General features: G+C 71.0%; 56 protein-coding genes and 1 pseudogene (2 of these 57 cut by a window edge). 44 read left to right on the top strand and 13 right to left on the bottom strand.

Going from position 1 to position 56,738, the window contains the following annotated elements:
• From AWC30_RS14505 to AWC30_RS14480, 6 genes are all read left to right on the top strand, one after another.
• Positions 1-709 carry the 3' portion of an SDR family oxidoreductase gene (locus AWC30_RS14505; RefSeq protein ID WP_085110932.1) on the top strand. It extends 170 nt beyond the left edge of the window, so the window shows 709 of its 879 coding nt (coding positions 171-879); the start codon falls outside the window, past its left edge; its stop codon occupies positions 707-709.
• A gap of 65 nt (positions 710-774) precedes the next feature.
• On the top strand, positions 775-2,094 hold the full coding sequence (locus tag AWC30_RS14500) for a cytochrome P450 (RefSeq protein WP_234808095.1): 1,320 nt from the start codon (positions 775-777) through the stop codon (positions 2,092-2,094).
• Positions 2,091-2,939, top strand: a complete 849-nt coding sequence (locus AWC30_RS14495) for a short-chain dehydrogenase/reductase (protein WP_085110930.1) — start codon at positions 2,091-2,093, stop codon at positions 2,937-2,939. Before AWC30_RS14500 ends, AWC30_RS14495 begins: the two co-directional genes overlap by 4 nt.
• The gene (locus AWC30_RS14490) at positions 2,936-4,441 is read left to right on the top strand and encodes a flavin-containing monooxygenase (protein WP_085110929.1); all 1,506 of its coding nucleotides are present in this window, start codon (positions 2,936-2,938) and stop codon (positions 4,439-4,441) included. Before AWC30_RS14495 ends, AWC30_RS14490 begins: the two co-directional genes overlap by 4 nt.
• 108 nt (positions 4,442-4,549) lie before the next feature.
• A complete protein-coding gene (locus AWC30_RS14485) occupies positions 4,550-5,599 on the top strand; it encodes a helix-turn-helix domain-containing protein (RefSeq protein ID WP_133053701.1) in 1,050 nt (349 codons plus the stop codon).
• Positions 5,600-5,620: 21 nt separating this feature from the next.
• Positions 5,621-6,037: a CBS domain-containing protein gene (locus AWC30_RS14480; RefSeq protein ID WP_085110927.1), complete on the top strand. Its 417-nt coding sequence runs from the start codon at positions 5,621-5,623 to the stop codon at positions 6,035-6,037.
• A 10-nt stretch (positions 6,038-6,047) separates the two neighbouring features.
• Here AWC30_RS14480 and mntR read toward each other — a convergent pair whose 3' ends face one another.
• Positions 6,048-6,737 carry a manganese-binding transcriptional regulator MntR gene (gene mntR / locus AWC30_RS14475; RefSeq protein ID WP_234808094.1) on the bottom strand — a complete coding sequence of 230 codons (690 nt, stop codon included), beginning with the start codon at positions 6,735-6,737 and terminating at the stop codon, positions 6,048-6,050.
• Between the two features lie 43 nt (positions 6,738-6,780).
• Between mntR and AWC30_RS14470 the strand changes: the two genes are divergently transcribed.
• The 9 genes and pseudogenes from AWC30_RS14470 to AWC30_RS14435 all read left to right on the top strand — a co-directional run bounded on the left by AWC30_RS14470 (position 6,781) and on the right by AWC30_RS14435 (position 16,394).
• Positions 6,781-7,755 carry a bifunctional riboflavin kinase/FAD synthetase gene (locus AWC30_RS14470; protein ID WP_085110926.1) on the top strand — a complete coding sequence of 325 codons (975 nt, stop codon included), beginning with the start codon at positions 6,781-6,783 and terminating at the stop codon, positions 7,753-7,755.
• A 102-nt stretch (positions 7,756-7,857) separates the two neighbouring features.
• Positions 7,858-8,127, top strand: coding sequence for a 30S ribosomal protein S15 (gene rpsO, locus AWC30_RS14465; protein ID WP_085110925.1), 270 nt, complete (start codon positions 7,858-7,860; stop codon positions 8,125-8,127).
• Positions 8,124-8,717, top strand: coding sequence for an LppU/SCO3897 family protein (locus tag AWC30_RS14460; protein ID WP_420093274.1), 594 nt, complete (start codon positions 8,124-8,126; stop codon positions 8,715-8,717). The genes rpsO and AWC30_RS14460 overlap by 4 nt, the downstream gene beginning before the upstream one ends.
• 316 nt (positions 8,718-9,033) lie before the next feature.
• Positions 9,034-11,277 carry a polyribonucleotide nucleotidyltransferase gene (locus AWC30_RS14455; protein WP_085110924.1) on the top strand — a complete coding sequence of 748 codons (2,244 nt, stop codon included), beginning with the start codon at positions 9,034-9,036 and terminating at the stop codon, positions 11,275-11,277.
• On the top strand, positions 11,255-12,565 hold the full coding sequence (locus AWC30_RS14450) for a M16 family metallopeptidase (RefSeq protein WP_085110923.1): 1,311 nt from the start codon (positions 11,255-11,257) through the stop codon (positions 12,563-12,565). Before AWC30_RS14455 ends, AWC30_RS14450 begins: the two co-directional genes overlap by 23 nt.
• Positions 12,453-13,740: pseudogene (locus AWC30_RS14445) on the top strand (AMP-binding protein); the annotation flags it as partial. The gene AWC30_RS14450 and the pseudogene AWC30_RS14445, both read left to right, overlap by 113 nt.
• Before the next feature lie 45 nt (positions 13,741-13,785).
• Positions 13,786-14,232 carry an AMP-binding enzyme gene (locus AWC30_RS18330; protein ID WP_372507287.1) on the top strand — a complete coding sequence of 149 codons (447 nt, stop codon included), beginning with the start codon at positions 13,786-13,788 and terminating at the stop codon, positions 14,230-14,232.
• Between the two features lie 44 nt (positions 14,233-14,276).
• Positions 14,277-15,302 carry a nitronate monooxygenase gene (locus AWC30_RS14440; protein ID WP_085110977.1) on the top strand — a complete coding sequence of 342 codons (1,026 nt, stop codon included), beginning with the start codon at positions 14,277-14,279 and terminating at the stop codon, positions 15,300-15,302.
• 87 nt (positions 15,303-15,389) lie between these two features.
• Positions 15,390-16,394, top strand: a complete 1,005-nt coding sequence (locus tag AWC30_RS14435) for an alpha/beta hydrolase (RefSeq protein ID WP_085110922.1) — start codon at positions 15,390-15,392, stop codon at positions 16,392-16,394.
• Positions 16,395-16,431: 37 nt separating this feature from the next.
• On the opposite strand, the gene AWC30_RS14430 is transcribed toward AWC30_RS14435, so the two are convergent.
• Both AWC30_RS14430 and AWC30_RS14425 read right to left on the bottom strand, forming a co-directional pair.
• The gene (locus AWC30_RS14430; protein WP_085110921.1) at positions 16,432-17,967 is read right to left on the bottom strand and encodes an HNH endonuclease signature motif containing protein; all 1,536 of its coding nucleotides are present in this window, start codon (positions 17,965-17,967) and stop codon (positions 16,432-16,434) included.
• 8 nt (positions 17,968-17,975) lie between these two features.
• On the bottom strand, positions 17,976-18,911 hold the full coding sequence (locus AWC30_RS14425; RefSeq protein WP_085110920.1) for a DUF1028 domain-containing protein: 936 nt from the start codon (positions 18,909-18,911) through the stop codon (positions 17,976-17,978).
• Between the two features lie 204 nt (positions 18,912-19,115).
• On the opposite strand from AWC30_RS14425, the gene AWC30_RS14420 reads away from it, so the two are divergent.
• From AWC30_RS14420 to AWC30_RS14385, 8 genes are read left to right on the top strand one after another with little or no spacing between them, the layout of a single operon-like run.
• A complete protein-coding gene (locus AWC30_RS14420; protein ID WP_085110976.1) occupies positions 19,116-20,024 on the top strand; it encodes a metal-dependent hydrolase in 909 nt (302 codons plus the stop codon).
• A 7-nt stretch (positions 20,025-20,031) separates the two neighbouring features.
• Positions 20,032-21,807, top strand: coding sequence for an SDR family oxidoreductase (locus AWC30_RS14415; RefSeq protein WP_085110919.1), 1,776 nt, complete (start codon positions 20,032-20,034; stop codon positions 21,805-21,807).
• 8 nt (positions 21,808-21,815) lie between these two features.
• Positions 21,816-22,892 (top strand): PDR/VanB family oxidoreductase, encoded by a 1,077-nt coding sequence (locus AWC30_RS14410; RefSeq protein ID WP_085110918.1) that lies wholly within the window; start codon positions 21,816-21,818, stop codon positions 22,890-22,892.
• 22 nt (positions 22,893-22,914) lie between these two features.
• A complete protein-coding gene (gene dapB, locus AWC30_RS14405; RefSeq protein ID WP_085110917.1) occupies positions 22,915-23,652 on the top strand; it encodes a 4-hydroxy-tetrahydrodipicolinate reductase in 738 nt (245 codons plus the stop codon).
• Complete coding sequence (locus AWC30_RS14400; protein ID WP_085110915.1) at positions 23,649-24,149, top strand: hypothetical protein; 501 nt, start codon at positions 23,649-23,651, stop codon at positions 24,147-24,149. The genes dapB and AWC30_RS14400 overlap by 4 nt, the downstream gene beginning before the upstream one ends.
• Complete coding sequence (locus AWC30_RS14395; RefSeq protein WP_085110914.1) at positions 24,146-24,601, top strand: flavodoxin family protein; 456 nt, start codon at positions 24,146-24,148, stop codon at positions 24,599-24,601. Before AWC30_RS14400 ends, AWC30_RS14395 begins: the two co-directional genes overlap by 4 nt.
• The gene (locus AWC30_RS14390; RefSeq protein ID WP_085110912.1) at positions 24,598-25,257 is read left to right on the top strand and encodes a DsbA family oxidoreductase; all 660 of its coding nucleotides are present in this window, start codon (positions 24,598-24,600) and stop codon (positions 25,255-25,257) included. The genes AWC30_RS14395 and AWC30_RS14390 overlap by 4 nt, the downstream gene beginning before the upstream one ends.
• Before the next feature lie 35 nt (positions 25,258-25,292).
• Positions 25,293-25,739: a hypothetical protein gene (locus AWC30_RS14385; protein ID WP_085110910.1), complete on the top strand. Its 447-nt coding sequence runs from the start codon at positions 25,293-25,295 to the stop codon at positions 25,737-25,739.
• Positions 25,740-25,746: 7 nt separating this feature from the next.
• Here AWC30_RS14385 and AWC30_RS14380 read toward each other — a convergent pair whose 3' ends face one another.
• Positions 25,747-26,490 (bottom strand): dienelactone hydrolase family protein, encoded by a 744-nt coding sequence (locus tag AWC30_RS14380; protein ID WP_085110908.1) that lies wholly within the window; start codon positions 26,488-26,490, stop codon positions 25,747-25,749.
• A gap of 43 nt (positions 26,491-26,533) precedes the next feature.
• Between AWC30_RS14380 and AWC30_RS14375 the strand changes: the two genes are divergently transcribed.
• The 3 genes from AWC30_RS14375 to AWC30_RS14365 are packed head-to-tail and all read left to right on the top strand — an operon-like array spanning position 26,534 to position 29,024.
• On the top strand, positions 26,534-27,334 hold the full coding sequence (locus AWC30_RS14375) for a thymidylate synthase (RefSeq protein ID WP_085110975.1): 801 nt from the start codon (positions 26,534-26,536) through the stop codon (positions 27,332-27,334).
• Positions 27,331-27,825, top strand: a complete 495-nt coding sequence (locus AWC30_RS14370) for a dihydrofolate reductase (protein ID WP_085110907.1) — start codon at positions 27,331-27,333, stop codon at positions 27,823-27,825. Before AWC30_RS14375 ends, AWC30_RS14370 begins: the two co-directional genes overlap by 4 nt.
• The gene (locus tag AWC30_RS14365) at positions 27,813-29,024 is read left to right on the top strand and encodes a winged helix-turn-helix domain-containing protein (protein WP_085110906.1); all 1,212 of its coding nucleotides are present in this window, start codon (positions 27,813-27,815) and stop codon (positions 29,022-29,024) included. Before AWC30_RS14370 ends, AWC30_RS14365 begins: the two co-directional genes overlap by 13 nt.
• 6 nt (positions 29,025-29,030) lie before the next feature.
• Here AWC30_RS14365 and AWC30_RS14360 read toward each other — a convergent pair whose 3' ends face one another.
• Genes AWC30_RS14360 through AWC30_RS18120 form a run of 3 tightly spaced genes read right to left on the bottom strand, consistent with a single transcriptional unit; the run spans position 29,031 to position 31,941 of the window.
• Positions 29,031-29,840 carry an acyl-CoA thioesterase gene (locus AWC30_RS14360; protein WP_085110905.1) on the bottom strand — a complete coding sequence of 270 codons (810 nt, stop codon included), beginning with the start codon at positions 29,838-29,840 and terminating at the stop codon, positions 29,031-29,033.
• Between the two features lie 59 nt (positions 29,841-29,899).
• Complete coding sequence (locus tag AWC30_RS14355) at positions 29,900-30,484, bottom strand: TetR/AcrR family transcriptional regulator (RefSeq protein WP_085110903.1); 585 nt, start codon at positions 30,482-30,484, stop codon at positions 29,900-29,902.
• Positions 30,481-31,941: an FAD-dependent monooxygenase gene (locus AWC30_RS18120; protein ID WP_085110901.1), complete on the bottom strand. Its 1,461-nt coding sequence runs from the start codon at positions 31,939-31,941 to the stop codon at positions 30,481-30,483. The genes AWC30_RS14355 and AWC30_RS18120 overlap by 4 nt, the downstream gene beginning before the upstream one ends.
• Positions 31,942-32,032: 91 nt before the next feature.
• Between AWC30_RS18120 and thyX the strand changes: the two genes are divergently transcribed.
• The 3 genes from thyX to AWC30_RS14335 all read left to right on the top strand — a co-directional run bounded on the left by thyX (position 32,033) and on the right by AWC30_RS14335 (position 35,449).
• The gene (thyX, locus tag AWC30_RS14345; RefSeq protein ID WP_085110900.1) at positions 32,033-32,773 is read left to right on the top strand and encodes an FAD-dependent thymidylate synthase; all 741 of its coding nucleotides are present in this window, start codon (positions 32,033-32,035) and stop codon (positions 32,771-32,773) included.
• Positions 32,774-32,916: 143 nt separating this feature from the next.
• Positions 32,917-33,765 carry a 4-hydroxy-tetrahydrodipicolinate synthase gene (gene dapA, locus AWC30_RS14340; protein WP_234808101.1) on the top strand — a complete coding sequence of 283 codons (849 nt, stop codon included), beginning with the start codon at positions 32,917-32,919 and terminating at the stop codon, positions 33,763-33,765.
• Positions 33,766-33,772: 7 nt separating this feature from the next.
• A complete protein-coding gene (locus AWC30_RS14335) occupies positions 33,773-35,449 on the top strand; it encodes a ribonuclease J (protein ID WP_085110897.1) in 1,677 nt (558 codons plus the stop codon).
• Positions 35,450-35,472: 23 nt separating this feature from the next.
• Here the strand turns inward: AWC30_RS14335 and AWC30_RS14330 are convergent, their stop codons facing one another.
• Both AWC30_RS14330 and AWC30_RS14325 read right to left on the bottom strand, forming a co-directional pair.
• Positions 35,473-36,345 carry an SAM-dependent methyltransferase gene (locus AWC30_RS14330; protein ID WP_085110896.1) on the bottom strand — a complete coding sequence of 291 codons (873 nt, stop codon included), beginning with the start codon at positions 36,343-36,345 and terminating at the stop codon, positions 35,473-35,475.
• Between the two features lie 13 nt (positions 36,346-36,358).
• Positions 36,359-36,673 (bottom strand): putative quinol monooxygenase, encoded by a 315-nt coding sequence (locus AWC30_RS14325; RefSeq protein WP_085110895.1) that lies wholly within the window; start codon positions 36,671-36,673, stop codon positions 36,359-36,361.
• A 155-nt stretch (positions 36,674-36,828) separates the two neighbouring features.
• Here AWC30_RS14325 and AWC30_RS14320 point away from each other — a divergent pair, with 155 nt between their 5' ends.
• From AWC30_RS14320 to AWC30_RS14295, 6 genes are all read left to right on the top strand, one after another.
• Entirely contained in the window at positions 36,829-39,423 is a 2,595-nt protein-coding gene (locus AWC30_RS14320; protein WP_109562080.1) for an FtsK/SpoIIIE family DNA translocase, read from the top strand.
• 85 nt (positions 39,424-39,508) lie between these two features.
• On the top strand, positions 39,509-40,726 hold the full coding sequence (locus tag AWC30_RS14315; RefSeq protein ID WP_085110893.1) for a DUF7373 family lipoprotein: 1,218 nt from the start codon (positions 39,509-39,511) through the stop codon (positions 40,724-40,726).
• A gap of 158 nt (positions 40,727-40,884) precedes the next feature.
• The gene (locus tag AWC30_RS14310) at positions 40,885-41,598 is read left to right on the top strand and encodes an LppX_LprAFG lipoprotein (protein WP_272937753.1); all 714 of its coding nucleotides are present in this window, start codon (positions 40,885-40,887) and stop codon (positions 41,596-41,598) included.
• A 73-nt stretch (positions 41,599-41,671) separates the two neighbouring features.
• Positions 41,672-42,043, top strand: coding sequence for a DUF4189 domain-containing protein (locus AWC30_RS14305; RefSeq protein WP_085110974.1), 372 nt, complete (start codon positions 41,672-41,674; stop codon positions 42,041-42,043).
• A gap of 80 nt (positions 42,044-42,123) precedes the next feature.
• On the top strand, positions 42,124-42,633 hold the full coding sequence (locus AWC30_RS14300) for a DUF4333 domain-containing protein (protein WP_085110891.1): 510 nt from the start codon (positions 42,124-42,126) through the stop codon (positions 42,631-42,633).
• 109 nt (positions 42,634-42,742) lie between these two features.
• Positions 42,743-44,212 carry a neutral zinc metallopeptidase gene (locus tag AWC30_RS14295; RefSeq protein WP_085110890.1) on the top strand — a complete coding sequence of 490 codons (1,470 nt, stop codon included), beginning with the start codon at positions 42,743-42,745 and terminating at the stop codon, positions 44,210-44,212.
• A gap of 31 nt (positions 44,213-44,243) precedes the next feature.
• Here the strand turns inward: AWC30_RS14295 and AWC30_RS14290 are convergent, their stop codons facing one another.
• Positions 44,244-45,347, bottom strand: a complete 1,104-nt coding sequence (locus AWC30_RS14290; RefSeq protein ID WP_085110889.1) for an FHA domain-containing protein — start codon at positions 45,345-45,347, stop codon at positions 44,244-44,246.
• A gap of 382 nt (positions 45,348-45,729) precedes the next feature.
• Between AWC30_RS14290 and AWC30_RS14285 the strand changes: the two genes are divergently transcribed.
• Both AWC30_RS14285 and AWC30_RS14280 read left to right on the top strand, forming a co-directional pair.
• Complete coding sequence (locus AWC30_RS14285; protein WP_085110887.1) at positions 45,730-46,059, top strand: WhiB family transcriptional regulator; 330 nt, start codon at positions 45,730-45,732, stop codon at positions 46,057-46,059.
• Positions 46,060-46,111: 52 nt separating this feature from the next.
• Positions 46,112-49,390, top strand: coding sequence for an FHA domain-containing protein (locus AWC30_RS14280; protein ID WP_085110886.1), 3,279 nt, complete (start codon positions 46,112-46,114; stop codon positions 49,388-49,390).
• 13 nt (positions 49,391-49,403) lie between these two features.
• On the opposite strand, the gene AWC30_RS14275 is transcribed toward AWC30_RS14280, so the two are convergent.
• Together AWC30_RS14275 and AWC30_RS14270 are read right to left on the bottom strand one after the other, a co-directional pair.
• Positions 49,404-50,402, bottom strand: coding sequence for a hypothetical protein (locus AWC30_RS14275; RefSeq protein ID WP_085110885.1), 999 nt, complete (start codon positions 50,400-50,402; stop codon positions 49,404-49,406).
• A gap of 42 nt (positions 50,403-50,444) precedes the next feature.
• Positions 50,445-50,966 (bottom strand): amino-acid N-acetyltransferase, encoded by a 522-nt coding sequence (locus tag AWC30_RS14270; protein ID WP_085110884.1) that lies wholly within the window; start codon positions 50,964-50,966, stop codon positions 50,445-50,447.
• A 55-nt stretch (positions 50,967-51,021) separates the two neighbouring features.
• Here AWC30_RS14270 and pgsA point away from each other — a divergent pair, with 55 nt between their 5' ends.
• From pgsA to pspM, 4 genes are all read left to right on the top strand, one after another.
• Entirely contained in the window at positions 51,022-51,612 is a 591-nt protein-coding gene (gene pgsA / locus AWC30_RS14265; protein ID WP_372507241.1) for a CDP-diacylglycerol--glycerol-3-phosphate 3-phosphatidyltransferase, read from the top strand.
• Positions 51,613-51,687: 75 nt separating this feature from the next.
• Entirely contained in the window at positions 51,688-52,002 is a 315-nt protein-coding gene (gene clgR, locus AWC30_RS14260) for a transcriptional regulator ClgR (protein WP_085110883.1), read from the top strand.
• 77 nt (positions 52,003-52,079) lie between these two features.
• Positions 52,080-52,904, top strand: coding sequence for a phage shock protein PspA (pspA, locus tag AWC30_RS14255; protein WP_085110882.1), 825 nt, complete (start codon positions 52,080-52,082; stop codon positions 52,902-52,904).
• A gap of 21 nt (positions 52,905-52,925) precedes the next feature.
• Positions 52,926-53,735: a phage shock envelope stress response protein PspM gene (gene pspM, locus AWC30_RS14250; protein ID WP_109562082.1), complete on the top strand. Its 810-nt coding sequence runs from the start codon at positions 52,926-52,928 to the stop codon at positions 53,733-53,735.
• Positions 53,736-53,756: 21 nt separating this feature from the next.
• Here pspM and AWC30_RS14245 read toward each other — a convergent pair whose 3' ends face one another.
• A complete protein-coding gene (locus AWC30_RS14245) occupies positions 53,757-54,194 on the bottom strand; it encodes a limonene-1,2-epoxide hydrolase family protein (RefSeq protein WP_085110879.1) in 438 nt (145 codons plus the stop codon).
• 41 nt (positions 54,195-54,235) lie between these two features.
• On the opposite strand from AWC30_RS14245, the gene AWC30_RS14240 reads away from it, so the two are divergent.
• From AWC30_RS14240 to recA, 3 genes are all read left to right on the top strand, one after another.
• Positions 54,236-55,408, top strand: coding sequence for a glycosyltransferase (locus tag AWC30_RS14240; RefSeq protein ID WP_085110878.1), 1,173 nt, complete (start codon positions 54,236-54,238; stop codon positions 55,406-55,408).
• Between the two features lie 10 nt (positions 55,409-55,418).
• Entirely contained in the window at positions 55,419-55,613 is a 195-nt protein-coding gene (locus AWC30_RS14235; protein WP_085110972.1) for a DUF3046 domain-containing protein, read from the top strand.
• Positions 55,614-55,812: 199 nt separating this feature from the next.
• On the top strand, positions 55,813-56,738 hold the 5' portion of the coding sequence (gene recA, locus AWC30_RS14230; RefSeq protein ID WP_085110877.1) for a recombinase RecA. Its footprint extends 133 nt past the window's final position; only the first 926 of its 1,059 coding nucleotides appear in the window; the start codon lies at positions 55,813-55,815; its stop codon lies off the right edge, out of view.

Genomic DNA, 56,738 nt, shown 5'->3' with positions numbered 1-56,738 from the left:
GGCGTCGCTGGATGTCACCTCGCCGCAGTCGTTCACCGATTTCCTCGACGCCACCGAAGACACGCTCGGTCCGTTGGACATCCTGGTCAACAACGCCGGGGTGATGCTCACCGGTGAGTTCGTCGACGAAACGCAGGCCACCGAGGACGCGATGATCGACATCAACCTGCGTGGGGTGATCACCGGCTGCAAACTGGCTGCGCGGCGGTTCGCCCGGAACGGGTCGGGCACCATCATCAATATCGCGTCGATGGCGGGAGTGGCCGGTTTTCCCGGCGTGGCAACCTATTGCGCCACCAAATTCGGTGTGGTCGGGCTGACGCTGGCGCTACGGGAGGAACTGCAGGAGCAGAAGATCGCGGTGAGTGCGATCCTGCCCGGGATCGTGCACACCGAACTCTCGGCGGGGATCGACCTTCCCGGGGTGATCGAGCGGTTCGGCTCGGTGGAGCCCGAGGACATCGCCGCAGCCGTCGTGGCGGCAGCACGGAACCAGCGGGCGATGACCTACGTACCGCGTCGGCTCAGCGGTACCCTGGCGACGGCGAAGATCCTGCCGGAGAAGTTGCGCCGGTGGGCGTTTCGGGTCACGAGGACCGATCACGCCTATCTCGCCGTGGACCGGGCGACCCGTGACGCCTACCACCATCGCGCCACCGGAACCGAGGGGAGCGCGCGAGGGGTAAACGACGGGGAAACCGCTGTCTGAAAATATCAAATCCTTGTCTGTATCGAGCATTCCGCTACCGCGATCAAAGCCCTAACGTCAGCGCTATGAGCACTGACATGTTGCGACCCACCCCGCGGACGGTGGCCGCGGTCGCCCGACGAGTGGTAACCGAACTGGGCGGTTCACTGGTGACCGGGACTTATCGCGATCTGCGTCGGCCGCGAGCCCGGCGAGCACCGAAGCCGGTGACCCGAACCGAGTTCGATCCCACCGAACCGGCCAGCATCGCCAACCCCTACCCGGATTTCGAGCGCATCCGCCGTGAGCGGGTCGTCGTCAACGAGAAGTTGGATGTGTGGATGCTGGGGCGCTACGCCGACGTGCATGCCGCCGCCCGCGATAACACGATGTTCTCGTCGGCATCGGGGATCATGCTGCGCGCCACCCCCGGCCCGGCGATGATCGTCACCGACCCGCCCGACCACGAGCGACTGCGCAAGGTCACCCAGCCGATGTTCAGCAAGAAGGCGGTCGGTTCGGTGACCGAGGAGATCCGCGCCCTGGCCGCCGGCGGGGTGGCGAAATTGCGCGGCGGCGACGTGGTCGATCTGGTGTCGGAGCTGACCATCCCACTGCCGATCAACGTCATCGCCCATCTGCTCGGAGTGCCGCGGGACCGGTGGGGACAGTTCCGGGCGGTCTCCGACGAATTCGCCGAGATCTTCAGCCCCCGATCCTTCCTGGAGGTCCTCGGGTTGGTTCGCTCCGCGTTGCCGGCGTACATCGGCTACCGCGACTTCATCGCCGGGGAGATACGACGGGGAGCCGGCCGGCAGGGGCAGGCCGCCGTGCTGGATCAGTTGGCCGCCGCGGTGGACACCGCGGAGATCAGTGACACCGAGGCGTTCTTCTACGCGGTGCTGATCCTGGTAGCCGGCAACGAGACCACCACCAACCTGTTGGGGATGCTGCTGATGCGACTCGCCCAGTATCAGCGGCTCTTCGACGAACTCCGCGCGAACCGCCGTCTGCTGCCCGCGGCGGTGGAGGAGACCGCGCGATGGGGCTCGCCGGTGCAGTGGGTGGCCCGCACCGTCACCGCCGACGCCCCGATCGGGGACGTGGTGATCCCGCGGGGTTCGCGAGTGGTGCTGTTCTACGCCTCGGCCAACCGCGACCCGGAGAAGTTCCCCGATCCGGACCGGTTCGACATCCACCGCAAGACCGCCGGGCACCTGGCGTTCGGTCACGGGATCCACTTCTGCCTCGGAGCGCACCTGGCCCGGCTGGAGGTGATCACGGCCATCGATCACCTACTCGATGAAGTGGACGGCCTGGAGCTGGTCGGGCCGGTGCGGTGGGGGACGACCCCGTCACTCCAAGGCCCCGCGTCGTTGCCGATGCGGGCCCGGCGGGCGGCATGAGGCGAACGCACGCGGCTCGGATCGCCGGCAAGACCGTGCTGATCACCGGAGGGGCCCGCGGCATCGGGGCACAGGTGGCCCGGGACCTGGTCGCCTACGGTGCTCGGGTCGCCATCCTGGACCGCGATAAGACTGCCGCCGCGCACCTGGCCGGTGAGCTCGGCAGTGCGGCAGCGACATTCGAGGCCGACGTCACCTCCGTGGCGTCGATGATCGCCGGGTGTGCGAGCGCCGCCGAGCACTTCGGCGGCATCGACGTGGTGGTGGCCAACGCCGGAATCGCCGGGCCCGGCGCCACCGTCGCGTCGGTCGACCCCGAGCAGTGGCGCAACGTCATCGACATCAACCTCACCGGCGTCTTCCACACCGCGCACGCCGCGCTGCCGCACCTGCGCGCCAGCCGCGGCTACCTCCTCGCGGTGGCTTCGGTGGCAGCGGTGCTGCCGGGGCCGACGGTCAGCGGCTACATGGCGGCCAAGACCGGCGTCGAATCGTTGGTGCGGTCGTTGCGGGTGGAACTCGGCGGCACCGGCGTCGGGGTCGGCATCGCCTACTTCGGCTTGGTCGACACCGGTTTGGCGGCGGATCTGCTCACCGACTCCGGGCTGGGGGCGGTGATGTCCGCAGTGCCTGCCGCCGTCGGCCGACCCATCCCGGTCGCGACGGCGGCGACCGCGATCGTCACCGGTGTGGCCCGCCGATCGCGGCGGCTCTATGCACCCGGCTGGGTGGCGTTGTTGTTGGACCTGCGCACCCCGCTGAGCGCCGCCGACCGGCTGCTGGCGGTCTGGCCGAGCATCCGGCGCACCGTCGGTGCCGCCGACCGGAAAAAGGAGTTGCGATGAATCGACGGCAGCCTTCGGTGGGCATCGTCGGCGCCGGCATGTCGGGGCTGTGCCAGGCGATTCTGCTGCGGCAGGCCGGCATCACCGACATCACCGTCTATGAGAAGGCCACCGAGATCGGCGGCACCTGGCGCGACAACACCTATCCCGGGCTGGCCTGCGATGTGCCGTCACGGCTCTACCAGTTCACCTTCGCCACCAACCCGAACTGGAGCAGACTGTTCTCGCCGGGCGCGGAGATATTCGACTACTTCCGCTGGGTTGCCGCCGAATACGACCTGAACCGGGTGATCCGGTTCGGTGTCGAGATCGTCGAGGCCCGCTTCGTCGACCGGCGCTGGCGCCTCACCACCGATGCGGGGGAGACGATCACCCACGATTTCCTCGTCGCGGCCACCGGTGTGTTGCGGCAGCCACGGGTGCCCGACATCCCCGGGCTCGCCGATTTCACCGGACCGGTCATGCATTCGGCGCGCTGGGACCACGACGCCGACCTGGACGGCAAACGGGTCGGCATCGTCGGCACCGGATCCACCGGCGCGCAGATCGTGGTCGCGCTGTCCCAGACGGCTGCCCGAGTGGAGTTGTATCAGCGCAGCGCCCAGTGGGTACTGCCGTTGCCGAACCCGGGGTACCGGCCCTGGTCGGCGCCGCTGCACCGTCGTCTTCCCGGGTTGGGCCGGCTGGCCTACGGCGGCTATGACCGGGCCTTCGAATTCTTCGCCGGGGCCTTGGTCAAACCGGGCTGGCGACGGACCGCGCTGAGCAACCTGGTGCGGGCCAACCTGCGCACCGTGCGCGACCGCGACCTGCGTCGCCGGTTGACCCCGGACTATCAACCGATGTGTCGCCGGCTGGTCATCTCCGGCGGGTTCTACCGGGCGATGCAGCGACCGAACGTGACCTTGGTCGACACCGGAATCGACCACGTCGACCCGCGCGGCATCGTCACCGTCGACGGCATGCTGCACGAACTGGACGCCATCGTGTTGGCCACCGGGTTCGACGCCCACGCCTTCATGCGGCCGATGACCCTGGTCGGCGCGAACGGGGCGAACGTGGAGCAGCTATGGGCCAATGGCCCGCAGGCCCACCTGGGAGTGGGGCTGCCGGGTTTCCCGAACTTCTTCATGTTGATCGGTCCGCATAGCCCGGTCGGCAACTATCCGCTCACCGCGATCGCCGAATCCCAGGGCCGGCACATCCTGCGCTGGATCCAACGCTGGTCCGACCGTGAATTCGACACCGTCGCACCGACGGTGGCGGCGACTCAGCGACATAACGCTGCGATGCGAGCCGCGATGCCGGACACCATCTGGGCATCCGGTTGCACCAGTTGGTATCTCGGCGCCGACGGCAACCCGGAACTGTGGCCGTGGACCCCGCACGTCTACCAGCGGCGACTTGCCGCGGCTCCCGATCCCGCCGACTACGAGCTGGCCCGGGCCGGTCAGGACAACAACACCGACACCGCTGTCGAAGTCGAGCGGGTGTGGTCTTGATCGCTCGATTCGGTGACCGCACCGGTCGGTGCGGAGACCGCGCACCAGCGGATCGTCGCCGGTGTTTCGGTGGCGTCGGAGAACCCGCCATTTGATACGTTCGGACACATGGGCGAAGGTGGCGCCACGGGCGACCCCGGCGAGGTCGCCTGGGACATCCCCCGCCCGGCGTCGACCTGCCAGCACCTCCTCCGCGCGGCGGAGGCGCAGGGCATCGGTGTGGACACCTGCCTGGCGGGCACGGGGCTGACGACCGCCGAGATCACCGACACCGCAACCGAAGTACAGGCGGCCCAAGAGTTGACGATCGTGCGCAACGTCCTGGCCCGCATCGGGGACCCCGGCCGGTTCGCCCGCGACGTCGGCGCGCAGTACAACTTCGCCAACACCGGCATCCTCGGCTACGCCGTGCTGGCCAGCCCCACCATCGGCGACGCCGTCAACGTGTCCTGCCGCTATGCGGCTCTGTCATCCACGTATCTGCGGCTCCGTCGCACCGACACCCCGGCGGGTGCGGTGGTGGAGTTCGACAACAGCGCGGTACCCGCGGATGTGCGCGGCTTCATGCTTGAGCGGGACCTGGTTGCCCTGGCGAACATGGCGCCACTGCTGGTCGGCCAACTGGAAGCCAGCACGCCGATTCTTGTGGAGTCGCCCGGGATCGAATTGCCGGCCGAGCGGCTCGAATTCGATCGGCTCACCGTCGTGATCGACGGATCGGCGTCCCGGACGGCGGTCACCATCCCCGCTGACGTTCTGGCCCTGCCGATGCCGGCGGCCGACGCGGCGACCGCCGCGACCTGCGTGCGGCAATGCGCGGAGCTGCTCCAGTCGCGCCGACAGCGCCGCGGACTGGCCGCGCGGGTGCGCAGCCGACTCATCGCGACCCCCGGACAGCTGCCGCCGATGGCGGAGATCGCCGAGGAGATGGCGATGACCGAGCGAACGTTGCACCGGCGGCTGGCCGCGGAGGGAACCAGCTACCGGGGTCTGGTCGACGAGGTCCGGGTGGCCTTGGCAGTGGCCCTGCTGGAGTCGGGGCTGACGGTGGAGGAGACCGCGCGCCAGCTCGGCTATTCCGAGACCGCGGCGTTCACCCGGGCCTTCATCCGCTGGACGGGTGACCGACCGAGCGCACACCGGAAACGACCGGGATGACCGAGATGCGATGATCGAGCCATGACAGACATACCCAGCGCAGGCTCGATCCCGGTCTCCGAGGTCACCGGGGATCCGGTGGTGCGGGTCGCCGCTGACGCCTCCGTCGCCGACGTCGCCCAGGCGATCATCCACGGCGAGGTGGGCGCGGTCGTCGTCGGCTCCGACGAGCGGCCGAGCGCACTGGTCAGCGAGCGGGATGTGGCCGCGGTGGTGGCGGCCGGGGACGACCCGGCCACCGTCCGCGCGATCGACGTCGCCAGCAAGAACCTCATCTGGTGTGACGCCGACACCACCATCGACCAGGCCGCGGTGCGGATGATGAACCACTACATCCGGCACATCCTGGTCGAGCGCAGCGGCGTGCTGATCGGGATCGTCTCGGCCCGCGACCTGCTCGGCGTCTACGGTGCCGACGCAAAATCCAACCCGCTGTAGGCGAAACGGCCTACTGCACCCAGATCGCCTGCGCCGCCGGACTGCCCAACTCCACGGTGGAACTGGTGCCGTCGTCGGCGGTGACCGCCACCGACGTCATCCCGGCGAACTCGCGGCGGGTCACCACCTGCAGCCGGGAATCCAGGCTGATCCCGACGTCGGCGAAGTAGCGCAGCATCTCCGGATCCGCGTCGGAGATGCGCGCCACCGTCCCGGACTCGCCGTCGTGGCAGTCCCACAGCAGCCGCGCCGGGGCGGCGGGCACCTGACCGTCAGCCGCCGGGATCGGGTCACCGTGCGGGTCGCGCTGCGGGTAGCCGAGTTTCGCGTCCATGCGCGCCATCAACAGATCCGAGACCGCGTGCTCGAGCACCTCGGCTTCGTCGTGGACCTCGTCCCAGCTGTAGCCCAGCTCGCTGACCAGATAGGTCTCCAGCAGCCGGTGCCTGCGCACCATCGCCACCGCGGCGCGCCGGCCGAGTTCGGTCAACGTCACTCCGCCGTACTTCTCGTGGTCGACCAGCCCCTGGTCGGCGAGTTTGCGGATGGATTCCGAGGCGGTGCTCGCCGAAACCCCCAGCCGGTCGGCCAGGAGTTTGGTGCTGACCCGCTCCGGCGCCCACTCCTGCGCGGTCCAGATGACCTTCAGGTAGTCCTGGGCGACCGTTGTCAGCGCGCTGCTCGGATCCTCGGTGGCCACACCGCTGAGTGTAGGCAACCCTGCGGCATCGTAGGCTTGCGACGTGCAGCGGTGGCGTGGGCAGGATGAGATCCCCACGGACTGGGGGCGATGTGTGCTGACCATCGGTGTGTTCGACGGTTTGCACCGCGGGCACGCCGAGTTGGTCGCGCGCGCGGTGAAATCCGGGCGGGAACGCGGCGTCCCGACGGTGCTGATGACCTTCGACCCGCATCCGATGGAAGTGGTCTACCCGGGCAGCCACCCCGCCCAGCTGACCACCCTGACCCGGCGCGCCGAACTCGCCGAGCAGGCCGGGGTCGACGTGTTCCTGGTGATCCCGTTCACCGCCGACTTCATGAAGCTCACCCCGGAGCGCTACATCCACGAACTCCTGGTCGAGCGGCTCCACGTGGTGGAGGTGGTGGTGGGGGAGAACTTCACCTTCGGCCGCAAGGCCGCCGGAGACGTCGACACGCTGCGCCGCGGCGGCGAGCAGTTCGGCTTCGTGGTCTCGGCGGTGTCGCTGGTCACCGAGGGAGACCAGACCGAGAGCGTCACCTACTCGTCCACCTACATCCGGGCCTGCGTGGACGCCGGGGACATGGTGACCGCCGCCGAGGCGCTGGGCCGACCGCACCGGGTCGAGGGCGTGGTGGTGCGCGGCGACGGCCGGGGGGCGTCGCTGGGATTCCCCACCGCCAACGTCGCGCCCACCATGCATGCCGCGATCCCCGCCGACGGGGTGTACGCCGCCTGGTTCACCGTGCTCGGTCCCGGGCCGGTGGACGGCACGGTGCGGCCGGGCCGCGCCTACCCGGCCGCGGTGTCGGTCGGCACCAACCCGACCTTCTCCGGGCGGCAACGCACCGTGGAGGCGTTCGTGATCGACGAGTCGGCCGACCTGTACGGCGAGCACGTCGCGGTGGACTTCGTCGACCGGGTGCGCGGGCAGACGAAGTTCGAGTCGGTGGACGACCTCATCGACGCGATGAACGCCGACACCGCGCAGGTGCGGACCCGCCTCGCGATTACCTGACGCGTCGCCCGCGCTGTTAGACTCCCCGGCGGCGTGCGCTGCGGGTCGCGGTGGCCACGCCCGAGACGATGTGATCGCGAACCCTACCGATGGAGATGTCCCGTGGCGCTGACCGCCGAGCAGAAAAAAGAGATCCTGACCGAGTACGGCCTGCACGAGACCGACACCGGCTCGCCGGAGGCGCAGGTCGCGCTGCTGACCAAGCGGATCAAGGACCTCACCGAGCATCTCAAGACCCACAAGCACGACCACCACTCGCGGCGCGGGCTGCTGCTGCTGGTGGGCCGCCGGCGTCGGCTGCTCAAGTACATCGCCGCCGTCGACGTCGCCCGGTACCGTTCGCTGATCGAACGGCTGGGGTTGCGTCGCTGACCCGTCGTGCCCGGCCGGTTCTGCCGGCCGCGGCGTTGCTGTTGGCCGCCGGCACCGTCGGCTGCACCGACACCGCCGCCGTCGCCGACCTGCAGGTGGGTGACTGCGTGCACCTCGGCGGCACCGCCGATCGGCCGCACGCGGTGGCCGCGGAGTGCGGCAGCCCGGAATCCAACTTCAAGGTCGTCGCCAAGATCCCGGCCAAGATCCCGGCGAAGATCCCAGCCAAGAGCCCCGGCGAGAATTCCACCGGGAACCCCGCTGCGAACCCGGAGGCCCCGGATGCCGAGCAGGGCTGCCCGGCCGACGTCGACTCCACATTCTCGATGCGCGATGCGTTCAACCGGGCCGGCGGCACGGCCTGCCTGGACATCGACTGGGTGATCGGCGGCTGCATGAGCGTCGACCCGGCCAGCAACGCCGACCCGGTGCGGGTGGACTGTGACGACACCGCGGTGCGGCCCCGGCAGCGCGCCACCGAGATCCTCACCGCCGAGACGGGCGCGATCGGCGCCGATCAGTGCGGTACCGGGTTGGGCTACACCTACACCGAACGCCAGTTCACCGTTTGTGTGGAGAACCTCGCCTGAAGATCCCCGAGTCGGGCGAGGCCAGGCGCACCGGGCGGGGTCCCGGAGTGTAGAGTAAGGACGTTCTGCGCCGGTTCGGCGCCGGACATCCGGTGCGGTGCCGCAACCTGTGTGCACCGTTCCGGCGTGTCACACCAGTGCTGCCGGCCGGAATACGGGCGGTCTTCGGTAGTGGCTGCCGGGCTCCCACTCGGGAAGTCGGCCGCTTCGATCGATGGCCGCAGCCGCATCCGGAAGCCAGCCGACCCCCGGCCGTTCGGGCCGGGCGTGACGGCGCGAAACACCACCAAAATCCAGAGAGGCTGTACGGACGTCTATGTCTGTCGCTGAAATCGACCCCGGCGTGTTCGAATCCACCGCCACCATCGACAACGGGAGCTTCGGCACCCGCACCATCCGCTTCGAGACCGGCCGGCTGGCCCAGCAGGCCGCAGGAGCCGTCGCCGCCTACCTCGACGACGAGACCATGCTGCTGTCGGCGACCACCGCCAGCAAGGCTCCCAAGGAGCACTTCGACTTCTTCCCGCTCACCGTTGACGTCGAGGAGCGGATGTACGCCGCCGGGCGTATCCCGGGCTCGTTCTTCCGGCGCGAGGGCCGGCCGTCCACCGACGCGATCTTGACCTGCCGGCTCACCGACCGGCCGCTGCGCCCGTCGTTCGTCAGCGGGCTGCGCAACGAGGTCCAGGTCGTGGTGACCGTGTTGAGCCTGGACCCCAACGACCTCTACGACGTGGTGGCGATCAACGCCGCGTCCGCCTCCACCCAGCTGGCCGGCCTGCCGTTCTCCGGCCCGGTCGGCGCGGTGCGCGTCGCCCTCATCGACGGCACCTGGGTGGCGTTCCCGACCGTCGAGCAGCTCGAGCGGGCCGTGTTCGACATGGTGGTCGCCGGGCGCACCCTCGACGACGGTGACGTGGCGATCATGATGGTCGAGGCCGAGGCCACCGACGACGTCCTGGCCCTCATCGAGGCCGGCGCCCAGGCGCCCACCGAGGCCGTGGTGGCCGAGGGCCTGGAAGCGGCCAAGCCGTTCATCGCCGAGCTGTGCAAGGCGCAGCGGGAGCTGGCCGACGCGGCCGCCAAACCCACCGCCGAGTACCCGCTGTTCCCCGAGTACGGCGAGGACGTCTACTACTCGGTGGCGTCGCTGGCCAGCGACGAGTTGGGCAAGGCACTGAGCATCGCCGGCAAGGCGGAGCGCAACGCCCGCACCGACGAGATCAAGAACGAGGTCGCCGAGCGCCTCGCCGGCACCTACGAGGGCCGGGAGAAGGAGATCGGCGCCGCCTACCGGGCGCTGACCAAGAAGCTGGTCCGCCAGCGCATCCTGACCGACCACTTCCGCATCGACGGCCGCGGTGTCAGCGACATCCGGGCGCTGGGCGCGGAGGTCGCGGTGGTGCCGCGTGCCCACGGCAGCGCACTGTTCGAGCGCGGCGAAACCCAGATCATGGGCGTCACCACCCTCGACATGGTCAAGATGGCCCAGCAGATCGACTCGCTGGGGCCGGAGACCTCCAAGCGCTACATGCACCACTACAACTTCCCGCCGTACTCGACCGGCGAGACCGGCCGGGTCGGTTCGCCCAAGCGCCGCGAGATCGGCCACGGCGCGCTGGCCGAGCGGGCGCTGATTCCGGTGCTGCCCAGCGTGGAGGAGTTCCCGTACGCGATCCGTCAGGTCTCGGAGGCGTTGAGCTCCAACGGTTCCACCTCGATGGGCTCGGTGTGTGCCTCCACCCTGTCGCTGCTCAACGCCGGCGTGCCGCTGAAGGCGCCGGTGGCCGGTATCGCGATGGGCCTGGTCTCCGATGACGTCGAGCTCGAGGGCGGCGGCACCGAGCGCCGCTTCGTCGCGCTCACCGACATCCTCGGCGCCGAGGACGCGTTCGGCGACATGGACTTCAAGGTCGCGGGCACCCGTCAGTTCGTCACCGCGCTGCAGTTGGACACCAAACTCGACGGGATCCCGTCGCAGGTGCTCGCCGGTGCGCTGTCCCAGGCCCGCGAGGCCCGGCTGACGATCCTGGACGTGATGTCCGAGGCCATCGACGAGCCCGATGAGATGAGCCCGTACGCGCCGCGGGTCACCACGATCAAGGTCCCGGTGGACAAGATCGGTGAGGTGATCGGGCCCAAGGGCAAGATCATCAACTCCATCACCGAGGAGACCGGCGCCCAGATCTCGATCGAGGACGACGGCACCATCTTCGTCGGCGCCACCGACGGGCCGAGTGCGCAGGCCGCGATCGACAAGATCAACGCGATCGCCAACCCGCAGCTGCCCAAGGCCGGCGAGCGGTTCCTCGGCACGGTGGTCAAGACCACCGACTTCGGTGCGTTCGTGTCGCTGCTGCCGGGCCGCGACGGTCTGGTGCACATCTCCAAGCTGGGCCGCGGCAAGCGCATCGCGCGCGTCGAGGACGTGGTCAGCGTGGGCGACAAGCTGCGGGTGGAGATCGCCGACATCGACAACCGCGGCAAGATCTCGCTGGTGCTCATCGACGAGGACGCCGCGGAGACCGCCCCGGCCGATGCCGCCACGACGGGCAGCTGACACCGGGGTTCTGCGCCGCACCACCGTGTGCGGGCTGCGGGTGGTCACCGAACACATCCCCGCCGTGCGCTCCGCGTCGGTGGGGGTGTGGGTCGGTGTCGGCTCGCGCGACGAGGGTGCGACGGTAGCCGGAGCGGCCCATTTCCTGGAACACCTGCTGTTCAAGGCGACGCCGAACCGCACCGCGGCGCAGATCGCCCAGGAGATGGACGCGGTGGGCGGCGATCTCAACGCCTTCACCGGCAAGGAACACACCTGCTACCACGCGCACGTGCTCGACACCGACCTGGAACTGGCGATCGGGCTGGTCGCCGACGTGGTGCTCAACGGCAACTGCGCCGCCGCCGACGTGGAGCTGGAACGCGACGTCGTACTGGATGAGATCGCGCTGCGCGACGACGATCCCGAAGACGCCCTCGGCGACATCTTCGGGGCGGCGCTGTTCGGCGACCACCCGATCGGGCGGCCGGTGATCGGCACCCCCGAGTCGGTGGCCGCGATGACCCGTGGGCAGCTGCGCTCGTTCCACACCCGCCGATACACCCCGGACCGGATGGTGGTGGCGGTGGCCGGCAACGTCGACCACGACGAGGTGGTGGCCTTGGTCCGCCACCACTTCGCGGCACGCCTGACCCGGGGCCGGACGGCCGCCCCGCCGCGCAAGGGAGCCGCACGCGTCGGTGGCCGGCCCGGACTGGCGCTGGTGCACCGCGACGGGGAGCAGACCCATCTGTCGCTGGGAGTGCGCGCACCCGGGCGGCACTGGTCGCACCGGTGGGCGCTGGCGGTGCTCAACAGTGCGCTCGGCGGTGGGCTGAGTTCACGTCTGTTCCAACAGATCCGGGAGGAACGCGGGCTGGCCTACACGGTGTATTCGGCGGTGGAGACCTACGCCGACAGCTCCGCACTGTCGGTGTACGCGGCCTGTCAGCCGGAGCGGTTCGCCGAGGTCGCGGCGGTGACCGCGGAGGTGCTCGACACCGTCGCCCGCGACGGGATCAGCGAGACCGAATGGCGCACCGCGAAAGGGGCGCTGTACGGCAGCCTGGTGCTGGGCCTGGAGGATTCCGCCTCGCGGATGCACCGGTTGGGGCGCACCGAACTCAACTACGGGCGCTACCGCAGCCTGGAGCACACCCTGCGTCAACTGGATGCGGTGAGCCTCGCCGAGGTCAATGCGGTGGCCCGCAAGGTGCTGCGCCGCCCGTACGGGGTGGCGGTGCTCGGTCCGCACCGCACCCGGCGGTCCCTGCCGCCGGCGTTGCGGGCGATGGCCGGCCAGGGCTGATCGGTCCTCGGCCGTTGGCCGACTGAGCCACGATCGGCGAGAATCGAGACCGATGCTGTCCTACGCCGCCGGGCCCACCGGCCCCCCGCTGCTGGAGGAGACGATCGGCGCCAACCTCGAGCGGACGGTGGCGGCCGACCCCGACGCGGAAGCCCTCGTCGAGGTCGCGACCGGCGCGCGGTGGAGCTACGGCGAGTTCAACGCCGAGATCGACCGAGTCGCGCGCGGGTTGCTGGCGCTGGGCGTCGAACGGGGCACCCGGGTCGGGATCTGGGCACCCAACTGCGCGCAGTGGGTCCTGGTGCAGTACGCCACCGCCAAGATCGGCGCCATCCTGGTCAACATCAACCCCGCCTACCGCACCAACGAGTTGGCCTACGCGCTCAACCAGTCCGGCGTGCACACCCTGATCTCCGCCACGGCCTTCAAACGCTCCGACTACGCCGCCATGGTCGCCGCCGTGCGCGACGATTGCCCGGACCTGCGGCAGTCGGTGTTCCTCGGAACCGACAGTTGGGACGCACTGCTCGACGGGGCGTCGAGTGTCGCGCCGGACCGGTTGAGGTCGTGCGCCGCGGAGTTGGACAACGATGACCCGATCAACATCCAATACACCTCGGGCACCACAGGTTTCCCGAAAGGTGCGACGTTGTCGCACCGCAACATCCTCAACAACGGCTTCTTCGTCACCGAACTGCTCGGCCTGACCGCTGCCGATCGAATGTGCCTGCCGGTGCCGTTCTATCACTGCTTCGGGATGGTGATGGGCAACCTCGGGGCGACCAGCCACGGCGCCACGATCGTGATCCCGGCACCGGGTTTCGACGCCGCCGCCACCCTGGCCGCTGTGCAGGCCGAGCGCTGCACGGTGGTCTACGGAGTCCCGACGATGTTCGCCGCCATGCTGGCCGAACCGTCCTTCGCCGACCGGGACCTGTCTACCCTGCGCACCGGGATCATGTCCGGCGCGAGCTGCCCGGCCGAGCTGATGACCCGGTGCATCGAGGAGATGCACATGACCGGTGTGGCGATCTGCTACGGCATGACCGAAACCTCGCCGGTGTCCTGTCAGACCCGTCCCCGACGACGACCTGCAGCGGCGCACCGAGACCGTCGGCCGGGTGCACCCGCACGTGGAGATCAAGCTCGTCGACCCGGCCACCGGTGCGACGGTGCCGCGCGGGGTCCCCGGTGAGTTCTGCACGCGGGGCTACTCGGTGATGCGCGGCTACTGGGCCGACGAGCAGCGCAGCGCCGCCGTGATCGACGACGACGGCTGGCTGCACTCCGGTGATCTGGCGGTGATGCGCGAGGACGGCTACTGCCGCATCGTCGGCCGCATCAAGGAGATGGTGATCCGCGGCGGGGAGAACATCTATCCCCGCGAGGTGGAGGAGTTCCTGCAGACGCATCCCGACATCGTCGAGGCGGCCGTGGTCGGGGTGCCCGATGACCGCTACGGCGAGGAGCTCTACGCGTGGCTCCGGCTGCGGCCGGGTTCGGCGGTGCTGGACGTCGCAGCGGTGGCCGAGTTCGCGCGGGGCCGGATCGCCCACTTCAAGGTCCCGCGGTATGTGGGCGTCGTCGCCGAGTTCCCGATGACCGTGACCGGCAAGATACGCAAAGTGGACCTGCGCAGTGAGGCGGTTCGGCTGTTGGGTCTCTAACTGCGGCGTGCGGTGCGGTCGCGGCGCAGTGGCAGACTGCAGTGGTGGCGTTCAGTCTGGAAGAACTGGATATCCCGGTGGTGGGTGCGCCGATGGCCGGCGGGCCGAGCACCCCGGAGTTGGCGGCGGCGGTCTCCGAGGCCGGTGGGCTGGGTTTCCTGGCCGGCGGCTATCTGAGCGCGGAACGCTTCGCCGAGACCATCGAGGCGGCCCGCGCACTGACCTCGGGTCCGCTCGCGGTGAACGTGTTCGTGCCGCAGCAGGACCGCTCCGACGCCGATGAGGTGCAGCGCTACTGCGACGAATTAGCGGTGTGGGCCGAGCATTACGGCGCCCAGGTGGGGACTCCGCGGCCCGGCGACGACGACGGGTGGGCCGCCAAACTCGACGTGATCGCCGACCTGGCGCCGGAGGTCGCCTCGTTCACCTTCGGATGCCCGCCGGCCGCGGTTCTGGACCGGTTGCGGCAGCGTGGTGTGCTGACGCTGGTCACCGTCACCTCGGCACCGGAGGCGGCGCAGGCGGTGCGGGCCGGCGCCGACGGCCTGGTGGTGCAGGGCCCGGGTGCCGGCGGGCACCGCGGCACCTTCCGGACCGGGGATGAGCCCGGCGCCGCACCGCTGGCCACCCTGCTCGACCGGGTCCGCGCGGTGACCGACCTGCCGCTGATCGCCGCGGGCGGGTTGGGCAGCGCCGCCGATGTCGCCGCCGTGCGGGCCGGGGGAGCGGTGGCCGCTCAGGTCGGAACCGTCCTGCTGCTGACCGAGGAGGCCGGCACCAACCCGGTGCACCGCGCGGCGCTGCAGAACCCGGCGTTCAGTGCCACCGTCGTGACCCGGGCGTTCTCGGGGCGCTACGCGCGCAGCCTGGTCAACGACTTCACCCGCCGATTCGATCCGATCGCGCCGCCGGCCTATCCGGAGTTGCAGCACCTGACCGCGCCGATCCGCAAAGCCGCGGTCGCGGCGGGCGACCCGCAGGGCGCCAGCCTGTGGGCCGGCACCGCGCACGCCGCCGCCCGGGCTGGGTCGGCAGGTGAGATCGTCGCTGGCCTGGCGGCCGGTGAATAGGGCGCGCTGAACCCGGTTTGCCGGACGGTCGACCTGAATCTGCGCAAAAGGTTGTCATTTCCTGAACAACACCTTAATAATTTGCGGGTGATCACATCGCCACGGCGTATCGCCGTCTTCGCCTCCGCCCTGCTGTTCGCTCTGGGCGTGCAGGCCACACCCGCCTCGACCGCCGAACCGGCCGGGGCCGAAGCCGCTCAGGGAGCGCACATCACCGGCATCGAGTCGGTGAGCGATCGATGGGACAAGGTCTCGGTTTACTCCCCGTCGATGAACAAGGTCATCGTCAACGACGTGTACAAGGCGCCGAACAGTGGGGCGCCGGTGTTCTACCTGCTGCCGGGCATCGACGGCGGCGACAACCTCGACCCGGGCGGCTCCTGGGCGCCGGGCACCAAAAGCTGGTTCGGCATGGCCGACATCCCGGGCTTCTTCGGCGACCGGAACGTCAACGTGGTCTCGCCGCTGGGCGGTCAGTTCAGTTGGTACACCGACTGGGTCAACGACCCGTCCAAGCAGTACCAGACCTACATGACCCAGGAACTGCCACCGCTGATCGATGCGCAGTACAACACCAACGGACGCAACGCGGTGGGTGGGTTGTCCAGCACCGGCGGCACCGCGCTCGACTACGCCGTGCAGGCTCCCGGGCGCTACCAGGCGGCGGCCTCCTACAGCGGTCTGCTCACCCCGGCCGACGACCGTCAGCAGGTGGCGATGACGTTGATGGGTGGTGGCGCCAGCGCCGACAATATGTGGGGACCCCCGGGCGATCCGCTGTGGGCGGTGCACGACCCGTCCAAGAACGTCGAAAAGCTGCGTGGTGTCGCGCTCTATGTCGCCGCCTCGGCCAGCGGTGAGGTCGGCGACGTGGACCGGCTGCCGCCCGGCTTCGGGCCGAACGTCACCGGCGGGCTCATTGAACGAATCATCGCCGACAGCACCCGTCGGTTCGCCGACGCTGCCGCGGCTGCCGGGGTGCCGGTCAATTACGTCGTCCGGCCGGCGGGCTCGCACACCTGGGGGCTGTTCGAATCGGAGATGCAGGAATCCTGGAACACCACCGTGGGGCCGGCGCTCGGCGTGGGATGACCGATCGGGCGACTCCCGGCGGCGGAGCACAGGCGGGTCAGAACGGTGGCGGCTGGTTGCGCTCGGCGACGTGCGCGGCGTTGAGGTTGCGCTCGCCGTCGATGCGGTGCGCGCGGTCTTGGCAGCGGGAGCGTTTTCGCAGCGGCATCATCATCGCGCGCCCGCCGCCGGGGCGTGGCCGCGGTGCGGTTGCGGGCAGTCGGCCGGTGGGGCGGCACAGCCGCGGGAACAGCAGCCGGCTTCCCGGGTTGGTGGTGTAGACCCGGCCGGTGGGGCTGGTCCACTCCACGGTGCCGTCGGGGTACTGGACGTCACGCCATCCGGTCCAAAAAGTCTTGAGCAAGTGGTGTTTTCGGCATAAAACCTTGAGGTTCGACGGGTGGGTCCAGCCACCATCGCCGTACGCAATGGTGTGGTCGACGTCGCAGAACTCGGCCGGATGATCGCAGCCCGGGAACCGGCACGTCATGTCGCGCAACCGGACGAACTCGTCCAGCCGCGCCGAGGGCCGGTATCCGGTCTCGGGTGGATCCGCCGGATCCGGCAGCCAGACCGGACGTACCGTCGCACCGTTCCGGATCAACTCGGCGAGCAACGGCGCCGGAATCGGCGGCCCGCCGAGCAGCAGAGCCGGAGGTGCGGTGGTCGCCGGCCGGTCGGGCTCCGGCAGCGGCGGATCGGTCAAGCTCAGGTCACCGGTCGGCGGCAGCGGGTGTTGGCCGCTGTTGTGGTTGTCCACCGGGGTGTCCATCGTCGCCGCGTCGGCGAGCACGTGGATGACCGCGCCGGCAGATCCCGGCGCAACCTCGGTGGCCGGCGGGCACTGCGGGCTGCCGCAGCCGCAGACCAGCCGGTCGCGTCCGGCGGCCAATGCGCCGAGTGCGTCGGCGCGACGTTGCGCGACGGTGCGTGGGTCGTCGTCGCAGACCTCGTGAGCCATCCGCATCAGCCGCCGGTCGAGCGCGGTCGCGTCGTGGGCGTACAGCCGGCCCCACAGCGGGGTGGTGCCGTGCCTGCTCTCGCGGGTGTCGACGACCAGGTCACGGCAGCGTGAGCTCGCCCGGGTCTGGCGCAGCGCCCCGGGGTCGTGCCGGTCGATGATCGCGTCGATGGCCGCCGCGGTCTTGGTCGCCGACATCGGCCCGTAGCGCAGCGCATCGCCGGCCAGGGTGGAATCCACCCGCCCCAGGGCGTCGGGGTCCTTGATCAAGGCGCTGTGCCACGAAATGGTGGACACCAGTTGGGCGCTCAGCCGGCCGTCGGCGAACAGCGCCGCGATCCGGGGCAACCTGTCGCGTAGCGATTTGGCCAAATACATCTGGCCGGAGGCCTTGCCGTGGCTGATGCGCAGTGCGGCGGCGACCTCGGCGGCGGTGGCGTCCCAGTCGTCGCAGGACCACAGCTCGCGGCCGGTGGTGGTTTCGGCCCGGCGGGCCGTCAACTCGGCGATGGCGGCCAACCGCCGTGCCGCGGCGGCGGCTTCGATCCGCGCCCAGCCGGCGATGGCCGCGGCCACGGTCGGATCGTCGGCGTCGGGCAGATCCGGGAGATCTATCGGCAAAGCATCGAACATACTTTCGATTATAGTGCGCCCGGCGGACATGCCGGATCGGCGCAGAGTGTGGTCGCCGCCGTCTCGGGGAGGAACCCGACCGCGGCCAACTTCGCGCCGACGTCGTGCAGGCGCGGCTGGATGCGCAGCGCGGCGAGGTACTCGGTGCGTGCCTCGGCCGGGCGTCCCGCGCGGGCCAACAGCACCGCGCGCCACAGTGCCGGCTCGGGGTTGGCCCCCAGCAGCTGTTCGGCCCGTCGGGTGCCGGCGCTGACCGCCTCGATCAGCCCGGCCGGCAGTTCGGCGGCATCATCGATGATCAAGGCGAAGGCCGCACCCAGCGCGGTGGTGGCCTCGTGGCGGGACAGCAGTCGGTCCAACTCGGCGACCGCGTCGACGGCGTCGTCGACGCGTAGGTCGACCAGCACCCCACCGTCGGCGCGACGGTCACCGGTGACCACTCGCAACGCCGCGGCCTGGCTGCCGCGCACATCGCCGCCCGCATCCTCACCCGCTCGCAGCACCGCCAGCAACCGGCGCGACAGATCCGCCGGTGCGGTCGGCTCGGTGAGCGCCGCGGCCATCGCGTCGAGCACCGCCTCGTCGGCGAGCATGTTGCCCTGCACACTCCAGCCAGCGCCGTGACGCGCCCCGGCGGCCGGGATGCAGCGCTCACCGGTGTGCACCGCCACCCGGCCCGCGGCGTCGACCATCGCCACCTGGCGCAACTGCGGGGCGACGTCGGCGGCGAGCAGGCCGCGCAGCGCCTCGGGGGCGGTGGCGCCGGCGTCCATTGCGGCCAGGCCCTGCGCACCGTAGCGGGGGTCGGGGATGGCCTGGCTGGCGACCGCGCCGACGCCGGCCCGCGCCCACGGAACCACCGCCCCGACCGCGAGGTAGTGGGATTGGGCGGCCACGCCGAGCGCGCCACTGTCCGGGTCGCGCAGGACAACCGAGTAGGTCATGGCCGGATTGTCCCAGCCCGACTTACCATCGGCCGATGACGTCCGACCTGCGGCGGCTCAGGCAGCGCCGCGAGTGCGGCGGGCAAGGTCTTCCCAGTACCGGCGGTCCCGGGTATACTTGACGACGATGTATGTCCATGTATAAGACAAACGATCGATATTTGTAAAGTAGTTTGCGGCCGGATGACCAGTCAGGAGGTCGGAATGCTCACCGTCGACGATAGGGCAGCGGGTCCGCACGACCGCACGCTCGACCACGAACGCATCGTGCTGCAGGCCCGCGACGTCGAGTTCGACTGGGCGGACCTGCCGGTGCACTACGTGCCCGGCGAACCGTTCAGCACGCACTTCTGCAACGTGCTGCACCTGCTGCTGCCGGCCGGCGAGGAATTCTTCGTCGAGGTGTTCAAACAGGCGCTGCCGCTGATCCGCGACGAGCAACTGCGCCTCGATGTGCAGGGTTTCATCGGCCAGGAAGCGCTGCACTCCCAGGCCCACGCCGGAGTGGTGGACTACTTCGCCGCCAACGGCATCGACATGTCGCCGTTCACCGACCAGATGCGCTGGCTGTTCGAGAAACTGCTCGGCGACCGGCCGCAGTGGAGCATCCGGCGTCAGCGCGCCTGGCTGCTCGAACGGGTCGCGTTGGTGGCCGCCATCGAGCACTACACGGCGATCCTCGGGGAGTGGATCCTCGACACCCCCGCCCACGATGCGATCGGCACCCACCCGGTGATGCTGGACATGCTGCGCTGGCACGGCGCCGAGGAGGTCGAGCACAAGGCCGTCGCCTTCGACGTGATGAAGCACCTGCAATCCGGCTACTGGCGCCAGGTGCGGACCCAGCTGCTGGTCACCCCGCTGATGCTGCTGCTGTGGGTGCGTGGCCTGCGCTACATGTACAGCGTCGACCCCGAGTTGCCGGCCGGCGCCAAGCCGCGCTGGCGGGACTGGTTCACCTCCGCGCGTCGCGGTCTGGTGCCCGCTCCCTGGCGGTTTCTGCGGGTGATCGGCGCCTACTATCGGCCCGGTTTCCACCCGTCGGAACTCGGCGGTATCGAGAAGGCTGTCAACTACCTCGCGGTCTCCCCGGCCGCCCGAGCCACCCACTGAGGCCCCGATGACCGCACCGGCACCGCCCACCGCCACCGTCACCGCTTCCGACGGGATCGCGCTGGCCGTCCACCGCTACACCGACATCGACGCCGACCGGCCGACGATCCTGGCCGTCCACGGCTACCCCGACAACCACCACGTCTGGGACGGTGTCGCCGAGGAGCTGATCAGCGCCAACCCGGGCCGCTACAACGTCGCGGCGTTCGACGTGCGCGGCGCGGGCGAATCGGCGGTCCCCCAGGAGCGGTCGGCCTACCGGCTGGAGCAGCTCGTCGCCGACATCGGCGCGGTCATCGCCGAACTCGGCGTCGACCAGGTGCATCTGCTGGGCCATGACTGGGGCTCGATCCAGGGCTGGGCCGCGGTCACCGATCCCGAGCTGGCTGCCAAAATCGGCTCCTACACGTCGATTTCGGGTCCGCACCTGGATTACGCGGGGAAATTCCTGCGCTCGGCACGCACCCCGCGCGGCGTGGCCGACGTGGCCAAACAGGCCGTGTCGTCGGGCTACATCTGGCTGTTTTTGACCCCGCGCGTGCCCGAGGCGATGTTCCGCTCGGGTCTGGGAACGCGGGTGATCACCGGCCTTGAGCGCATCGGCCGCTCCAGCACCCGCAGCCAGGAGCGCGACGCGGCCCGCACCGACAAGGACTACCTCAACGGGCTGAACCTCTACCGCGCCAACATGCCCGGTGCCCTGTTGGCCCCCACCCGCGAGCTCCCGGAGACGACGGTGCCGGTACAGGTGCTGGTTCCGCGCAAGGACCTCTTCGTCAGCCCCGCGCTGCAACGGTTCACCGGTTCCATCCCCGCCGGCGGGCGGGTCGTGACGATCGAGGGCGGGCACTGGGTGGTCACCAGCCGTCCCGACGTCATCGCGCGGCTCACCGCCGAATGGGTCGACCGGGCGGTCGCCGGCGACTCCACCCCGACCGCCGTCCCGCACCGGCGCCGCGGTGCGGTCGCCGGGAAGACCGCGCTGATCACCGGCGCGGGCGCAGGCATCGGCCGGGCCACCGCGATCGAACTCGCCCGCCACGGCGCGCGAACCGTCATCATCGTCGACCGCGACCGGGACGGCGCCGCCGACACCGCCGCAGCGGTGCGCGACGCCGGCGCGGACGCCGCCGTCTACCAGGTCGACGTCACCGACGGCGACGCCGTCAACGCACTCGCCGCCGACGTGAAAGCCGAACACGGGGTGGTCGACATCCTGGTCAACAACGCCGGCATCGGGATGGCCGGGCGCTTCCTGGAGACCTCGGCGCAGAACTGGGACGACATCCTGGCGGTCAACCTGCGCGGGGTGCTCAACGGCACCCGCGCGTTCGCCGAGCAGATGGTCGAGCGCGGCGAGGGCGGCACGATCATCAACGTGGCATCGGCCGCGGCGTTCCTGCCGTCGAAGTCGATGGTCGCCTACGGCACCACCAAGGCGGCGGTGCTCGCGTTCAGCGAATCGCTGCGCGCCGACCTGGCCGACGACGGCATCGCCGTCACCGCCGTCTGCCCCGGCTTCGTCAACACCGACATCGCCAAGAACACCGTCTACGCCGGGATGAGCGCCGAAGCGCAGGACCGGGCCAGGGAGAAGGCCGACGCCGCCTACCGGCGCCGCAACTACACCCCGGAGGCTACGGCGAGGGCGATCGTTAAAGCGGTGCGCACCGGCCCGCCGGTGCTGCCGATCGCTCCCGAATCGCGTCTGGGCTACGCGATGCGCCGCATCAGCCCGACCGCGGTGCGGCTACTGGCGCGACTCGATCTGCGACAGACCTAGGAACCACTGTGCCGCAACCACTCTGGGAAAGCAGGCCCACTGACCTGTACGGCAGGCGACAACGGGATCGGCTGTTCACCGCCATCTGGGGACTCGGCGCCGTCTTCGGCGGCATCACCGCCGCGTCCTGGTGGAAGCCGTCCAAGGTGATCCCGGTGCCGCGGACCCTCACCGCGGTGGTCACCAAACGCGAGATGCTCGCCCCCGACGTGGTCGGGCTGACCCTGGCCGACCCCGACGGCGGTCTGCTGCCCAGCTGGACCCCCGGCGGACACATCGACGTGCGGCTGCCGTCCGGGCTGCGGCGCCAGTATTCGCTGTGCGGGCCGCCGGGTCGGCGCAACGAATACCGCATCGCGGTGCGCCGCCTCGACGACGGCGGCGGCGGATCGGTGGAGATGCACGAGGCCTACGCCGAGGGTGACACGCTGGTCTTCGAGGGGCCCCGCAACGCCTTCCACCTCGGCAGCGACGAGAACGACGTGCTGTTCGTCATCGGCGGCATCGGCGTCACCCCGATCCTGCCGATGATCCGCGAAGCCCAGGCTCGCGGGGTGAACTGGCGCGCGGTCTACGCCGGGCGCAGCCGCACGTTCATGCCGCTGCTCGACGAGGTGATCGCGGTGGCCCCCGACCGGGTCACGGTCTGGTCCGACGAGGAACGTGGCGGTTTCGCCACCGTCGACGACCTGTTGGCCGGCGCCGGGCCGGGCACCGCGGTGTACGTCTGCGGGCCCAGCGGTCTGCTCGAGGCGGTGCGGTCCGCCCGCGACGCCCACGCCGACGCACCGCTGCACTACGAACGGTTCAGCCCGCCGCCGATCGTCGGCGGGGTGCCCTTCGAACTGGAGCTGGCCCGCTCCGGGCGGGTGCTGACGGTGCCCGCCGACCGCTCGGCCCTGGCCGTCATGCTCGACATCGAGCCCACCACGCCGTACTCCTGCCAGCAGGGCTTCTGCGGCACCTGCCGGGTCCCGGTGCTCGACGGCGAGGTCGACCGGCGCGGCAGTGCCGCCGAGGGGGACGGCGACATGCTGGTGTGCGTCTCGCGGGCCCGCGGCGGTCGGATCGTCATCGACCGCTGAGCCCTGCCGATAGGCTGGGGCCATGCGAGTCGGAGTGCTGGGAGCCAAAGGCAAGGTCGGGGCGACGATGGTGGGCGCGGTGCGCGACGCCGAGGACCTGACGCTGTCCACCGAGGTCGACGCGGGCGACCCGCTGAGCCGGCTCACCGAGACCGACACCGCGGCCGTCATCGACTTCACCCACCCCGACGTGGTGATGGACAACCTGAAGTTCTTGATCGACAACGGAATCCACGCCGTCGTCGGGACCACCGGGTTCACCGCACAGCGGCTGGAGCAGGTGCGCACCTGGCTGGCCGACGCGCCGGAGACCGGGGTGCTCATCGCCCCCAACTTCGCGATCGGTGCGGTGCTGTGCATGCACTTCGCCACCCAGGCCGCCCGCCACTTCGAGTCCGTCGAGGTCATCGAGCTGCACCACCCGCAGAAAGCCGATGCCCCCTCCGGCACCGCGATGCGCACCGCGCAACTGATCGCCGAGGCGCGCAAAGGTATGCCGGCCAACCCCGACGCCACCAGCAGCGCGCTGCCCGGGGCGCGCGGCGCCGACGTCGACGGCGTCCCTGTGCACTCGGTGCGGATGACCGGGATGGTCGCCCATCAGGAGGTGCTGCTGGGCACCATGGGGGAGACGCTGAGCATCCGCCACGACAGCTACGACCGCACCTCGTTCGTGCCCGGCGTGCTGCTGGCGGTGCGCGCCATCGCCGAACACCCCGGCCTGACCATCGGCCTCGAGCCGCTGCTCGACCTGCGATGAGTGCCGAACGGACCCGTCCGGGCGCGGCCGGCGCGCTGCGCACCCAACTGCTGATCGGGTTCATGTGCCTGGCCCTGCTGGTGTACTTCGCATTGCTGGGGCGCACCGCGCTGCTGCTGGTCGGCTCCGGCCGCCCGGCCGCCGTCGGGCTGGGTCTGGCGGTGCTGATCCTGCCGGGCATCGGGCTGTGGGCCATGATCGCCACCCTGCGCGCCGGGTTCGCCCACCAGCGGCTGGCCCGGCTGGCCGCCCGCGACGGCCTCGAACTCGACGTCAGCGCGCTGCCCCGACGCCCGTCCGGCCGGATCGACCGGGACGCCGCCGACACACTGTTCCATCAGGTCCGCGCCGAAGCCGAAGCCGAACCCCACGACTGGCGCCGCTGGTACCGGCTGGCCCGCGCCTACGACTACGCCGGCGACCGCGGCCGAGCCCGGGCGGTGATGAAGAAGGCGGTGGCGATGCAGGAAGGACAGACCGCACAGGAGGGCCGATGAGCAAGACACTGCTGATCATCCACCACACCCCGTCGCCGTTCTGCCAGGCGATGTTCGAAGCGGTGGTCGCCGGGGCCACCGACCCCGAGATCGAAGGGGTGGAGGTTGTCCGCCGTGCCGCACTGGACGTCTCGGCCTCCGACATGCTGGGCGCCGACGGCTACCTGCTGGGCAGCCCGGCCAACCTCGGCTACATCTCCGGGGCGCTCAAACACGCCTTCGACACCACCTACTACCAGATCCTCGACTCGACCCGAGGCCGACCGTACGGGCTCTACCTGCACGGCAACGAGGGCACCGAAGGCGCCGAACGCGCGGTCACCTCGATCACCACCGGCTTGGAGTGGACCAAGGCCGCCGACTACGTGATCGTGTCGGGCAAACCGGAGAAGGCCGACATCGACGCCTGCTGGGAATTGGGCGCGACACTGGCCGCCGGACTGATGGGATGAGCCGCGCCGTCACCGTCGAGGTGTTCAGCGACGTCATCTGCCCGTGGTGCTACATCGGCGTGCACCGGCTCGGCTGTGCCGTCGACGCCGTCGCCGAGAACACCGGGGTGCGTCCGCATCTGGCGTACCGCGCCTACGAACTCAACCCCGACATGCCCGCCGCCGGGATCAGCCGACGCGAGTACCGCACCGCCAAGTTCGGCAGTTGGGAGCGCTCCCGGAAACTCGACGCCCAGACGGTGGCAGCTGCCGCCGGCGACGGGCTGAGCTTCGACTACGACGCGATCACCCGCACCCCGAACACGCGTGCCGCCCATCGGCTGATCGCCGCGGCCGAACAGGCTGCCGGGCGCGGCGCGGCGCTGGCCGCGGCGGTGATGGCGGCCTACTTCCGCCACGGCCGCGACATCGGCGACCCGAACGTGCTGACGGAACTCGCCGCCACGATCGGGCTGGGCGCCGAGGTGGCGGGAAGCCTCGATGACCCGGCACTGGACCGCCGCGTCGCGTCCGATCAGGCCCGCGCCGCCACGCTGGGCATCGTCAGCGTGCCGGTGGTCCTGGCCGGGGAACGCGTCGAGGTGGGCGCGGCGAGTGTCGCCGACTACACCGCGCTGCTGAGCGACACCGTTGCGGCCGGGCCGCAACCCCGGTAGGAATACACCGTTCCCGCCCACCGCAGGAGGACCCGATGCCCGCACTGTCCAGCATCGCCCTGGGGTCCGCGCCGCTGCTCGGCGGAGCGCTGCTGGGTGCGGCCGCGGGCAGCCTTCGCGGCCCCGACCTGCGGGCCGGCATCAAGGCCGACCTGGACCTGCTGGATCGGATCCCGGCCGATCAGGTCGAGCGGCGCGCCGGCCTGCAGCGCAGCATCGACGCCCGCATCGACGACCTGGTGGCCGCCGTCGACCAGCGACGCGCCCTGCGGGACGCCCTGATCGGCTACCGCGGCAACTGGCGCGACCTGGTCCTGTTCGCGTGCACCGTACTGTTCACGGTCATCTGGTGGAACGTCGACCACGGTCGCGACGACTGGCCGGCGCTGTTCGTGGTGCTGGTTGCGCTGTCGGTGCTGACCGGCGGTTACGCGGCTCGCGGGATCCTGCGCGCGGTACGCCGGCTGCTGCACAGGCGCTGACCCGCGCTCAGCCCGGTAGTTCGGCCGCGAAGAACTCCCGGGTGGCGGCCCAGTGCCGTTCGGCGGCGTCGGCGTCGAAGGGGGCGTTGTCGGGCACCGCGAAACCGTGTGCGGCCGGGTAGATCTCGATGGTGTGGCGGACACCGGCAGCGCTCAGCGTCTCGTCCAGGGTGCGGGCTTGGGCGGCGGTGAACGCGGTGTCCCCGGTGGCCCCGGCGACATAGACCGCCGCCCGGATCGCGTCGGCCGCGTGGTGCGGGCTGTCGGCGGCATCGGTGACCAGCCCGCCGCCGTGAAACGACGCGGCCGCGGCCACCCGCTGCCCGAGCCGCCCGGCCACCACCAGCGACATCCGCCCGCCCATGCAGTAGCCGGTGGTGCCGAACCGGTCGCCGCGCACCTCGGGCCGGGCGGCCAGGTAGTCGAAGAACGCCGCCGCGTCACGCGCGGTCATCTCGGCGGTGACCCCGCGGATCATCGCGAAGATCCGGGCCCGTTCCTTCGGGTCGGAGAACACGCTGGCCATGTCGAACGGCTCCCAACCGGGGTGGCGGTAGTAGACGTCGGGCAGCAGCACCGCGTAGCCGTCGGCGGCCAGCCGGGCCGCCATCGCGGTGAAGGTGTCACGCACCCCGCCGGCGTCGGGATACATCACCACCGCGGGCCACGGCCCGGCGCCGCCGTCGGGGGTGGTCAGGCTGACCGGGCACGCGCCGTCGGCGGTGCGCACCGTGTCGGTGATGGTGGGCATGGCGTCCCTTCTGCCGGCTGACCCACACCGTAAGCTGGACGACGTGCCGATTGCGACCCCGTATGAGGATTTGCTGGCCCTGGTGCTCGAGCAGGGCACGCCGAAAAACGACCGGACCGGCACCGGCACCCGCAGCCTGTTCGGCCACCAGCTGCGCTACGACCTGGCCGCCGGATTCCCGCTGATCACCACCAAGAAGGTGCACACCAAGTCGGTGATCTACGAGCTGCTGTGGTTCCTGCGCGGGGATTCCAACATCGGCTGGCTGCGCGACCACGGGGTGACCATCTGGGACGAATGGGCCTCCGACACCGGGGATCTGGGGCCGATCTACGGCGTGCAATGGCGCTCCTGGCCCACCCCCAGCGGTGAGCACGTCGACCAGATCGCCGCGGCGGTGGATCTGCTGCGCACCGACCCCGACTCGCGGCGGATCATCGTCTCGGCGTGGAACGTCGGGGAGCTGGACAAGATGGCGCTGGCGCCCTGCCACGCGCTGTTCCAGTTCTACGTCGCCGACGGCACCCTGAGCTGCCAGCTCTACCAACGCAGCGCCGACCTGTTCCTCGGGGTGCCGTTCAACATCGCCAGCTACGCACTGCTGACCCACATGATGGCCGCCCAGGCCGGGCTGAAGGTCGGCGAGTTCGTCTGGACCGGCGGGGACTGTCACATCTACACCAACCACGTCGACCAGGTGCGTCTGCAGCTCAGCCGCGAACCCCGGCCCTACCCGACCCTGCGGTTGGCCGCGTGCGACTCGATCTTCGATTACACCTTCGACGACATCACCATCGAGAACTACGACCCGCACCCGGCGATCAAAGCGCCCGTGGCGGTATGACCGGGCTGATCTGGGCCCAGTCGAGCACCGGGGTGATCGGCCGCGACGGCGGCATCCCGTGGCACCTGCCCGAAGACCTCGCCCACTTCAAACGGCTCACCGTCGGGCACACCGTCGTGATGGGCCGGGGGACCTGGGAGTCACTGCCGGCCCGGGTGCGCCCGCTGCCCGGCCGGGACAACGTCGTGGTGAGCCGCGACCCCGGCTACCGCGCCGACGGCGCCCGGGTGGTCACCGATCTGGCCGTCGCGCTCGGTGAGCAGCCGGACCGGGTGTGGGTGATCGGCGGCGGCCAGATATACGCGCTGGCGCTGCCGCACGCCACCCGCTGCGAGGTCACCGAGGTCGACCTCGACCTGCCGCCGCTCCCCGGGGACACCCCGGCACCCACCCTCGACGACTCCTGGCGGGCCGAGCCGGGGGAGTGGCAGACCAGCAGCGCGGGGCTGCGCTACCGGTTCGTCGACTACCGGCGGGCATGGCGCGACTGAGCAGCGAGCAGGCGCGCCGCATCGCGGTCGACGCCCAGGGATTGGCCGCGGGCCCGCCCGCCGCGCCGGTCACCGCGGCCACCCTCAAGCGGCTCATCGACCGGATCCAACTGCTGCAACTGGATTCGGTCTCGGTGAGCGTGCGGGCGCACTACGCGCCGGTGTTCAGCCGGCTCGGCGGCTACGACCGGGGCCTGCTCGACCGGGCCGCCTGGGGTCCGCTCCGCGCGGACAAGTCCCGGCTGCTGGTGGAGTACTGGGCGCACGAGGCTGCGCTGATGGCGGTGGCCGACTGGCCGCTGCTGCGCTGGCGGATGCGCGACTACCGGCACGGCCGCTACCGCACCGAACTGCTGCGCGAGCACCCGGAACTGGCCGACGACGTGCTGGCCGCGGTCGCCGAACTCGGCCCGGCCACCGCCGGTCAGATCGAGGCGTACCTGGAGGCCGCACCGCGGCGGGCCCGCGGGACGTGGTGGCAACGCAGCACCACCAAGTGGGTGGCCGAGGCGCTGTTCGCCGCCGGGAAGCTCACCACCGCCACCCGGGTGGGTTTCGCCCGGCACTACGACCTGGTCGACAACGTGCTACCCCCCGAGGTGCTGACCCGCGACGTCGACGAGCCGACCGCGATCCGGGAACTGGTCGCCCGCGCGGCGGGCGCGCTCGGGGTAGCCACCGCGGCCGACCTGCGCGACTACTTCCGGCTCTCGGCCGCCCAGACCGCCCCGGCGATCGACGGGCTCGTCGCGGCCGGGGAGCTGGAGCCGGTGCAGGTGCAGGGCTGGTCGGCGCCGGCGTATCTGAATGCCGGCCAACGGGTTCCGCGTCGCGACCGCGGCACTGCGCTGCTCTGCCCATTCGACCCGCTGATCTTCTTCCGGCCCCGGGTGGAGCGGCTCTTCGGGTTCCACTACCGCATCGAGATCTACACCCCGGCAGCCCGGCGGCGCTACGGCTACTACGTGTGGCCGTTCCTGCTCGACGGGAAGCTGGTGGGCCGGGTGGACCTCAAGGCCGACCGGGCGGCGGGTGTACTGCGCGTGGTCGGCGCGTTCGGCGAGGCGGGCATCGACCGCCCCGCGGTGAGTGCCGAGCTGGCCGCCCACCTGCAGCGCATGGCCGATTGGCTCGGGCTCGACGCGGTAGGCGTAGGGGAGCGCGGGAACCTGGCGGGGCCGTTGCGGTCCCGGGTCTGACGACGCTCAGCCCTTGAAGTAGACCAGCTGATGGGAGCTGGCCAGCAACTGGCCGGACCGGCTCCACACCTGTGCACTCTGGTCGAAGTAGCCCCGGTGGAAGCGGTGCGCGCGAGCGGTGCCGAGCACGAAATCGGTTCCGACGGAGTCGAGTTCGGCGGCATCGGTGTGGAAATAGGTGGTCAGCGAGATCGTCCCCGCCGGCAGGAAGGTGCCGCGCCGAAGGAACGCCCGCGGATAGAACACGTCGCACAGTGCCGCCAGGGCGGTGAAGTCCAGCGGGCGGTCGGCGGCGTCGCGCACCCACAGCGTGGTGGTGGAATCCGGCTGAGCGCGGTTGTCCAGCGGCAGCGGGCCGGTCACAAAACGCATGTCGTAGCGGCGGGCCCACTCGATGCCGTCCGGAAAGCCGGTCGGGTCGATCTGTTCGGGCGGAGCCGCCGGCGGCGGTACGGCTTCGGTGTCCGACCAGGTGTCGCGATGGGTGCCGAAGACCGCGCTGGCGGTCGTCTTGACCTCCCCGTCCTGGTCGAGTTGAGCCAGCCAGTGCTGGTTGGTGCGGTTGGTGCGGGCGACGCGGGCGGTGATGTCGTAGGCGCCGTCGCCAATCGGGGCGGCGAAGTTGACGGTCAGGGCCAGCGGGTCGCCGGCCCGTTCGGGCTGCAGGTGCACGGCGTGCAGCAGGGCGGCGGCGGTGACACCGCCGAACGGACCGACCATGTTGGCCCAGGCCGGGTTGGTGTGGCCGCGCAACCGGCCGGGCTCGGCGGTGTGTGCCGCGATGGCGTCGTCGAACGGGTGCGATGCAGCGGTCACGGGTCCTCCGGTGGCAGTCGATGGGCCGGCCCCATCGTGCCCGACACCGCCGCAGGCGGTCAGGGCGCCTCGAGGCCGCTGGCGATCGCGGCGAAGGCCGCGTCCAACAGGGCGACGAGGTCGGCGCTGTCGTCGGCGGCCCAGGCCCGCAGCGCGGTGGCCGAGGCGGCCAGGGCTGCGGTGGCCTGGGCGGTGGCCGCCAGGCCCGGTTCGGCCAGCCCGGCGCGGGCGGCCAGCCCGCCGGCGAACAACGCCACGGTTGACTCCTGGGCGATCCACAGCCGTGAGCGCAGCGCGGGGGTGTTGAGTACCAGCCGCACCCGCGTCGCCATCGCGGCTCGATCGGCGGCCAGCACGTGCTCATAGGTTTGGCGCAGCGCGCCGTGCAGCGCCACCAGCGGTGGCTCGTCGGCGGGTCGGGCGGCGATCAACTCCGCCATCAGCGGGTCGTAGTCGTCGGCCTCGACCACGGACTCCTTCTGCGGAAAATGCCGGAAGAAGGTCATGTGCGACACCCCGGCGGCCGCGGCGATCTGCTCGACCGTGGTCGCCTCGTAGCCCTGTGCGGCGAACAGCTCCAGCGCGTGCTCCTGGATGGCGCGGCGGGTCGCCGCCTTCTTGCGCGCCCGCCAGTCCGCGTTCATCGCGGCGTTCCCAGCACGCCGTCGAGCCAGCGGTGCAGCCCCGCCGCGTCGCGACCCCGCCAGCCCAGATGCCCGTCCGGCCGGATCAGCAGCGCATCGCCGGTACCGGCCAGGTGCTGCACCGCGCCGAGGCGGTCGGCGGCGGCCGCGGCCAGCGGTTCCGGGCCGGCCAGCGCCCAGCCGGGACCGACGGCGTCGTGCAGCCGGATCGCGGTGCCGTCGGCGCGCTGGAATTCCCGGTTGGGCACCCGGTCACCGGGGCGCGGACGGCGCAGGCCCCGCCCGCCGAGCGGGCCGTGCCGGTAGGAGACCCGCAACTGGGAGGCCTCCGCGGTGATCAGCCGCTGCACCCAGTCGCGGTTGAGCAGCGGAACCGCGACCCGGTCGCGAAGCACCCGGGCCGCCCACCCGCGGCCCAGCGCGCCCATCGTCACCTGGCTGGTCGAGGTCAGCACCGCCTCGGCGACCGGACGGCGCTCGGCGGAGTAGGAGTCCAGCAGGGCCGGCTCGGCGCGCCCGGTCACCACCAGGGCCAGCTTCCAGGCCAGGTTCTCGGCGTCACCGAGGCCGGTGTTCATGCCCTGCCCGCCCAGCGGGCTGTGGATGTGCGCGGCATCCCCGGCCAGCAGCACCCGCCGCCGGCGGTAGGCGCCGGCCAGCCGGCGCTGGATGCGGAACATCGACGTCCACTCGGTGGAGCGGATGACCCCGCCGGTCTCCGCGGCCACCCGCTGGCCCAAGTGCTCGACGATCTCGGCCGGGGTCGGCTCGTCGAACCCGTCGGCCGGGGCGGTGCCCATGATCCGCCACCGCCGGTCGCCGGGCAGCGGGAAGGCCGCCACCAGGTCGGTGCCGCGCAGCCAGGCCGCGGTGGCGTCGCGGGGCCGGTCGAGGTCGGCGCGGACGTCGGCGAGCAGGAACCGCTCGATCAGCGGCATCCCCGGAAAATCGATGCCGGCGCTTTTGCGGACGGCGCTGCGAGCCCCGTCCGCGCCGATCAGCCAGTCCGCCTCGAGCGCGGGACCGTCGCCGAAGCGCACGGTGACCGCATCGGGGCGCGGCTCGACGCCGGTGACCGCCCGTCCCCATTCCACCGATCCGCCCAGGGCGGCGAGGCGGTCGCGCAGCGCCCCCTCGACCTCGGCCTGGGAGACCACCAGCACCCCCGGGGCGTGCCAGCGCTCCAGCGCGCGGTCGGTGCGCATGCCGGCGATCGGGGACCCGTCGACGAACACGTCCAGCCGGGAGATCGGCTGCGCGCGGCGCGGCAGGTCACCGAGCGCGTCGAGTCGGTCGAGCACCTCGATGCCGCGCGGCTGCAGGGCCAACGCCCGGGACGTGGTCGCGGGGGCCGGCGCGGCGTCGACGACCCGCACCGCGACCCCGGCGGCGGCCAGCCCGCACGCGGCGGCCAGGCCGGTGGGTCCGGCCCCGACGATCAGCACCTCGACGTCCATGACCCCTCCATTGTTAGTCACTAACATGTTAGTGACTAACTGTAGCGGAGTCGGCGAGTCAGCGGAACCCGGGCCGCTAAGGTAAGGCGCCGTGGCCGAAACCGCATCGCTGCGGGTGCAGCTGATCGCCCAGACCGAATTCACCCCGCCGCCCGACGTCGCCTGGGCGGCCGACGCCGGCGGCGGCCCGGCGCTGGTCGAATTCGCCGGGCGGGCCTGCTACGAGAGCTGGTCCAAGCCCAACCCGCGCACCGCGACCAACACCGCCTACCTCAAGCACCTGCTCGACGTCGGCCACTTCGCGGTGTTCGAGCACGCCAGCGTCAGCTTCTACATCACCGGCATCTCCCGGTCCTGCGCCCACGAACTGCTGCGTCACCGGCACCTGTCGTTCTCCCAGCTCTCCCAGCGTTACGTCCCGGAGGCCTCCCGGGTGGTGCTGCCGCCCGGACTCGAGGGGGACACCGAGTTGCAAGCGCTGCTCACCGGCGCCGCCGACGCCGGCCACGCCGCCTACACGGCGTTGCTGGAGCGGCTGGAACCGCTGTTCCCGCAGACCGCAGGGGGGCGCAAACAGGCCCGTCAGGCCGCCCGCGCGGTCCTGCCCAACGCCACCGAGACCCGGCTGGTGGCGACCGGCAACTACCGCGCCTGGCGCCATTTCATCGCGATGCGCGCCAGCGAGAACGCCGACCTGGAGATCCGGCGGCTGGCGATCGCCTGCCTGCGGCAGCTGGCCGAGGCGGCGCCTGCCGCGTTCGCCGACTTCGAGATCAGCGCGCTGCCCGACGGCACCGAGGTCGCGACGTCGCCGTTGGCGACCGAAGCTTGAGTCGTTGGGGAGCGAAGCCTGAGCCGTTGGGGAGCGAGGCGTGAGCCTCTGGAGACCGGGGCCGGGACCCTGCGGGTAATCTCTGTCCCGTGAGTACCAGCGGATTCGACGCCCGTGCGCAGTTGGGCACCGTGTTGACGGCGATGGTGACCCCGTTTCACCCGGACGGATCGCTGGACATCAAGACCGCGGTACGGCTGGCCACCCACCTGGTCGACGCCGGCTGCGACGGTCTGGTGCTCTCCGGCACCACCGGCGAGTCGCCGACCACCGACGACTTCGAGAAGATCCGGCTGCTGCGCGCGGTGCTGGAGGCCGTCGGCGACCGCGCCCGCATCATCGCCGGCGCGGGCAGCAACGACACCTCCCACAGCGTGCAGCTGGCCCGGTTCTGCGCCGCCGAGGGTGCCCACGGGCTGCTGGTGGTGACCCCGTACTACTCCCGCCCGCCGCAATCCGGGCTGATCGGGCACTTCACCGCGGTCGCCGACGCCTCCGACCTGCCGGTGCTGCTCTACGACATCCCGCCGCGCTCGATCGTGCCGATCGCCTCGGAGACCATCCTGGCGCTGGCCGCCCACCCCAACATCGTCGGGATCAAGGACGCCAAGGCCGACCTGCACGCCGCTGCGCAGCTGATGGCCGAGACCGGGCTGGCCTACTACTCCGGCGACGACGCGCTGAACCTGCCCTGGCTGGCGATGGGCGCGGTCGGCTTCATCAGCGTCTGGGGGCACTTCGCCGCCCGGCAGCTGCGCGACATGCTCACCGCGTTCAACGCCGGCGACATCGAGACCGCCCGCAAGATCAACGTCGCCCTCGGCCCGCTGGCCGCCTCCCAGGTGCGGCTGGGCGGGGTCACCATGTCCAAGGCCGGCCTCGGACTGCTCGGCCTGGACGTCGGACCGCCGCGGCTGCCGCAGGTCCCCGCCACCCCCGAGGAGATCGCCGCGCTGGAGGCCGACATGCGGGCGGCCGGGGTGCTGCGGTGACGACCGGATGAGCAAAGCGCTGAAACCGCCCGAACCGCTGGAGACCGGTGGGCTGCGGGTGACCGCCCTGGGCGGAATCGGGGAGATCGGCCGCAACATGGCCGTTCTGGAACACCTCGACAGGCTGCTGATCATCGACTGCGGGGTGCTGTTCCCCGGGCACGACGAACCCGGCGTCGACCTGATCCTGCCGGATCTGCGCCATATCTCCGACCGGCTCGACGACGTCGAGGCGTTGGTGCTCACCCACGCCCACGAAGACCACATCGGGGCGATCCCGTTCCTGCTCAAACAGCGTCCCGACATCCCGGTCGTCGGCTCGCGGTTCACCCTGGCCCTGGTCGCCGCGAAATGCCGCGAACACCGGATCAAGCCGGTGTTCCAGGTGGTCGCCGAGGGGCAGCGCAGCACCCACGGCGTCTTCGAATGCGAATACTTCGCGGTCAACCACTCCATCCCCGATGCGCTGGCCATCGCGGTGCACACCGGGGCGGGCACGATCCTGCACACCGGCGACATCAAGCTTGACCAGCTGCCGCTGGACGGCAGGCCCACCGACCTGCCGGGCATGTCCCGGCTGGGTGCCGCCGGGGTGGACCTGTTCCTGTGCGATTCGACCAACGCTGCCGTCCCCGGCGTCAGTCCCTCGGAGAGCGAGGTCGGGCCTGCACTGCATCGGTTGATCCGCGGCGCCGACGGGCGGGTCATCGTCGCGTGCTTCGCCTCCAACGTCGACCGGGTGCAGCAGATCATCGACGCCGCCGTGGCGTTGGGCCGGCGGGTGGCGTTCGTCGGCCGCTCGATGGTGCGCAACATGGACATCGCCCGAGACCTCGGCTTCCTGCGCGTCGATGACGCCGACGTGATCGACATCGGCGCCGCCGAACAGCTCCCGCCCGACCGGGTCGTGTTGATCACCACCGGAACCCAGGGCGAGCCGATGGCCGCGCTGTCGCGCATGTCGCGCGGCGAGCACCGCTCCATCACACTGACCGCCGGGGACCTGGTCGTGCTGTCCTCCTCGCTGATCCCGGGCAACGAGGAAGCCGTCTACGGGGTGATGGACGCGCTGGCCAAGATCGGCACCCGGGTTGTCACCAACGCCGATGTGCGCGTCCACGTCTCGGGGCACGCCTACGCCGGGGAACTGCTGTTCTTGTACAACGGGATCCGGCCGCGCCACGTCATGCCGGTGCACGGCACCTGGCGGATGCTGCGTGCCAACGCCGCGCTGGCCACCCGCACCGGTGTGCCCGAGGACGCGATCATGCTCGCCGAGAACGGGGTCAGTGTGGACCTGGTGGGCGGCCGGGCCCGGATCGCCGGCGCCGTACCGGTCGGCAAGATGTTCGTCGACGGGCTGATCACCGGGGACGTCGGCGACGCCACCCTCGGTGAGCGCCTGGTGCTCTCGTCGGGCTTCATCGCGGTCACCGTGGTGGTGCACCGCGGCACCGCGAAGGCGGCTGCCCCGCCGCATCTGCACTCCCGCGGTTTCTCCGAGGACCCCAAGGCGCTGGACCCGGTGGCCCGCGACGTCGAAGCCGAACTGAAATCCCTTGCCGCGCAGAATGTCACCGATCCGGCCCGAATCGTGCAGGCGGTGCGGCGCACGGTCGGGCGCTGGGTGGGGGAGACCTACCGGCGTCAGCCGATGATCGTGCCGACGCTGCTTGAAGTTTGAGCCGAAGCTCGGTCTTTCCGGGCTCAGTCCTTCCGAGCGTAAGCGACCCATTCGATCTCGGAGGCGCTGAGGTCGCGCCCGGCCGGGGCCACGTAGCGGTCGATCATCTCCTGCGGGCCGAGTTGGTCGACGAGGCGCCAGCCGTAGCCGGCGAGGAAGTCGGCGACCTCCTCGGGGTTGAGGCCGAATTTCCACACCTGCTTGCGCTCCCGGAACCGCCGGTACAGGGCTTTGGCGTCGTAGAGTTCCATGCCGTCGATGAAATCCCGCCGGATGTAGGTGAATACCAGCCGGCTGCCGGGTGCGGCGGGCTGCAAGCCGGCCAGCACCGAACGCACGGCCGGCTCGGTGAGGTACTGGCTGACCCCCTCGCAGATGAAGAAGACCCGGAAGTCGGTGTTGTAGCCGTGCTCGCCCATGGCGGTCAGCACGTCGTCGCGCTCGAAGTCGACGGCCACCAGCCGCACCGACAACGGCAACTCGCCCAGAACGCGGCGTACGGTTGCCGCTTTGCGGGCGATGTTGACCGGCAGATCGACCTCGAAGACCGGGATGCGCTTGCGACGCACCAGTCGGTAGGCGCGGGTGTCCAGCCCGGCGCCGAGCACGACCACCGCGTCGATCTCGGCCAGCGCCGCCTCGAGGGTGTCGTCGGCGAAGCGTTTGCGGCAGGCCAGGTTGGCCCACAGACCGGGTCCGGACCGCTGGACCGCAGCGATCAGCAGCCGCCGGATGGCCGCCGGTCGCGCGGCGCGGACCAGCCAGCGCAGCCGGGCCGGCAGGAACAGCTCGGCGAGGTCGTCGTCGACCAGTCGGCGAGCGGGCTCCTCATGCTGTTCGATGGCCGCCAAGACCATCGGGCCCGCGGCGGTCTTGGCGGCGGGGTTCTGCGCCATCGGACTGCTCCGGCTACGGAGCGAGCCGGCCCTTGGCCGGGTCGCCTGCCGGCACCGGTTCCAGCAGCTTCATCTCCGGCGGGCCGTCGAGGTGGTCGCGCAGTTCGGTGAACATCCCGGTGACCGCCGGGGCGCTGCCGTGGGTGCGCAGGGCGTCGGCGTCGGCCCACTGCTCGATGAACACGAAGGTGTTCTCGGCGCGATGCAGGCCGTAGAACTCACAACCGGGCTCCTGCTGCACGTCGGCGACGGTCTTGGTGAGGATCTCCAGGACGGTCTCGACGGACTCGGGTTTGGCGGTCAGGCTGGCGACCACGACAACAGGCATACGGGGACTCCTCGGCGTCGGCGGCGGTGACCTCGCTCACGTCGGCCACCCCGGTCACCCTATCGGGGCCCGACGGTGGCGTCGCAGGGGCCGGTTTTCCGGTGACCAGTGTGGCGCATGGTGCTAAAGAGGCCCTAGCGACTAGGCTGGCGGGCATGCCGAGTAAGACCGCTGCGCGATCAGGAGCCCGAACGAGCAGGTCGAAGCCCGCCCCGCGGACCGGGTCGCGGCCGGCCCGCAAGCCCGCGCCGCCGCGTCGCCCCGCTCGCCGGCGCGGCGGATCCCGGTTCGCCGCCGCGACCGCGGCCTGCGGCCGGGCCGGGCGCGCCTCCTGGCTGATGGTCGCCCGCGGCGTCGGCGGAGCGGCGCGCTCGGTCGGCCGCGCCCACGACATCGACGCCGGGCACCGCCGGGACGGCATCGCGCTGGGGTTGCTGGCGGTGGCCGGTGTGGTCGCCGCCAGTTCCTGGCTGACCGCCGCGGGCCCGGCCGGGCAGTGGATCGACGCCGGCCTGCGCACCCTCATCGGCTCGGCGGTGGTGCTGGTGCCGCTGCTGGCCGCGACGGTCGGGGTGATCCTCATGCGCAGCGAACCCGACCCCGACGCGCGCCCGCGACTGGTGCTCGGTACGGCCATGGTCGTGCTTCCGGCATTGGGGGTGTGGCACCTGTGGGCGGGCTCGCCGCAGGACCCGTCGGCGCGTCAGCACGCCGCCGGCTTCGTCGGCTTCGCCATCGGCGGACCGCTGGCCGACGGGCTGACCGCCTGGATCGCCGCGCCGCTGCTGGTGCTCGCCGCACTGTTCGGGGTGCTGCTGCTCACCGGCACCACGATCCGTGAGGCGCCGGAGACCATCCGGGCGATGTTCTCCACCCGCGGGTTCCACGGCGCCTATGACGAGGACGGCGAATACGACGGCTACGACGGCTACGACGCCGACGACCTCGATGTCGGCGACTACCCGGCACTGGAGTCCGGCCGCAGCGGTGGCGGCCGGCGCGCCCCCGCACCGCCGGATGACTTCTCCGACGGCTACTACGACGACCCGGCGACCTACGCCGAGCTGCAGGACGACCCGGTCCCGGACTGGGCGTCGGGCAGCCCGCAGGACAACTACCCGATCGACGAGGCGCCGGCGGCGCCCGCGCCGCGACGCAAACGCGCCGCGCGCAAACCGGCGGCCCCCGCCGACACCGACACCCTGGCCCTGGACCGGGTGGTCGAAGGCCCCTATACGCTGCCGTCGCTGGCGCTGCTGGTCGCCGGCGACCCGCCCAAGAAACGCTCGGCGGCCAACGACCAGATGGCCGACGCCATCTCCACCGTGCTCCACCAGTTCAAGGTCGACGCCGCGGTCACCGGCTGCACCCGCGGACCCACCGTCACCCGCTACGAGGTGGAGCTCGGGCCCGGGGTGAAGGTGGAGAAGATCACCGCGCTGCAGAAGAACATCGCCTACGCGGTGGCCACCGAGAGCGTGCGGATGCTCGCCCCGATCCCGGGCAAGTCCGCGGTCGGCATCGAGGTGCCCAACACCGACCGGGAGATGGTGCGGCTGTCCGACGTGCTCACCGCGCCGTCCACCCGACGCGACCACCACCCGCTGGTGATCGGGCTGGGCAAGGACATCGAGGGCGATTTCATCAGCGCCAACCTCGCCAAGATGCCGCACCTGCTGGTGGCCGGGTCGACCGGGTCGGGTAAGTCCAGCTTCGTCAACTCGATGCTGGTCTCGCTGCTGGCGCGGGCCACCCCCGAAGAGGTCAGGATGATCCTGATCGACCCCAAGATGGTGGAGCTCACCCCCTACGAGGGGATCCCGCACCTGATCACCCCGATCATCACCGAGCCGAAGAAGGCCGCCGCCGCGCTCGGCTGGCTGGTGGAGGAGATGGAGCAGCGCTACCAGGACATGAAGTCCTCCCGGGTGCGCCACATCGACGACTTCAACGCCAAGGTGCGCTCCGGGGAGATCACCACCCCGCTGGGCAGCAAACGTGAATACCGGCCCTACCCGTACGTGGTCGCCATCGTCGACGAGCTGGCCGACCTGATGATGACCGCTCCGCGCGACGTCGAGGACGCGATCGTGCGGATCACACAGAAGGCCCGCGCCGCCGGCATCCACCTGGTGCTGGCCACCCAGCGGCCGTCGGTGGACGTGGTCACCGGGCTGATCAAGACCAACGTGCCGTCCCGGCTGGCGTTCGCGACATCCTCGCTGACCGACTCGCGGGTCATTCTCGACCAGGCGGGCGCCGAACGGCTGATCGGCATGGGCGACGGGCTGTTCCTGCCGATGGGTGCCGGCAAACCGGTGCGGCTGCAGGGCGCGTTCATCACCGACGAGGAGATCCACGCGGTGGTGACCGCCTGCAAGGAGCAGGCCGAGCCGGAGTACACCGACGGTGTGACCGTGGCGCGGTCCGGCGGGGAGCGCAAGGACGTCGACCCCGACATCGGCGACGACATGGACGTGCTGCTGCAGGCCGTCGAGTTGGTGGTGTCCAGCCAGTTCGGCTCCACCTCGATGCTGCAGCGCAAACTGCGGGTCGGCTTCGCCAAGGCCGGCCGGCTGATGGACCTGATGGAGACCCGCGACATCGTCGGGCCCTCAGAGGGGTCCAAGGCGCGGGAGGTGCTGGTCAAACCCGACGAGTTGGCCGCCACCCTGGCCTCGATCCGCGGCGGCGGGGCGCCCGACGACGACGGCTACGACGGCTCGGACGACACCGACGACTTCGCCTGAGAGTTCTCCTGAGAACGGCCGAACCGCCCGCTGCGGCGCCGCGCCGCTCCGGTATAAACGGTGCGACGACGGCGGGAGGCCCAACGTGCACACACGGCTCGCTCTGGTCGCGCTGGCCGGCGCGGTCACCCTGGTGGGATGCCAGTCGACCGAACCGGCGACCGCCCCGGTCGACCCGTCGGTGGCCGCGGCACTGGACACCGGGTCCTACAACACCGAACCGGGCGCCGCGGCAGGCCCGGCGGGAGAGGACGGCGCCGCGGTCGAGGCGCGGCGCATGGCCGATCACGTCGCCGGACCGTGGCGGGTCGACGACACGCTGACCGGCCGGATGCCGCTGATCGTCACGATGCGCACCGGCCCGGTTGGTGCGGGCCCGGAGAGCCTGCGGCAGGTGCTGCCGCGCGGGCTCGACGGCGTCGCCGCCGCACACGGATTCCTCACCGGCTTCAGCAGTTACCGCTCGGCTGTCGACGACGATGCGGTGAACTTGACCAACGCGGTGCTGCGCTTTCCCGATCCGGAGGGTGCCGTCGCAGCGGCCACCGAGATGGCAGCTGCACTCGAGGAGTCCTACGCGCCGGTGCCGATGGAGGGCCGGCCGGAGACCACCGCGCGCATCGACCGCGACGGCACCCGGGTCTTTGTCGAAAGCTTCACCCCACGTGGACCGTTCGTGCTCTACCAATCGGCGGTCACCGGCACCGAACCGGCCGACCCGGACGGCGCCGCACTCGCCCTGATCGGCCGGACCCTCGACGCGCAGGAACCACTGCTCGATGACTTCGAGGCCACCGAGACCGCCGCGCTGCCCGAACTGCCCAAAGACCCGAGCGCAGACTTGTTGGCGCGCACGCTGACCGCGCCCGGTAACAAGGTGCCGGGCTTGAGCGTGGGGGTGTGGCGACCGGCGGGCTGGCTGCACTTCGAGGACGATCCGCTCAGCGCCGCACCGCTGTTCGACGACACCGGTGTGGAGTGGGTGTCGCAGATGCTGGCGACGGTGTACCAGGCCCGCGACGAGCAGGCGGCCGCCCACCTCGCCGACGGGCTGGCGGACGCGGCCACCGTGCAGCCCGATGTCGTCGAACTCGACGGGGTCGACGGGCTGGCCGGCGCCCGGTGTTTCGAACGCACCCAGGGGGCGGCCGCGCCCACCGATCCGCCGTCGGTGCAACGCATGGTCTGGCACACCAAGTGCGTCGCCCACACCGACCGGTATGTGTTCACCACGTTCTCGCAGACCGAAACCGACGCCAAGCAGCAGCTTTCCGCGCAATATCGGATCCTGACCGCAGCCTGAGCCGTTCACGAGGACGAATCGGCGGGCTGATGGAAAAAACCGTGCCATCGCCCCCACCGATCTGGTTAAGCTTTGACCGGCTCCCCGGGAGTTTGCCCTGCGGCACCGCCGCGAACCTTACAAAGGAGATGTCTATGAAGCTCCGGTTACGAACCGGTGTGGCTGCCACGTCCGTCTTTCTCGCGGCGGCATTCGCGCTCTCCGGTTGCACCTCATCGGACTCCGGAACGAAAGAGAAGGAGAGCGGAACGGAGACCAGCTCCGACGCCGCGCAGCTGGTCGAGGACGCCGCGGAGGCGATGAGCGGTGTCACCGGTCTGCACCTGAAGCTCACCACCGAGGGCAAGGTGCCCAACCTGGCCGTCAAACAGCTCGAGGGTGACGTGTCCAGCGACCCGCAGACCACCGCCACCGGCAACGCGACGCTGATCGTCGGGCAGAAGGACGTCGAGGCGAAGTTCGTCTACGTCGAGGGCCACCTGTATTCCGATGTGGGGGACCCGGGCGGCAAGTTCACCGACTTCGGTGACGGCGCCTCGATCTACGACGTGTCGACGATCCTGGACCCGAGCAAGGGCCTGGCCAACGTGCTGACCAATCTCAAGGACCCGAAGATCGAGGGCACCGAGGACCTGGACGGCACCGAGACCACCAAGGTCACCGGCACCTCGTCGACCGACGACATCGCGCTGCTGGCCGGCTCGCGGCTGGCGCCCAAGGAAGAGCAGACCATGCCGACCACGGTGTGGATCGCCGACGACGGCACCAACCACCCGGTGCGGGTGCAGATCATCCCGGCCGAGGACGCCATGGTGACGCTGAACCTCTCGGAGTGGGGCAAGCAGGTCGAAGCGACCAAGCCGCCGATGTGAAGCCATGGATGACACCGTGAACCCCAACCGAATTCAACAACTTCCGGATCACCGGAGCGAGAAAGGAACCGCCATGGCAAAGGCTGCTCTTCGACGACGAGCCGCAGCCGTAATGGCTAGCTTCGCGACGGTGGCCGGACTCACCGTCGCCGTGGCCCCGGCCGCGGACGCCGCCACCTACTGGGGGGCGATCGCCTACTCACCGTCCACCGGTTCGGGCGGCCGCGCGTGGGATCACCCCACCAAGGAATCGGCGAACAGCATGGCGCTGAGCTACTGCGGCTACACCGACTGCAAGGTGCTGGTCAGCTTCACCGATTGCGGTGCGGTCGCGGAGAACGCCACCAGCCTGCAGGGTGGGTACGGGACGACGCTGCTGGAGGCCATGAACGACGCGATGAGCCGTCTGCCGGGCAGCTGGATTCTCACCTGGGCCTGCAACTAGCACGCGATGCCGCTGGGGTACGGGCGATCTGGCCCGTACCCCAGCGGTTTTTTCGCCGCCCGCCGTTTCGAGGAGATGACATGAGCCGCGCGCCCTGGCACGACCCGGCGCGACGCCCGCACCGTCGGGATGCCTCGGCCGATCCGACGGTGCCGGCCCGCAGGCCGTCGCGGCCGGTACCGCCGCCCCGTCCGGTGCAGCCGCCACCGGCACCCGCACCCGCACCGCGGACATCGGCGCCGAGCAAGGACTCCGGCTGGGTGAACGCGCTGCTGGTCAGTGTGATTGCGGTGTGTCTGGCCGCAACGGCGGCCATCCTGCTGCTGGGCTTCTGGAAACCTGGGTTCTTCCGCGACACCAAACTGAAGGTGGCCGACGTCCAGGCGGCGGTGGGGCAGATCCTCACCGACGGCAACACCGGCTACGGGCTGCAGAACGTCTCGGTGCTCGGGTGCAACGACGGCCGCGACCCGACGGTCGCCCCGGGAACCACCTTCACCTGCGCGGTCACCGTCGCCGGCGAACAGCGCACGGTGACGGTCACGATCGAGGACCGCGACGGCAAATACGGGGTCAGCCCGCCGCGCTGATCGGGCAACTTCTGCGGAAACCCGGTCAGCCAGACCAGTATTCTTCATACCGCCGCGGCAGGCGCAGAGGCCCGACGGCCGGCGGGTTGATCAGGTGAGAGGTTGGCGAATGACACTGCGGGTTCCGAAACGCTTCTCCCGGCGCGGCATCGCCGCCCTGGTCGGGTTTTGTGCGGCCGCCGTGGTGGCCGGGTGCACCGATTACATACCCGGGCACGCGGTGTCGATGATGTACGACCCGTTCTATGTCGGGGGGCTTCCGGTGACCGACGGCCCCAGCGGTCAGCGTCCCGATGCGGCGGCGCCGAGCGGCACCGTGAAGAACACCGACGACGGTGAGAGCGACCGGCTGGCACTGCTTTCGGTCAACGACGTCGAGGAGTATTGGAAGCAGTCCTATCCGGAGTATTTCGACAGCCGGTTCGTCCCGGTGGGAACCCTGCTGTCCTACGACTCCACCGATCCGCGCAGCCCCAAGGTGTGCGGATCCAAGACCTACGACGAGCCCAACGCCATGTACTGCCCGCCGGACAACCTGATGGCCTGGGACCGGGGCGTGCTGGTCCCGGCAGTGCAGAAGTACTTCGGCGACATGGCGGTCGCCGGACTGGTGGCCCACGAGTACGGCCACGCGATCCAGCACATGGCCGACCTGGTCACCAAGAGCAGCCCGGGCATCGTCCTGGAGCAGCAGGCCGACTGTTTCGCCGGGGTCTACCTGCGCTGGGTGACCGAGGGCAGCTCGCCCCGGTTCACCCTGAACACCGGCGACGGGCTGTCGCGGGTGCTCGCCGCCGCGATCGCCGGACGCGACCCGGTCATGACGCCCAAGACCGAGGACCTGCTGCTGGAGGAATACGGCCACGGCACCGCGCTGGACCGGGTCAGCGCCGTGCAGATGGGTTTCGACAGCGGCCCGCGGGCTTGCTCGGCAATCGATCTGGAGGAGGTGCGGGAGCGTCGCGGCGATCTGCCGATGTCGCTGCAGCCGGACTCCCGGGGCCGGCTGCAGACCGGGGAGGTCCCCATCGACGAGGAGACCCTCACCGATCTGATCGAGGTGCTCGGGGAGGTCTTCCCGCTCGACCAGTCGCCCACGCTGTCTTATGACACCGCGGCTTGCCCGGACGCCCAACCCAGCCCGCCGGTCTCCTACTGCCCGGCCACGAACACCATCGCGGTGGACCTGCCCGCGTTGCGGCGGATGGCGGTGCCCGGCGACACCGAGCAGGGGGTGCTGGTCCAGGGCGATGACACCGCGCTGTCGATCGTGATGGCGCGCTACATGTTCGCGGTGCAGCGGCAACGGGGACTGCCGCTGGACTCGCCGCGCTCGGCGATGCTGACGGCCTGCTTGACCGGGGTTGCGCACCGCGAGATGTCCACGCCGGGACGCAAACTCGCGATCACCGCGGGTGATCTCGACGAAGCGGTCGCGGGATTGCTGACCAACGGTCTGGTGGCCAGCGACGTCAACGGCGGTGTGGTGCCTGCCGGATTCACCCGCATCACCGCGTTCCGGTCCGGCGTCGTCGGCGACGAGCAGCAGTGCTTCGGGCGGTTCGGCGACAGCCCCTAGTGGCAAGGCGAGCAGGGCTGCAAGGGGGCGCTCAGTTGATGGAGAGCTGCGCGACGAGGTTCTCCAGCGCGGCGGTGGTTTCCGGGCTCAGGTCGCGCTCCTGCTCGGCGGCCAGGACGGCGTCGGGCGGGAGGTCGGCGGCGTTGGCGGTCTCGGCGATGCTGAGATCGGCCTGCTGGCGCACCGCGTAGAGCCGCTGACCCAGCGTCGCCGCCGGCGACTTGACCGCCCGCAGCATCAGGTCGTGATAGTGGCGGCGCACGGTGCTCAACGCGAGCACCACCGACGGCGTCCCCTTGGCGTTGCGGGCGGCGTTGGCGGCCACCGACTCCAGCTTGCGCAGGTCGGCCAGCACGGCGGTGACCTTCGGGGTGAACTCCGGGTCGGAGGCCGGCGGCAGGTCGGCAACCGCGGCGTTGATGGTGTGCATCGCCAACTCCACCGCCTCGGCCATCAGCGGGGCCCGCACACTGTCGGTCATCACCTCGGTGGTCTCGTGGTCCTGCTCGGGTGCCGTGCCGCTGCGGATCCGGGAGATCGTGCCCGGCTGCCACTGCAGCACCTCCTCGAGTTTGGCCAGCGTCGAACGCCGAGGCCAGCTGCGGCCCTTCTCAAAGGAGATGAGGGTGCCGGCGTTGATGATCTTGTCGCGCGCCAGGCTGCGCTGGGTGATCTCCAGTTCGCGGCGCCGGGCCGCGACCGCGCGCCCGGCCCGGGCGATGGCGGGGTCGGCGTCCGGCAGTTCGGTGGAGAACTCGGTGGTCGACACGGTCTGGGTGCCTGCGGACATCTGCGCGACCGGGGTCATGCCGGTGGCCTCCAGCGGCGCGCTGGGGGTGAACGTGACCGGGATGCCGCGGGCGTCGCCGAGATGGATGGTGGCCGGCCCGCTGATGAACACCGAACTGCGGCGCACCCCGTCGACGTACATGCCGTTGGTGCTGGTGTCGATGGCCTGCCAGCCCTCGGCGTGCGGTTCGAGGCGCACATGGGAGCGCGAGATCCGGTCGTCGGCGATGCGGACCGCGGCGTCGGGATCGCGACCGATCACGGCCGGCCCGCCGGTGGGGGTGAGGATGTGGCGCTCGGAGCCGATCTGGACAGCGAGGGTGGGGGCGGGGGCCGGCCGGCTCATGAGGTACTCCCTCCTGGTCGGGTGTCCGTGGGCTCGCGGCCCGAGTCGCTACGACTAAACCGGGCCGCCTGTTCGGCGATGCTACATGTATACCGCACTCGAGGTCGTGGCGGTGGACCGAAAAATCGGTGCGAACCGTAGCGGCCGGATGCGATCGGGCCCGGATCGGCCGCAGACCCGGCACGTCGGATTCCGGAGCTCCCCTTCGGGTGGAGCGCTAACGCCGCTGGTCAACGCGTCGATCCATAGCGATGCTGCAAGTTTCGGGACAAATCTTCCGAAAATGAAGCGCTAACTGTTGCGCTATGCCTACCGCTATGGTTACAGTTGCAGCGCGCTGGTGCGAAGAGCATCGGAGCACCGGACCAGTTGAGGAGGACTCATGACCGAAACCATCGCCGCGGGGACCGTTCCGGGCAAGGGCTTCGTACCGGCGTGCGCCGCCGACCCCGAACGGTGGACCACCCACCCCGACGAGGGCGCCAAGGCGCTGTGCCGGGTCTGCCCGGCGCGCTGGCTCTGCGCCCGGGAGGCCTGGGAGACCCCGGGCGCCCAGGGACTGTGGGCCGGCATCGAGATCCCCGAGTCGGGCCGGGCCCGGGATTTCGCGCTGCGGAAACTGCGTTCGCTGGCCGAATTCGGCGGGTCGCCGGTGCGGCCGGGATATCGTGCACAACGGATCGCCGCGCTGGCCAGCCTGTTGGCTTCATGACAACGGCCCGGTGCCGGCCGCAACCGCGGGCGAGGAAAGGACGATCGGGTCGATGACCGACACCAACGCGCCGCCGTTGACGGTGTGGCTGGGCACGGCGATGTACACGTTCCGGCCCGGCCAGGAGATCACCGTCGGGCGAAGCGCCCAGTGCGACATCTGCCTGGACGCCCCGGAGGTCGCCGGTTGGGTCTCCCGGGTGCACGCCGTGGTGCGCGTCGAGAACGGCCGCTGGACCGCGGTCGACCAGAGCCGCAATGGCATCTTCGTCGACGGCGAGCGCATCACGACCGCGGTGTTGCGCGACGGTCAAACCATCGCGGTCGGCGCCCCCAACGGGCCGCGGCTACGCTTCGGGCTCACCCCGCAGCAGGCCCGGCCCCCGCACCGGCCCGGGCCACCGTCCCAACCCCTTCCGGCGGCGGGAGGGCCGCCGCCCGGTCGGCGCCCCAGCGGCCCGCCGGCGCCGCGCCCGGCACCGGCCGCCGCCGCGCCGCCCGGGCCTGCCGGGTCTTCGGGACCTCAGCCCGCGGCCGCCGCGCCACAGACCGCCGCGCCCCAGGCCGCCGCGCCGCAGACCGTCATCGCCCGGGTGATGACCCGACCGGACCAGCCGGCGGCGCCGGGGGCGGGGGAACGGATCACCGGAGCGGTGCGCCGCCTGGTCCCGCCCCGGCTGGTGCAACCGCCACCGGGCGCGGAGACCATCGGACGGCTGGAGACCAACGCGATCGTCGTCGACGACGCGCTCGCCTCCCGGGTGCACGCCTCGCTGTCGCAGACCCGGGCGGGCCTGGAGATCATCGACAACCGCAGCAGCAACGGCACCTTCGTCAACGGCCAACGCGTCGACCGGGCCGTGCTGCACGACGACGATGTGGTCACCATCGGCAACACCGACCTGCTGGTCGCCGGCGGCACCCTGACCCCGCGGCCGATGGCCCCGGACACCGCCGGCCTGCAGGTGCTGGGAGCCGGGCTGGAGGTCGACGACGCCACCCTGCTCAGCGACGTGTCCTTCACCGCGCGGCCGGGCAGCCTCACCGCCGTGATCGGCCCGTCCGGCGCCGGGAAATCCACCCTGATCAAACTGGTCGGCGGGGCCATCGCGCCCACCGCCGGGCTGGCCGTCTTCGACGGCCACGACGTGCACGCCGAGTACGCCTCGATGCGCTCCCGGATCGGGATGGTGCCCCAGGACGACGTGGTGCATCCGCGGCTCACCGTCGACCAGGCGTTGCGCTACGCCGCCGAACTCCGGCTGCCGCCGGACACCACCCGCGCCGACCGCGGCGAGGTGGTGGACCGGGTGCTCGACGAACTCGAGCTGACCCAGCACAAGAAGAAACGCATCGACAAGCTCTCCGGCGGGCAGCGCAAACGGGTCTCGGTGGCCATGGAACTGCTCACCGGCCCGTCGCTGCTCATTCTCGACGAGCCCACCTCGGGGCTGGATCCCGCGCTGGACCGGCAGGTGATGAGCATGCTGCGCCAGCTGGCCGACGCCGGCCGGGTGGTGCTGGTGGTCACCCACTCACTGACCTACCTGAACATGTGCGACCAGGTGCTGCTGCTGGCGCCCGGCGGCAAGACCGCGTTCGCCGGCCCGCCCGCCCAGGTCGAATCGGCGCTGGGCACCACCGACTGGGCCGACATCTTCTCCCGGGTCAGCACCGACCCCGACGGCGCGCACCGCGACTACCTCGAACGCCATCCCGCGGTCGTCGCGCAGGAGCCCTCCCTGGAGGAAACCCCGCTGGGCTCACCGCCGAGCACCAGCATCACCCGGCAGTTCCTCACCGTCGCCCGCCGCCAGGTCCGGCTCATCGGCGCCGACCGCGGCTACTTCCTGTTCCTGGCCCTACTGCCGATCATCCTCGGGGTGCTCTCGCTGGTGGTCCCCGGTCACGCCGGGCTGGGTCGGGCCAACACCGACGCCGCCGGCGAGCCGGTGCAGATCCTGGTGCTGCTCAACATCGCCGCGGTGTTCCTCGGCACCGCGCTGACCATCCGCGACCTGGTCGGGGAGCGGTCCATCTTCCAGCGCGAACAGGCGGTCGGCCTGTCGGCCTCGGCCTACCTGGCGGCGAAGATCGTGGTCTACAGCTGCGCCGCCGCCATCCAGACCGCCGTGGTCACCGCGATCGTCGTCGCGGGCAAACGCCCACCGGCCTACGGCGGCGCGCTGCTGGGGGAGGGCACCGACCGCGCGGTCATCGAGCTGTACCTGGCCCTGGCGCTGACCGCGATCGTCTCGGCGGTGATCGGGCTGGCGCTGTCGTCGCTGGCCCGCTCCACCGAACAGGTCCTGCCGATGCTGGTCGGGGTGGTCATGATCTCGATGGTGTTCGCCGGTGGCCTGGTCCCGGTCACCGGCCGCGGCGGACTCGACCAGCTGTCCTGGCTGCTGCCGGCCCGGTGGGGTTTCGCGGCCACCGCGGCGACCGTCGACCTGCGCAACGCGGCGTTGCGCGCCCCGGCCGACGACCGGCTGTGGTGGCACGAACCGACCTGGTGGCTGCTGGACATGGCGGTGCTGGCGGTGATGGTCGTGCTGTGGACGGTGTTCGTGCGCTGGCGGCTGCGGCTGGCCGCGATGGCGCGCGCGCAGGGCGCCCCGGTCGCCCGCGGCACCCGCAGGCGGACGCTGATCGGTTCGGCCGTCGTGGTGCTCGCCCTCGTCGCCCTGGTGGCGGTCGTCTTCGCCCGCGGCCTGCCCGGTCGCTCCGGCACCGCCGGCGAGGACACCGAGGACCGCACCGTCGCCGTCGACGACCTCGACGAGCTGCTACCCGGCCCGGCGGTGATCGAACCGCTGCTGCCCGCCACCGCCCTGGTCGGCGAGGACCTCATCGTCCCGGTCAAGGGGGAGAACGTGGTGCCCCGCGAGTGCACCGGGGTGGCCACCGCGGGCGCCTCGACCACCTACAGCGGCATCCCGATGACCGGGATGGCCGCTCAGCGGGTCCACGACGGTGCCGAGCCGCCCTGGCCCCACCAGGTGCTGCAGGTGGCGACCGCGTTCCGGTCCGAGGACGCCGCCGCGGACTTCCGCAACCGCCAGCAGAAGGCCTGGGAGCGCTGCGCCGGCAAGACCGTCACCACCACCGCGGTCGACGGCGCCGTCACCACCGCGGTGATCGGCGAGGTCACGGCCGCCGACGGCACCCTCACGGTGACCAACACCGACCCGCAGCGCCCCGGCTGGGTCTGCCGGCGCGCGATGACCACCACGGAGAACGTGGTCATCGACGTCGCGGCCTGCGGGGACGGGATCGCCGAGGACGCCGCGACCGCGATCGCCGCCCGGATCGCCGACAACGTGCAGTGAGCCGGAGCAGCGGTCAGCAGCGCTCGTAACGCTTGGCGAGCTCCTTCTCCAGCGGCTGTGGCTGGTGGCCGTCCTTGTGCCGGTAACAGCCGCCGACCACGAGTTCGATGTTGGTGGCCGGACCCCAGACATACAGCGCGGTCGGATACCCGAACCGGGGCAACAGCGCCGCCACGTCCCGGGTGATGCGCTGGGTGTCGGCCTCGTCCTCATGGTTGGCGCCGGGGCCGAGATCGATCTCGATCTTGGTCTTCGCCTGGTCGTCGTCCTGCGGCGGCCGGGTCGACCCGCTGAGCTCGTAGCGCGGGTCCACCGCGCGACTGATGTCGCCCCACAGCGCCCGCACGTCGTCGCTGGGCGGGTCCGGGGTGGCCGCGTAGGTGCGGGGCCGTTCCACCTCGCCGACCGCCAGACTGAGCTGCCAGGTCACCTCCGCCAGCGCCGGGTGCTCCCGCTGCAACCGCCGGGCCGCCGCCTCGGTGGCATCCGGTTTCAGGGTGATGGCGATGTTGCGGCTGTCCGCGGTGTCGCCCCAGGTCGGTTGGCCGAGGTACACCGACTGGCTCACCGGGGAGCGCACCGCGGTCAACCACACCGTGATGCTGTCGGCGACGTCGTCGGCGCTGGGGTTGGTCGGCGGGTCGGCCTTGCCGAACTCGAACAGCGCCTGGGAGTACTGCGGCAGCGCCGGACTCTTCTGCCTCTTGGAGGCGGGGTAGCGGACCCGGAAATCGACCTTGTGCCCGGCCATGCCCTTGCGGTTCATCTGCTCGACGAAGGTGCGCCCCAGCTCGGTGGCCTGCGGTTCGGTGACCTCGCGGTCGAGCATCACGGTCAACCGGAACACCCGACCGCTTTCGTAGCTGGCCTTGTAGTCCAGGTCGGTGCTCGACACCCCGGGCATGTTCTGGATCTGGGTGTAGATGGAGTCGGCGTCGGTGCGGCGGTCCACGCAGGCGGCGGTCGGTAGGAGCAGAGCCGCCGCCAGCGCGACCGAGGTCAGCTTTCTCACGCGCCCGAGCCTAACGGTGCCCGACGCGTCGCCGGGGGCCCCTCACAGGATCAGCAGCATCCGGGTGTTGCCCAGCGTGTTGGGTTTGACGTAGCTGAGGTCGAGGAACTCCGCGACCCCCAGGTCATAGGAGCGGCACATCTCCTCGAACACCTCGGCGGTCACCGGGGTGCCGTCGATCTCGGCGAACCCGTGCCGGGCGAAGAACTCCGTCTCGAAGGTCAGCACGAAAAGCCGGCTCAACGCCAGCTCCCGGGCCACCTCGGTGAGCCGGTCGACGATGGCGTGGCCGATGCCCCGGCCGGTGACCGCGGGCGCGACCGCCACGGTGCGTACCTCGCCGAGATCGGACCACAGCACGTGCAGCGCGCCGCAGCCGATGACCTCGCCCGCCGACTCCGCCACCCAGAACTCCTGCACCGACTCGTACAGCGTGACCAGGTTCTTCTCCAGCAGGATCTTGCCTGCGTAGGTGTCGACGAGCCGCTTGATCGCCGGCACATCGGTGGTGCGCGCCCGCCGAATCGTCGGCTCGGCCGGGGCGGGCGCCGCTGCTGCCTCCACCCGTGCAGACTATCGGCTTGAGCTGGCGGAATCGGGAACCGATATTGTGTTGCCCGTGTCGGGCCAACCTCATACCGGTTCAGCGGCGCCGCAGGTGCGGGTGGCCAACGTCGCCAACATGCTCACCGTGCTGCGGCTGGTGCTGGTCCCGGTCTTCCTGGTGGCGCTGTTCGCCGGCGACGGCCATGAGACCCCGTGGCGTATCACGGCGTTCACCATCTTCACCGTCGCGGTGATCACCGACCGACTCGACGGCGCGCTCGCCCGCTCCTTGGGCATGGTCACCGAATTCGGCGCCCTGGCCGATCCGATCGCCGACAAGGCGCTGATCGGCGCGGCCCTGATCGGCCTGTCGGTCCTCGGCGACCTACCGGTGTGGGTCACCGTGCTGATCCTGTCCCGCGAGATCGGGATCACCGTGCTGCGACTGGCGGTGCTGTACCGCGGGGTGATCCCGGCCAGCCGGGGCGGCAAACTCAAAGCCCTGGTCCAGGCCGTCGCGATCGGGTTGTTCGTGCTGCCGGTGTCGGGCACCTGGCTCACCTTCGCCTGGACGGTCATGCTGGTGGCGCTGGTGCTGACCGTGGTCACCGGCATCGACTACGTCGTCGCCGCGGTCCGCGACACCGCCCGCACCCGGCGCTGAGCCGGGCCGGGAACCCGGCGGCGGTCGCGGGCGTTGACCCAAGTGAACCCCGGGGATCGAGTTAAGGAGAGCGTCATGACGGTACTGCTGCGTGAGGTCATCGGCGACGTGCTGCGCCGTGCCCGCACCGCGCAGGGGCGCACCCTGCGGGAGGTCTCCGATTCCGCCCGGGTGAGCCTCGGCTACCTCTCCGAGGTGGAACGCGGCCGCAAGGAAGCCTCCAGTGAACTGCTGAACGCGATCTGCGGCGCCCTGGACGTGCCGCTGTCGACGGTGCTGGCCTCCGCCGGGGACCGGGTCGCCCAGCAGGACCGGGCCGCCACCGCCGCGCACATCGACCCGGCCACCAAGATCGTCATCCCGCCGGTGGGCGCGCTGGCCGCCGTCTGACCCGCCGCCGCGGCCGCAACCCGATAAATTGGGACCCCCGAGGGCCCGACAACCGAACCGAAGGCGGAGCAGAACCGATGGCCAACCCGTTCGTCAAGGCGTGGAAGTACATGATGGCGCTGTTCAACTCGAAGCTCGATGAGCACGCCGACCCCAAGGTGCAGATCCAGCAGGCCATCGAGGAGGCGCAGCGCACCCATCAGGCGCTGACCCAGCAAGCCGCCCAGGTGATCGGCAACCAGCGTCAGCTGGAGATGCGGCTCAACCGCCAGCTCGCCGAGATCGAGAAACTCCAGGTCAACGTCCGTCAGGCGGTGACCTTGGCCGACCAGGCCGAGGCGGCCGGAGAGCAGGCCAAGGCCACCGAATACAACAACGCCGCCGAAGCGTTCGCCGCGCAACTGGTCACCGCCGAGCAGAGCGTCGAAGACCTCAAAGCCCTGCACGACCAGGCGCTGGCGGCGGCCGGCCAGGCCAAGAAGGCCGTCGAGCAGAACGCGATGATGCTGCAGCAGAAGATCGCCGAACGCACCAAACTGCTCAGCCAGCTTGAGCAGGCCAAGATGCAAGAGCAGGTCAGCGCGTCGCTGCGGTCGATGAGCGAACTGGCCGCCCCCGGCACCACCCCCAGCCTCGACGAGGTCCGGGACAAGATCGAGCGCCGCTACGCCGACGCGCTCGGCGCCGCCGAGCTCGCCCAGAACTCGGTGCACGGCCGGATGCTCGAAGTCGAGCAGGCCACCGTCGAGATGGCCGGGCACTCCCGACTCGAACAGATCCGCGCCTCGATGCGCGGTGAGACCCTGCCCGCCGGTGGTACGCCCACCGCGGCGGCCGACACCGCCGACGGCACCCGGGCCGCCCGGCCGGACCGCGAGCCGGAAAACCCGCTGGGCCGGTAGGGGGCAAGGATGGTGGCCGGATTGGCTCGGGGAGCGGGGCAGTGGCGGATGCTGCTGCGCCGCGGCGCCCACGGCGCGGTGACCCTGGTCGATCTGGCGATCCAGCGTTTCAACGCGGCCAACGAACCGCGCGCCCGGCTGCTGCGGCAACGCCGCCGCGCGCTGCGCTGGGGCCTGGCGGCGACCGGCGCCAGCCTGTTCTGGGCGCTGCTGACCGCGCTGCTGGCGTCGTGGGCCACCCCGGTGTGGGTGCTGATCATCACCAGCGTGATCGCCGCGGCCGCCGTCGTTCCGGCCACGCTGCTGCTGCTGCGCTACCGCTGGCTGCGGTCGGTGCCGTTGCCGGCGGCGCCGGTGGCCACCGCACGCCGGCTGCCGCCGCCCGGCTCGGCGGCCCGGTCGGCGATGTCGGCGCTCGCCGCCTCCGAACGCGGCCTGATCTCCCTGATCGGCGTGATCGAACGTGGAAACATGCTGCCGCGCACCGAGATCGAGGAACTCAAGGCGGTGGCCACCGATACCGCGGCGACCATGACCGCCACCGCCGACGAAGTGGTATCGATGGAGCGGGCGATGAACTTCACCCCGCAGTCACGGGATCATCTGGTCCCCACCATCAACGCGTTCACCGCGCAGCTCGGCGGCGGTGTCCGGCAGTACAACGCGATGGTGACCGCCGCCGCCCACCTGGTGTCCGCGGCCAACGGGGACAGCGCACACGCCGCCCCGATCGGCGGTCAGCGCTACCGCCGGGAACTGATCGGCGCCACCGACCGACTCCAGGGGTGGGCGCAGGCCTTCGACGAGATCGCCGCCGCCCGCCGCGCCTGAACCGGCCGGCCGGCGGCCGGTCTACAGACTGGGCTTGAGCGCAGGCACCACGGCGCCGGCCACCGCGCGCACGGTGGCCTTGACCATGTCGAGCGCGTCGAAGTAGTCGCGCCACAACGTGATCCGCCCGTCGTGCACCTCAAACACCCCGCACACCCAGAACTGCAGCCGCAGCGGCCCGATGACCAGCACATCGGTGCGCTCGTTGAGCACCACCGGCCCGTCGGCCGCGGTCCGGTGGGTCTTGACCTCGAAACCGACCCGACCGACCATGCGGCGCAGCAGCTTCACCACGGCACGACGGCCCCGGATAATCGGAAGCCCCACGTTCTGGTAGACGACGTCGTCGTCGAGGGTGCCGTCCAGCGCGTCGAAGTCCTGCGCCTGCAACGAGCTCAGCAGGGTCGCCACGGTGCGGATGTTCGGGTCCGCGCTCGGCGCGGCGATCGGTTCAGCCATGCTCCTCACACTAGGCCCCGACGCCGTGACAAGGTGAGCGGATGCGAGTCGTGGTGGTCGCCGGACCCGATCCCGGACACTCCTTTCCGGCGATCGCGCTGTGCCGCCGGCTCCTGGCCGCCGGCGACGAGCCCGTCCTGCTGACCGGGACGGCGTGGCTGGACACGGCGCGGGCCGCCGGCGTCGACGCCGCCGAACTGCTCGGCCTGGAGGTCACCGACGAGGACGACGACTCCGACGCCGGTGCCAAGATCCACCGGCGCGCCGCCCGGATGGCGGTGCTCAACGTGCCGCAGCTGCGGGCACTGGCGCCCGACCTGGTGGTCTCCGACGTCATCACCGCCTGCGGCGGCCTGGCCGCCGAACTGCTCGGCGTCCCGTGGGTGGAACTCAACCCGCATCCGCTGTACCGGCCCTCGCGGGGCCTGCCCCCGATCGGCAGCGGGCTGGCGGCGGGGGTCGGGCTGCGCGGCCGGGCGCGCGACGCGGTGCTGCGCGGCCTGACCGCGCGGTCCTGGCGGGCCGGGCTGCGTCAGCGGGCCGCGGCACGCCAAAGCATCGGTCTGCCCGCCCGCGACCCGGGGCCGCGGCGCCGGCTCATCGCCACCCTGCCCGCCCTGGAGGTGCCGCGCCCGGACTGGCCGGCGGAGGCCGTCGTGGTCGGCCCGCTGCACTTCGAACCGACCGACACCGTGCTGGCCGTGCCGGACGGCACCGGCCCGCTGGTGGTGGTCGCCCCGTCGACCGCGACCACCGGCACGGCCGGGCTGGCCGAGACCGCGCTGGCGGCGCTGCGTCCGGGTGCCGGGCTGCCCGCCGGAGCCCGGCTCGCGGTCTCCCGGCTGGCCGGCGACGACGTGGCCGCGCCGCCGTGGGCGGTGGTCGGGCTGGGACGTCAGGACGCGCTGTTGGCGGGGGCGGACGTGGCGATCTGCGGCGGCGGGCACGGCATGGTGGCCAAGGCGCTGCTGGCCGGGGTGCCGCTGGTGGTGGTGCCCGGCGGCGGCGACCAGTGGGAGATCGCCAACCGGGTGGTCCGGCAGGGCAGCGCCGAGTTGGTGCGCCCGCTCACCGCCGAATCGCTGACGGCCGCGGTCGGTGCGGTGCTCGCAGCCCCGCGCTACCGGGCGGCGGCCCGCCGGGCGGCCGCCGATGCCGACCGGGTCGCCGACCCGGTACAGGTCTGCCATGAGGCGCTGGCCCGCTCTGGGTAGCGTGGGCGGGGTGCGATTGACGGAGTTCCACGAGCTGGTGGCGGCCCGATTCGGTGCGGCCTACGGCTCCTCGGTGCTGGCCGACCACGTGCTCAGCGGGGTCGGCGGACGCACCGCGGCCGAGGCGATCGAGGCCGGGGTGGAGCCGCGCGCGGTCTGGCGGGCGCTGTGCTCGGACTTCGACGTCCCGCGTGATCAGTGGTGACCCCGCCCCGATTCTGAACGGCGAGCCCAACCGGTGCCGCGCGCCCGGCGTGTCACTCGCCAATCGAACACCCGTTCGTTTACGGTGGTGATGTTCGAGGCACAGCAGTCGGCCGACTTGTCGGACCCCGTCGCTAACGTCGCGGCCAATCGACCGGCACCGGTCACCACTGAACACCGGAAAGAACGGAGACACCCTCATGGCACAGGTTCCCGACCGCGAGAAGGCACTCGAACTGGCGCTCGCCCAGATCGAGAAGAGCCACGGGAAGGGCTCGGTGATGCGGCTGGGCGACGAGGTCCGCCAGCCGATCTCGGTCATCCCGACCGGGTCGATCGCCCTGGACGTCGCCCTGGGCATCGGCGGGCTGCCGCGCGGCCGCGTCATCGAGATCTACGGCCCGGAATCCTCCGGGAAGACCACCGTGGCACTGCATGCGGTGGCCAACGCCCAGGCGGCGGGCGGCATCGCGGCGTTCATCGACGCCGAGCACGCCCTGGACCCCGAATACGCCAAACGGCTCGGCGTGGACACCGATTCACTGCTGGTGTCCCAGCCCGACACTGGTGAGCAGGCCCTCGAGATCGCCGACATGCTGATCCGGTCCGGGGCGCTGGACATCCTGGTCATCGACTCGGTGGCCGCCCTGGTACCGCGCGCGGAGATCGAGGGCGAGATGGGCGACAGCCACGTCGGGTTGCAGGCCCGGCTGATGAGCCAGGCGATGCGGAAAATGACCGGCGCACTGAGCAACTCGGGCACCACCGCGGTGTTCATCAACCAGCTGCGGGAGAAGGTCGGGGTGATGTTCGGCAGCCCGGAGACCACCACCGGCGGCAAGGCGCTGAAGTTCTACTCCTCGGTGCGGCTGGACGTGCGGCGCATCGAGACACTCAAGGACGGCACCGACGCGGTGGGCAACCGCACCCGGGTCAAGGTGGTCAAGAACAAGGTGTCACCGCCGTTCAAGCAGGCCGAGTTCGACATCCTCTACGGCAAGGGCATCAGCCGGGAGGGCTCGCTGATCGACATGGGCGTCGACCACGGCTTCATCCGCAAATCCGGCTCCTGGTACACCTACGAGGGCGAGCAGCTGGGGCAGGGCAAAGAGAACGCCCGCACCTT

Source organism: Mycolicibacillus trivialis (assembly GCF_002102395.1).
GTDB classification, from domain to species: domain Bacteria; phylum Actinomycetota; class Actinomycetes; order Mycobacteriales; family Mycobacteriaceae; genus Mycobacterium; species Mycobacterium triviale.
Note: the sequence above shows the minus strand (reverse complement) of the source record. Positions and strands in the feature narration are given on the sequence as shown.

Coding starts and splice junctions, on each gene's coding strand:
- AWC30_RS14415 (WP_085110919.1), top strand. CDS start 20,032: ATGACCGCACCGGCACCGCCCACCGCCACCGTCACCGCTTCCGACGGG.
- AWC30_RS14365 (WP_085110906.1), top strand. CDS start 27,813: ATGGCGCGACTGAGCAGCGAGCAGGCGCGCCGCATCGCGGTCGACGCC.
- AWC30_RS14400 (WP_085110915.1), top strand. CDS start 23,649: ATGAGTGCCGAACGGACCCGTCCGGGCGCGGCCGGCGCGCTGCGCACC.
- AWC30_RS14500 (WP_234808095.1), top strand. CDS start 775: ATGAGCACTGACATGTTGCGACCCACCCCGCGGACGGTGGCCGCGGTC.
- dapA (WP_234808101.1), top strand. CDS start 32,917: ATGGTGACCCCGTTTCACCCGGACGGATCGCTGGACATCAAGACCGCG.
- pspA (WP_085110882.1), top strand. CDS start 52,080: ATGGCCAACCCGTTCGTCAAGGCGTGGAAGTACATGATGGCGCTGTTC.
- AWC30_RS14330 (WP_085110896.1), bottom strand. CDS start 36,345: ATGGCGCAGAACCCCGCCGCCAAGACCGCCGCGGGCCCGATGGTCTTG.
- AWC30_RS14395 (WP_085110914.1), top strand. CDS start 24,146: ATGAGCAAGACACTGCTGATCATCCACCACACCCCGTCGCCGTTCTGC.
- AWC30_RS18120 (WP_085110901.1), bottom strand. CDS start 31,941: ATGGACGTCGAGGTGCTGATCGTCGGGGCCGGACCCACCGGCCTGGCC.
- AWC30_RS14285 (WP_085110887.1), top strand. CDS start 45,730: ATGACCGAAACCATCGCCGCGGGGACCGTTCCGGGCAAGGGCTTCGTA.
- clgR (WP_085110883.1), top strand. CDS start 51,688: ATGACGGTACTGCTGCGTGAGGTCATCGGCGACGTGCTGCGCCGTGCC.
- AWC30_RS14450 (WP_085110923.1), top strand. CDS start 11,255: ATGCCGCCACGACGGGCAGCTGACACCGGGGTTCTGCGCCGCACCACC.
- AWC30_RS14240 (WP_085110878.1), top strand. CDS start 54,236: ATGCGAGTCGTGGTGGTCGCCGGACCCGATCCCGGACACTCCTTTCCG.
- AWC30_RS14480 (WP_085110927.1), top strand. CDS start 5,621: ATGACAGACATACCCAGCGCAGGCTCGATCCCGGTCTCCGAGGTCACC.
- AWC30_RS14485 (WP_133053701.1), top strand. CDS start 4,550: ATGGGCGAAGGTGGCGCCACGGGCGACCCCGGCGAGGTCGCCTGGGAC.
- AWC30_RS14290 (WP_085110889.1), bottom strand. CDS start 45,347: ATGAGCCGGCCGGCCCCCGCCCCCACCCTCGCTGTCCAGATCGGCTCC.
- AWC30_RS14280 (WP_085110886.1), top strand. CDS start 46,112: ATGACCGACACCAACGCGCCGCCGTTGACGGTGTGGCTGGGCACGGCG.
- AWC30_RS14295 (WP_085110890.1), top strand. CDS start 42,743: ATGACACTGCGGGTTCCGAAACGCTTCTCCCGGCGCGGCATCGCCGCC.
- AWC30_RS14455 (WP_085110924.1), top strand. CDS start 9,034: ATGTCTGTCGCTGAAATCGACCCCGGCGTGTTCGAATCCACCGCCACC.
- AWC30_RS14390 (WP_085110912.1), top strand. CDS start 24,598: ATGAGCCGCGCCGTCACCGTCGAGGTGTTCAGCGACGTCATCTGCCCG.
- AWC30_RS14430 (WP_085110921.1), bottom strand. CDS start 17,967: ATGTTCGATGCTTTGCCGATAGATCTCCCGGATCTGCCCGACGCCGAC.
- dapB (WP_085110917.1), top strand. CDS start 22,915: ATGCGAGTCGGAGTGCTGGGAGCCAAAGGCAAGGTCGGGGCGACGATG.
- AWC30_RS14495 (WP_085110930.1), top strand. CDS start 2,091: ATGAGGCGAACGCACGCGGCTCGGATCGCCGGCAAGACCGTGCTGATC.
- AWC30_RS14245 (WP_085110879.1), bottom strand. CDS start 54,194: ATGGCTGAACCGATCGCCGCGCCGAGCGCGGACCCGAACATCCGCACC.
- AWC30_RS18330 (WP_372507287.1), top strand. CDS start 13,786: ATGCGCGGCTACTGGGCCGACGAGCAGCGCAGCGCCGCCGTGATCGAC.
- AWC30_RS14320 (WP_109562080.1), top strand. CDS start 36,829: ATGCCGAGTAAGACCGCTGCGCGATCAGGAGCCCGAACGAGCAGGTCG.
- AWC30_RS14335 (WP_085110897.1), top strand. CDS start 33,773: ATGAGCAAAGCGCTGAAACCGCCCGAACCGCTGGAGACCGGTGGGCTG.
- AWC30_RS14370 (WP_085110907.1), top strand. CDS start 27,331: ATGACCGGGCTGATCTGGGCCCAGTCGAGCACCGGGGTGATCGGCCGC.
- AWC30_RS14325 (WP_085110895.1), bottom strand. CDS start 36,673: ATGCCTGTTGTCGTGGTCGCCAGCCTGACCGCCAAACCCGAGTCCGTC.
- AWC30_RS14490 (WP_085110929.1), top strand. CDS start 2,936: ATGAATCGACGGCAGCCTTCGGTGGGCATCGTCGGCGCCGGCATGTCG.
- AWC30_RS14300 (WP_085110891.1), top strand. CDS start 42,124: ATGAGCCGCGCGCCCTGGCACGACCCGGCGCGACGCCCGCACCGTCGG.
- AWC30_RS14305 (WP_085110974.1), top strand. CDS start 41,672: ATGGCAAAGGCTGCTCTTCGACGACGAGCCGCAGCCGTAATGGCTAGC.
- AWC30_RS14420 (WP_085110976.1), top strand. CDS start 19,116: ATGCTCACCGTCGACGATAGGGCAGCGGGTCCGCACGACCGCACGCTC.
- AWC30_RS14380 (WP_085110908.1), bottom strand. CDS start 26,490: ATGCCCACCATCACCGACACGGTGCGCACCGCCGACGGCGCGTGCCCG.
- AWC30_RS14355 (WP_085110903.1), bottom strand. CDS start 30,484: ATGAACGCGGACTGGCGGGCGCGCAAGAAGGCGGCGACCCGCCGCGCC.
- AWC30_RS14425 (WP_085110920.1), bottom strand. CDS start 18,911: ATGACCTACTCGGTTGTCCTGCGCGACCCGGACAGTGGCGCGCTCGGC.
- AWC30_RS14385 (WP_085110910.1), top strand. CDS start 25,293: ATGCCCGCACTGTCCAGCATCGCCCTGGGGTCCGCGCCGCTGCTCGGC.